Origin of the sequence: Clostridium fessum, assembly GCF_027698965.1 — a bacterium.
GTDB lineage: Bacteria > Bacillota > Clostridia > Lachnospirales > Lachnospiraceae > Otoolea > Otoolea fessa.
The window spans coordinates 230687-288357 of the sequence record NZ_JAQEQF010000004.1 but is presented as its reverse complement, the minus strand read 5'-3'; the positions used below and the strand labels follow the sequence as shown (position 1 = coordinate 288357).

General features: G+C 49.0%; 45 protein-coding genes (2 of these 45 running past the window's edge). 5 read left to right on the top strand and 40 right to left on the bottom strand.

Annotated elements, in window-relative coordinates; all coding sequences use genetic code 11:
- From ruvB to PG862_RS07470, 17 genes are all read right to left on the bottom strand, one after another.
- A protein-coding gene (gene ruvB / locus PG862_RS07550; protein ID WP_107001650.1) for a Holliday junction branch migration DNA helicase RuvB crosses the window boundary here: on the bottom strand, positions 1-279 show its beginning. Its footprint begins 744 nt before the window's first position; 279 of the gene's 1023 nt are visible here — the first part of the coding sequence; the start codon lies at positions 277-279; its stop codon lies beyond the left edge, outside the window.
- Between the two features lie 158 nt (positions 280-437).
- Entirely contained in the window at positions 438-1061 is a 624-nt protein-coding gene (ruvA, locus tag PG862_RS07545; protein WP_118524488.1) for a Holliday junction branch migration protein RuvA, read from the bottom strand.
- Between the two features lie 256 nt (positions 1062-1317).
- Positions 1318-2844 carry an FGGY-family carbohydrate kinase gene (locus PG862_RS07540; protein ID WP_270707002.1) on the bottom strand — a complete coding sequence of 509 codons (1527 nt, stop codon included), beginning with the start codon at positions 2842-2844 and terminating at the stop codon, positions 1318-1320.
- Between the two features lie 3 nt (positions 2845-2847).
- On the bottom strand, positions 2848-3669 hold the full coding sequence (locus tag PG862_RS07535) for a BtpA/SgcQ family protein (RefSeq protein ID WP_118628788.1): 822 nt from the start codon (positions 3667-3669) through the stop codon (positions 2848-2850).
- Positions 3670-3683: 14 nt separating this feature from the next.
- Complete coding sequence (locus PG862_RS07530; protein WP_270486972.1) at positions 3684-4520, bottom strand: sugar phosphate isomerase/epimerase family protein; 837 nt, start codon at positions 4518-4520, stop codon at positions 3684-3686.
- A gap of 29 nt (positions 4521-4549) precedes the next feature.
- Positions 4550-5386 (bottom strand): sugar phosphate isomerase/epimerase family protein, encoded by an 837-nt coding sequence (locus PG862_RS07525; protein ID WP_270707000.1) that lies wholly within the window; start codon positions 5384-5386, stop codon positions 4550-4552.
- A 108-nt stretch (positions 5387-5494) separates the two neighbouring features.
- Entirely contained in the window at positions 5495-6862 is a 1368-nt protein-coding gene (locus tag PG862_RS07520; RefSeq protein WP_270706999.1) for a sodium/glutamate symporter, read from the bottom strand.
- A 31-nt stretch (positions 6863-6893) separates the two neighbouring features.
- A complete protein-coding gene (locus tag PG862_RS07515) occupies positions 6894-7304 on the bottom strand; it encodes a hypothetical protein (protein ID WP_022360184.1) in 411 nt (136 codons plus the stop codon).
- A 391-nt stretch (positions 7305-7695) separates the two neighbouring features.
- Complete coding sequence (locus tag PG862_RS07510; protein ID WP_118523858.1) at positions 7696-8673, bottom strand: SIS domain-containing protein; 978 nt, start codon at positions 8671-8673, stop codon at positions 7696-7698.
- Positions 8674-8712: 39 nt separating this feature from the next.
- Positions 8713-9570 carry a fructoselysine 6-kinase gene (locus PG862_RS07505; RefSeq protein ID WP_022360186.1) on the bottom strand — a complete coding sequence of 286 codons (858 nt, stop codon included), beginning with the start codon at positions 9568-9570 and terminating at the stop codon, positions 8713-8715.
- A 258-nt stretch (positions 9571-9828) separates the two neighbouring features.
- Positions 9829-10563, bottom strand: coding sequence for a GntR family transcriptional regulator (locus PG862_RS07500; RefSeq protein WP_118653276.1), 735 nt, complete (start codon positions 10561-10563; stop codon positions 9829-9831).
- Positions 10564-10969: 406 nt separating this feature from the next.
- Complete coding sequence (locus tag PG862_RS07495) at positions 10970-12277, bottom strand: AMP-binding protein (RefSeq protein WP_270706996.1); 1308 nt, start codon at positions 12275-12277, stop codon at positions 10970-10972.
- A 104-nt stretch (positions 12278-12381) separates the two neighbouring features.
- The gene (locus PG862_RS07490; protein WP_270706995.1) at positions 12382-13527 is read right to left on the bottom strand and encodes an acetyl-CoA C-acyltransferase; all 1146 of its coding nucleotides are present in this window, start codon (positions 13525-13527) and stop codon (positions 12382-12384) included.
- 135 nt (positions 13528-13662) lie between these two features.
- Positions 13663-14232, bottom strand: a complete 570-nt coding sequence (locus tag PG862_RS07485) for a biotin transporter BioY (RefSeq protein ID WP_022360190.1) — start codon at positions 14230-14232, stop codon at positions 13663-13665.
- A 182-nt stretch (positions 14233-14414) separates the two neighbouring features.
- A complete protein-coding gene (locus PG862_RS07480) occupies positions 14415-15101 on the bottom strand; it encodes a hypothetical protein (RefSeq protein WP_270706993.1) in 687 nt (228 codons plus the stop codon).
- A 39-nt stretch (positions 15102-15140) separates the two neighbouring features.
- The gene (locus tag PG862_RS07475; protein WP_270706992.1) at positions 15141-16277 is read right to left on the bottom strand and encodes an FAD:protein FMN transferase; all 1137 of its coding nucleotides are present in this window, start codon (positions 16275-16277) and stop codon (positions 15141-15143) included.
- Positions 16278-16298: 21 nt separating this feature from the next.
- Positions 16299-20798, bottom strand: coding sequence for a hemoblobin-interacting domain-containing protein (locus tag PG862_RS07470; protein WP_270706990.1), 4500 nt, complete (start codon positions 20796-20798; stop codon positions 16299-16301).
- 453 nt (positions 20799-21251) lie between these two features.
- On the opposite strand from PG862_RS07470, the gene PG862_RS07465 reads away from it, so the two are divergent.
- Complete coding sequence (locus PG862_RS07465; protein ID WP_022360194.1) at positions 21252-22667, top strand: spore germination protein; 1416 nt, start codon at positions 21252-21254, stop codon at positions 22665-22667.
- Between the two features lie 97 nt (positions 22668-22764).
- Here PG862_RS07465 and PG862_RS07460 read toward each other — a convergent pair whose 3' ends face one another.
- Positions 22765-24267, bottom strand: a complete 1503-nt coding sequence (locus tag PG862_RS07460; RefSeq protein ID WP_118522968.1) for an aminotransferase-like domain-containing protein — start codon at positions 24265-24267, stop codon at positions 22765-22767.
- 287 nt (positions 24268-24554) lie between these two features.
- Between PG862_RS07460 and PG862_RS07455 the strand changes: the two genes are divergently transcribed.
- Entirely contained in the window at positions 24555-24734 is a 180-nt protein-coding gene (locus tag PG862_RS07455) for a hypothetical protein (RefSeq protein WP_270706987.1), read from the top strand.
- 152 nt (positions 24735-24886) lie between these two features.
- Here PG862_RS07455 and PG862_RS07450 read toward each other — a convergent pair whose 3' ends face one another.
- The 4 genes from PG862_RS07450 to PG862_RS07435 form a co-directional block, all read right to left on the bottom strand.
- Positions 24887-24988: a winged helix-turn-helix domain-containing protein gene (locus tag PG862_RS07450; protein WP_270707024.1), complete on the bottom strand. Its 102-nt coding sequence runs from the start codon at positions 24986-24988 to the stop codon at positions 24887-24889.
- A 249-nt stretch (positions 24989-25237) separates the two neighbouring features.
- Positions 25238-33736: an S-layer homology domain-containing protein gene (locus tag PG862_RS07445; protein WP_270706985.1), complete on the bottom strand. Its 8499-nt coding sequence runs from the start codon at positions 33734-33736 to the stop codon at positions 25238-25240.
- Complete coding sequence (locus PG862_RS07440) at positions 33737-34111, bottom strand: response regulator (RefSeq protein ID WP_270706983.1); 375 nt, start codon at positions 34109-34111, stop codon at positions 33737-33739.
- On the bottom strand, positions 34086-34475 hold the full coding sequence (locus PG862_RS07435; protein ID WP_117794962.1) for a hypothetical protein: 390 nt from the start codon (positions 34473-34475) through the stop codon (positions 34086-34088). Before PG862_RS07435 ends, PG862_RS07440 begins: the two co-directional genes overlap by 26 nt.
- Positions 34476-34678: 203 nt before the next feature.
- Here PG862_RS07435 and PG862_RS07430 point away from each other — a divergent pair, with 203 nt between their 5' ends.
- The 3 genes from PG862_RS07430 to PG862_RS07420 are packed head-to-tail and all read left to right on the top strand — an operon-like array spanning position 34679 to position 39379.
- Positions 34679-35407: a LytR/AlgR family response regulator transcription factor gene (locus PG862_RS07430; RefSeq protein ID WP_181986181.1), complete on the top strand. Its 729-nt coding sequence runs from the start codon at positions 34679-34681 to the stop codon at positions 35405-35407.
- Positions 35404-37476, top strand: a complete 2073-nt coding sequence (locus PG862_RS07425) for a hypothetical protein (protein ID WP_270706981.1) — start codon at positions 35404-35406, stop codon at positions 37474-37476. The genes PG862_RS07430 and PG862_RS07425 overlap by 4 nt, the downstream gene beginning before the upstream one ends.
- Position 37477: 1 nt before the next feature.
- A complete protein-coding gene (locus tag PG862_RS07420; RefSeq protein WP_270706979.1) occupies positions 37478-39379 on the top strand; it encodes a sensor histidine kinase in 1902 nt (633 codons plus the stop codon).
- Between the two features lie 58 nt (positions 39380-39437).
- On the opposite strand, the gene cptIN is transcribed toward PG862_RS07420, so the two are convergent.
- The 18 genes from cptIN to PG862_RS07330 all read right to left on the bottom strand — a co-directional run.
- Positions 39438-39917 carry a type III toxin-antitoxin system CptIN family toxin gene (gene cptIN / locus PG862_RS07415; RefSeq protein WP_107001034.1) on the bottom strand — a complete coding sequence of 160 codons (480 nt, stop codon included), beginning with the start codon at positions 39915-39917 and terminating at the stop codon, positions 39438-39440.
- Between the two features lie 116 nt (positions 39918-40033).
- A complete protein-coding gene (locus PG862_RS07410; RefSeq protein ID WP_181357217.1) occupies positions 40034-40189 on the bottom strand; it encodes a hypothetical protein in 156 nt (51 codons plus the stop codon).
- A gap of 12 nt (positions 40190-40201) precedes the next feature.
- Entirely contained in the window at positions 40202-40441 is a 240-nt protein-coding gene (locus PG862_RS07405) for a hypothetical protein (protein WP_333563196.1), read from the bottom strand.
- Positions 40392-40946 carry a zinc-ribbon domain-containing protein gene (locus PG862_RS07400; RefSeq protein ID WP_270706976.1) on the bottom strand — a complete coding sequence of 185 codons (555 nt, stop codon included), beginning with the start codon at positions 40944-40946 and terminating at the stop codon, positions 40392-40394. The genes PG862_RS07405 and PG862_RS07400 overlap by 50 nt, the downstream gene beginning before the upstream one ends.
- Positions 40947-41099: 153 nt before the next feature.
- Positions 41100-41624, bottom strand: a complete 525-nt coding sequence (locus tag PG862_RS07395) for a flavodoxin family protein (protein WP_055176454.1) — start codon at positions 41622-41624, stop codon at positions 41100-41102.
- A 301-nt stretch (positions 41625-41925) separates the two neighbouring features.
- Positions 41926-43875, bottom strand: a complete 1950-nt coding sequence (gene lysS / locus PG862_RS07390; RefSeq protein WP_408639998.1) for a lysine--tRNA ligase — start codon at positions 43873-43875, stop codon at positions 41926-41928.
- Between the two features lie 12 nt (positions 43876-43887).
- A complete protein-coding gene (gene greA / locus PG862_RS07385; RefSeq protein ID WP_107001044.1) occupies positions 43888-44370 on the bottom strand; it encodes a transcription elongation factor GreA in 483 nt (160 codons plus the stop codon).
- A gap of 219 nt (positions 44371-44589) precedes the next feature.
- Positions 44590-45543 carry a tRNA dihydrouridine synthase DusB gene (dusB, locus tag PG862_RS07380; protein ID WP_107001046.1) on the bottom strand — a complete coding sequence of 318 codons (954 nt, stop codon included), beginning with the start codon at positions 45541-45543 and terminating at the stop codon, positions 44590-44592.
- Between the two features lie 7 nt (positions 45544-45550).
- Positions 45551-45949 (bottom strand): DUF6145 family protein, encoded by a 399-nt coding sequence (locus PG862_RS07375; RefSeq protein WP_022359305.1) that lies wholly within the window; start codon positions 45947-45949, stop codon positions 45551-45553.
- Positions 45950-46092: 143 nt separating this feature from the next.
- Positions 46093-47067 carry a 6-phosphofructokinase gene (gene pfkA, locus PG862_RS07370; protein WP_022359304.1) on the bottom strand — a complete coding sequence of 325 codons (975 nt, stop codon included), beginning with the start codon at positions 47065-47067 and terminating at the stop codon, positions 46093-46095.
- A gap of 267 nt (positions 47068-47334) precedes the next feature.
- A complete protein-coding gene (locus PG862_RS07365) occupies positions 47335-50811 on the bottom strand; it encodes a DNA polymerase III subunit alpha (RefSeq protein ID WP_270706973.1) in 3477 nt (1158 codons plus the stop codon).
- 132 nt (positions 50812-50943) lie between these two features.
- On the bottom strand, positions 50944-51198 hold the full coding sequence (locus PG862_RS07360; RefSeq protein WP_107001048.1) for an HPr family phosphocarrier protein: 255 nt from the start codon (positions 51196-51198) through the stop codon (positions 50944-50946).
- Between the two features lie 113 nt (positions 51199-51311).
- The gene (gene whiA / locus PG862_RS07355) at positions 51312-52268 is read right to left on the bottom strand and encodes a DNA-binding protein WhiA (RefSeq protein ID WP_022359301.1); all 957 of its coding nucleotides are present in this window, start codon (positions 52266-52268) and stop codon (positions 51312-51314) included.
- A 16-nt stretch (positions 52269-52284) separates the two neighbouring features.
- Positions 52285-53160, bottom strand: a complete 876-nt coding sequence (gene rapZ, locus PG862_RS07350) for an RNase adapter RapZ (protein ID WP_022359300.1) — start codon at positions 53158-53160, stop codon at positions 52285-52287.
- Positions 53161-53200: 40 nt separating this feature from the next.
- Complete coding sequence (gene murB, locus PG862_RS07345) at positions 53201-54115, bottom strand: UDP-N-acetylmuramate dehydrogenase (RefSeq protein ID WP_270706970.1); 915 nt, start codon at positions 54113-54115, stop codon at positions 53201-53203.
- A 96-nt stretch (positions 54116-54211) separates the two neighbouring features.
- The gene (hprK, locus tag PG862_RS07340; RefSeq protein WP_022359298.1) at positions 54212-55138 is read right to left on the bottom strand and encodes an HPr(Ser) kinase/phosphatase; all 927 of its coding nucleotides are present in this window, start codon (positions 55136-55138) and stop codon (positions 54212-54214) included.
- 40 nt (positions 55139-55178) lie between these two features.
- Positions 55179-57056 (bottom strand): excinuclease ABC subunit UvrC, encoded by a 1878-nt coding sequence (gene uvrC, locus PG862_RS07335; protein WP_270706968.1) that lies wholly within the window; start codon positions 57054-57056, stop codon positions 55179-55181.
- A gap of 229 nt (positions 57057-57285) precedes the next feature.
- Positions 57286-57671: the 3' portion of a DUF1653 domain-containing protein gene (locus PG862_RS07330; RefSeq protein WP_022359296.1), read on the bottom strand. 208 nt of this gene lie beyond the right edge of the window; the window shows 386 of its 594 coding nt (coding positions 209-594); its start codon lies off the right edge, out of view — the gene reads right to left on this strand; it ends in the stop codon at positions 57286-57288.

Below are 57671 nucleotides of genomic sequence, written 5' to 3'. Positions count from 1 at the left end.
CCCTGGTTTCTCGATTGCCGGACCGGAAGTAACCTTCATACGGGTTCCCATCTCATTGGCGATAATGCCGCTGAGTGTCGTCTTTCCCAATCCCGGCGGTCCATAGAAAAGAACATGGTCAAGCGCCTCGCCGCGGGATTTCGCCGCATGGATAAATACCTTTAACGTCGATTTGATCCGCTCCTGACCGATATATTCGTCTAAGGTCTGCGGGCGGAGACTTCCCTCAATCCGCTTATCCTCCTCCGTCACCTCGGTTGTAATCGTCCTTCTGCTCATACTTGTTTCCTGTCTTTCCTGTTTTTCTCTCTCATTCAATTAAGCCATGACAGTTCCATTTTCTCATATCTGCCACACATTCCAAATTTTCATCTGACGCACAAGCACCACTATTTTTTATGATCCTGCAATTTCGAATGTCCGACACATAGGTTGTTTTACAAAAACGCCAGATATTTCAGCGATGCCTTCAATACCGCCTCGGAATCCATCTCTTCCGTCACATTGGCGCTCTTGACCGCCTTCACCGCCTCGGCATTCGTATATCCCAGCGCCACCAGCGCCTCCACGGCTTCCTTCGCCGCATTGCCTGAAAGCCCGTTTCCCGCAGCCGGCGAAACCGCCGCACTGCCATCTAACAGCGGTGTCAGCAGATCCTCTGCCTGTACTTTATCCTTCAAATCGAGAATGATCCGCTGTGCCGTCTTTGCCCCAACGCCCGGTGCACGGGAGATCGCCTTCGCATCCCCAGTCATAACCGCAAGACGCAGATCCTCCGGACGCAGCGCCGACAAGATGCCAAGTGCCCCCTTCGGACCAATGCCGTTGACCCCCAGAAGCTGGCGGAACATCTCCAGATCCGAACGGCTTAAAAAGCCGTACAGGCTCATATCATCCTCCCGCACCTGCAGGTGCGTATATATCTTTACCTCTTCCCCGAGCGGCGGTAAAACTTCCAGCACCGACATCGGGACAAAAATCCCGATCCCCATCATGCCGGACTCGACCACGATACGGTCCTTTGCCTTCTCCGCCAGGATGCCTTTTACATACGAAATCACGGTAAATTCCTTTCTTTTCTCACTGGTTCAAGATCTGGTTCAAACTAAAAAAAGAACGCTTCAAAATGCCTCCAAATCTTCTTTTCAGTATACCATAGCACAGTTTTCATTGCAAGGAAAGTGCGGAATTTCGAACATATATTCTGCCCGGTTGATTGAATTTCATTTTTACACATTATCGGGAACCTATAAATGAAAAAGCTTTTCAATTGTAATATCAATGATTACAGTCAAAAAGCCTTTTCATATCTTTTATTTACTTGTTATGCTTAGATAAACTATGTAATATTTCCTGATTACACCTATATAATTCATCAAATAGCTTTCTAAACGGCTTGTATAACTCATGCCTCTCTAAATCCGGCTTATAAATACATTTCTTTTGGATTACTTGGCGCAAATCTGAAAAACCTTGGTAGAATCCGACTCCAATCGCTGCCATCAGTGCATCTCCATAAGCTGCCCCTATGTCTTCCTTTGGTGTTTCTAACGATACCCCTGCTATATCCGCCACCATCTGCATCCAAACTGCGTTTTTCGTTCCTCCCCCCGCCGCTGCAATCCGTTTTACAGGCAAACCATTTTCACGGAATATGTCAATATGCTGTGCAACTGAATACCCAATTCCTTCCAGTGCCGAGCGATACAAATGTCTTTTTGTATGGCTCAATGAAAGTCCCACAATCATTCCTCTTGCGTCTGGATCATTCAGCGGTGTCCTTTCTCCCGCAAAGTAGGGTAAAGTTATCAAACCATCCGATCCAGGTGCAATCTCAGAAATTCCTTTCATCATTTCTTCATATGCATTCAATCCTGCTGTTTTTTCCTTTTCCAAGTATTCAGAAAATAACTGTTCCAAATACCATTTTTGAAGTGTGCCTCCATTATTAGTTCCTGCTGCTACACTATAAGTTTCTGGAATTAAAAATGGATTTCCGCGCACTCGCTCATCCTGAATCAGCCGATCTGCACAACAATAGAAAAATAAGGACGATCCAAACTGTACCATCAGATCGCCTGGTGCAAGTACTCCTACACTGATTGCCTCAGCTGCTGAATCTCCAGTTCCAGTAATAACTGGCGTTCCTTCTTTGAGTCCTGCCTCCTTAGCTGCCTGCTTTGTTACCGTTCCACAAATATGGGTAACCGGCATTCCTTCTGCCAACTGCTCCGGCATACAAATCGGTTTACACATTTCTTTATGGATGCTCCCATCCGGATAATACAGCGGACGAAATGAAGCCATCCCCAAAAATGTGTCTATTACATATTTTCCAGTTAGTTTAAATGTTAGATAGGAAGAACCTGTCAAAAACTTGTGTGTGTGTCTATATACCTCAGGTTCATGATTTTTTATCCACAAAATTTTAGCAGATACATCTCCACTGCAAATTGGACGTCCAAATAGTTTTTTTACTTTTTCTGTGCCATAATACTGTGAGAGATATTCCATTTCTTCCACGCAGCGTGCATCAATACCATATAAAATTGCTTTTCGTAAAGGATGCCCGTCCTTATCAACTGGAAGGCAATCTGCTCCCAATGTGCTTCCCCCTACACAAGCAATTTTTTCTGGTTCTACACCACTCTGCTGTAAGAGAATTTTTGACAAAATGCAAAAATCATTCCACCATACCTTATCCGCGTCCTGCTCATAATAACCAGGTTCTGGATTTTCCATTCCGTGATGAGTAACTGCCCGACTTACCACCTTTCCAGACTCATCTGTTAGAACTCCTTTACTTGAATATGTACCAACGTCAATTCCTAAAAAATAATGCAACGTCTATACGCCTTCTTTCATTGTACAGCGATACGCCTTAACTACATCCATAAACTCCATGACTCTCTGTTTTTCAACAAAGTTCTCAAATTTACCATCTTTCTTAAAAGCAGTCCCTACACAGGCGCCATCACATTCACTAAGTTTTTCAACCACATTTTCCTTCGTACACCCTGTATTACAGAAAACAGGAACAAATCCAGAAACTGCCTTGACCCTGCGTACCAAACTTGAATCCGTTTCCTGACCAGCACTACTTCCAGAAACACAAAGACCATCTGGAAAGCAATGAAAAATCATGGATTTTGTTATTTTTTCCAGACTTCTCTCTGCTAGATATACATCCGACTCTGGATTTACCTTATATAGCAATTTCATTTTATCTAGTCCAAGTGCTTTTTTTCTACGCAAGACTTCTGGAATATTCGTATCTGTAATTCCATTTTCACCTATATAGGCACCCGTAAATGTACTTCTTACAAAATCTGCCTCGACTGCTGCTGCCAAATCGATCGTCGCCAATGGATTAGAAACAATATTGACACCAAATGGAACTTTTATCTCTTTTTTTAATTCTCCCACAATCCGTCCCATCGCTGCCACAGTTACGTAGGAAACCTTTTTTTCATACGGAAGGCTGAATTCATTGGCAATCAAAATTCCATCTACTCCTCCCTCCTGGAGCGCCTGAAGCTCTCTGGCTGCATTTTCAATTACCTCTCCCATCGTTGCATCTTTTTCATACAGAGGATCCCCCGGCAGCGCCCGCAAATGCAACAGTGCAATGATCGGCTTTTTTACATGAAATAATTCATCTGTCCACATATTCTTTCTCTCCTCTATTCCATGTACATTCTCAAATTCTGCACATTTCTTTTGTCATAACGAAATGGATCCAGGTAATACGCCGGTGCTGTCAGTTCCTGCGTAAAATATCCCTCATATCCATTTTTTACCATGTCCTCTAAATCCTTTCTTAAGTTTCTCTTCCCTTCACCCCAGATGTAATGCCCATAGGGATCACAATCCTGAAAATGTGCATGTACAATGTTTTCCTTTCCAAAAACATCAAACCACTGCTGAATCGTTTCACCAGAAACCGACATTGCTGTCAAATCAATCATAACTTTAAAGCGCGGATGATCGACTAAATCAAATAACTGTTTCATTTGCTGCAAACTATACCCAATTCTTGATTCCTGCGGCCGTAAAGACTCTGCCACAATTGTCACGCCATTTTCCTCTGCGACCTCACAAAGTCTCTGATGCATCTCAGCTGCCCGTTTCAATCCATCCTCCTCCGCTTCATCCCAGTAACCCCATCCGGAATTTGCTTCCATCTTCTCTGCCCCCAGCGCAGCTCCCAGACGTATCGCATTTGCAAAAAATCCAAATGTTTTTTCTCTCAGTTCTGGTTCTTTTACACCAAATTGGTAACCAAACCGGCAATTCTGTGGTGTAAATACTGGACACTTCAAGCCGTGTTCCTTTAATTTTTTACGAACCGGCTCCGGATCCTGATATTCATTTGGATCCAGCCAAAGTCCTTGATGCCCTCCCAGCAATTCTACATTTTTGATTCCCAGTTCCTGCATACAATCCAGGAAATAATCCAACGTATATTGGCAATAATGAAGATTCAATACCGAAAGTTTATCAAAATCAACTATTTTCATTTTCGCTTCCTCCTCATACAATTACTCCATTAATCCATTATAAACGGTTCTAATTCACGCATATTCTGCCGATCGGCTGCAGCCGGATCCTCCAGGTAGCGTGCATCATTCAGTGCCAAACTTAGCAATCCTTTATATTTGTACTGATCCAGACAAATCAATTGATCCTCTAACGGTCTCAAACCATCTCCCCATGCAAGGCATCCCTGCGGACGTCCATCCACAAAACGGATATGGTATATTTTGTCTCCAAATGCTTCAAACCAGTCTTTCATCGACTCTCCTGCCACTCCAGCACTCGTCAAATTCAGGGCAGCCTGTATCTGCGGCTCATTAACCGACTCCAAAAGTTTTTTTAGTTCTGGAAGCATATTAGTAACCGTTGCGTCTTCTGGCCGTACTGTTTCCACTGCAAGAACAACCCCCTCTTCCGCAGCCGTTTTTGAAAGCCGACGCAAGGTTTGAACCGCACGTTCAAAAATACGTCTCGGATCTTCATTTCTTGCACCGCCGCAGCAATTGAGTACCATCACTTTCGCACCAGCTTCTGCCGCTGCACGGATTCCATTTTCAAAATATCCGATTGAATGCTTTCTTGCCGTCTCATCATGACAGCAAAGTGCATAATTATAAATCGTACACTCCGGTGAAAAAGCTCCGATTGTCAATCCATAATCTGCTGCATTCTTTTTTAATTCAGCCGCATCCTCAAACCCATAATCATCTAGCAGGAAATGCGGTCTTGCACACCAAAACTCTATATTTTTTATTCCGAGAGCCTGCTGCGTTTTAAAGAAATAATCCAAAGTTCTGTATTTATAGTGCATATTCATTCCTGCAATCCGTTCCCGCCTTATCTTTATCATCCAGTTGTTCCTCCTCTCTACACACAAAGGCACTGCAAAAACCTTCGCTCTATCAGATTTCACAGTGCCCGCTTATTTACAGATTATATTTACATCTTTTGTCTTTCCCTAAGACTCACTTTCATCCCATACTTTACCTGGATGTTTATGCCACCATTTGAATACAACCGGGACAATGCAAAGCGCTGCCAGGTAAATCAAAATTGGTGTTACAGCTGCAATCCAGTTTCCCTGAACACAGGCAACCGGAACTGCCGCTAATGCAAAAATTTCAATAATTGACTCAATCGGTGTTACAATTGCTGCATCATCCAGTGTACAGCTCTTGTTCTCCGGATCTACAATTCTTAAAAGTGCCATGCCGATTGCTGTTACACCGGTCGAGTAACCATATACATAGATACCTCTCTCAAACCATTCCTGTTTTAAGAGTCTCGGTGCAATCACTGTAAAGTGGAATACAACCCAGACAATTCCAAATAACATCAGCAGGCCAAACGGAACTGCGTACTCAATAACAACCGGAATCTTAATTGATGCCACACCGAAAAATACAAGGAAATCAGTTGCACAGCTTCCCATACGGGAAATGATGCGGTTATCTACATATTTATCGGCTTTTATTCCTTTTAATACAAAATGAAATACAATTGCTACCAGGAAGCCGACAGAGAAACTCGGAACGCCAAGTCCGGTTGCTCCCTGAATTACATTTGTTAAAAGATATCCAATACCGGTTGGAATCAGAATCAGAAGAAGATGCCATGCCAGCGGATCAATTGCCATCGGTGAAACGGTTTCTTCGCCTAATACCGGGCGTTTTCCTTCTTCAATGAGTCCCGTGCGCATATCGTCAGGAAGCTGGCTGAAATCTTTTACAAACTTGGTATAGTTTCTTTTCGTTCCGATTTTGATCAAAATAATTCCACCAAAAATACCGGTTAAAATACCTACGGTTGCACTTGTCATCGCCAGATCTGTTGCATCTTCCCATCCAAGTGTGCCGAGTGTCGCGCCAAGTGCTGCTGCTGTACCATGACCTCCCTGAAAGCCTGCAGGAATCAACATTCCAAATGCCGGATTTAAATCAGGAGCAAACATTTTCAGGACTACCATTGCAAAAATAATCGGCATTGCATACTGAAATGCCCAGCCAATATTGCGGAAGCAGTAGTAGCTGCCAATCCGATCGAAATTTGTTTTCCAGCCACCAGCTGAAAAATTAAAGCCTCTCAGCCCAATTGATACAAATACTGCGATAATCAGCAGACCTGCATAAGAACCAAACTGTGAAGAAAAACTGATAATTCCAAAACCATTCTGTCCTAACGCAAGCCCGATAAATCCAGCCAGCAGACTGACCGGAACAAACAGGCTCTGCAGAATCTTGATTTTTTCCCTCAGCATTTTCGCCACAAACAGGAAAATACCTGCCCACATGAAATCCACCAACATGGAATACGCATTAAACTCCATCTTTTGTCCTCCTCATTTCTTTTTTATGATGCTACTGCAATGCTTTTTTTGCTTTTTCCCTAACCATACTCAATTCCACTTCTGTCATATCACAGTATTCGCTGTTTTCTGTTGTCGTCCCCGCATCCTGCACATATATCAGCTTTGTATCCTTCTGTGTGATCGTATTAAACCATGTTCCCTGCAAAACATTGTAAACTTTATTTGGCTCCATCGGAATTACATCAATCTTAAATGCATCATTCTCGCGGGACGCTGTCAAAAGAACTGCTTTTCCCTGAACCAGAATAAACTGCTCATCGGTTGCGTGATGCACTTCCAGATACTGAATCTTCTCAATATCATTATTAGGCTTCCAGTTTTTAATACATACGACCCATTTTTTATTGTCATATACACACTGAATACCTTCCCCTTCATACTCAAACACATCTGCTTTCATGACATTTCCTCCTACCTTCTTTTCAAATTCTTCTCGTTCCTGCAGGTTTCAAGCGAATCATTTCATATCATGTCATTATAATACATCATATATCATTATGTTGTCAATGCTAATTTGTCATTTTACATATTTTTTTTTAGGGGGTCAGCCTCTCTTCCTATCATATTTTTATTACGTTTTCTTTTTCACCACACACATCCATATCAATTTTCACAATTTTTTTCACTTGTCTGTTATCTTTTTCAGCAATTCTTTGATGCCAAACGTTCTGATTTTTTACTTACACTATACTCACTCTAAATTAACTTGCCCGTATAGACAAAACAGCGAGGTCTGCTCCATACGGTCAGGCCTCGCTGTCTGTCTAAGAAAATATTTAATTGGAGGATCTTTAGTATTCCACTTTCCACATATAACGTCTTTCATCCATAGAATGGCCACGCACTTCCGCCATCTGGGAAACATAGTATCTCTCAATCGGAATCATAACAACCGGATTAAAGAATTCTACGACGCTCTTATCGATTTTACCGCCATTTAATTTTTCAAAATCAATTACAATATAATTTTCCGCATAAGTACGCAGGAATTTTAAGCAGCGTTCATCCAATGCGCGGGTTCTTCCCTCACTCATCAGAAGGATCATCGGAAGCTTCTTATCCGTTGTTTCAAATGGACCATGGAAGTACTCACCCGTGTGCAGGCACACAGCATGCTTCCACTGCATCTCCATGAAATGACAGCAGCACATGGAATATGCAACTCCATAGTTTGAGCCAGATGCCAGCACGTAAAATACAGGTTCATCTTTATATTTTTCTGCCCAGGCTTTTGCATCCGCCAAAACATTTTTCTTGCCTTCTTCTATAATTTCATCAATGTAACGGTATGCTTCCATCGCCTTGTCATAATTCTCCCAGTTTTCAAACTGTTTTAACAGCTCAAAACCAATCCGAAGGGAGTTCGCCTGGTTAGAATCACTATATACCTGATCATCTCCATTTGAATATGTCACAATATACTGTCCAACTTTTGCCATACCTGTCTGCATATTTCCTGTCATAGCGATTGTCACTGCACCTGCAGCATTGGCTGTTTTTACTGCCTCCACGGTCTCAGGCGTTGCCTTTAATGAACAAATAACTGCGACGCATCGCTCATCCAGTTCTTTTGGGGTTGCATGAACAAACTCATTGCTTGTATATGTAGTAGCGCTAAAAGTTTTTGCCTCACTCTGAAGAAGGTACAGCCCTGGGAAAATAGCTGCCTTAGATCCGCCGCAAGCTACAAAATACACATGCTTTAATCCACCCAGTTTGTCCATCTTTTCTTTGATCTCTGCTACAATTTCTTTTACTGATTTTTCCATCTTTCTGATCTCCTTTTCTTTTTTTGTATCAATTATTTGTCAAAATGACTTTCCATGTCCAAAAGCCCCCTGAACCATACAGGTTTTCGAAGAAAACTCTGCCCCTGCTTCCAGTGCTTTCCTTATCTCTTTTTCATAAATGCTTTCTTTCATCTGTATGCCATACTTTTTCCGGCTCTCCAGAAACGAAAGCAGAAATGCCGTTGCAAATGAATCCCCTGCTCCCAGCGTATCTACTGCTTCAACCAGATGCGGCGGCTGCTCATAAAACTGCGTTCCATCAAATAGAACTGCTCCATAGCTTCCTCTTGTTGCAATTACCATTGGGCATCCAGCACGAAACATTTTCTTACAAATTTCTTCCGCATCCTCTCTCGAAACGGAACCACATGAAAGAAACGCATACGTAATATACGGAGCAACCTTTTTTACTCGTTCTTCATCGATCCACTGACCCGAAAAATCATACGATACAGAGATTCCCTGTTCTGCCAATTTAGGAAGCTGTTCATCAAAATAGCTATTATTGGTCGTGTGCACATGATCAAATGTTTTAATATACTCCAGATCTTCCACGTCCAGATTTAACGGATTTTCTTTTAATACGCCGCCTTTGTTGCTTCCGAGAAAGACACGGTCTCCGTCTACCAGCGTAACCCTCGCATAACCATTTTCTCCTTCATACTGACGGCACCGGCTGTGTTCTACCTGCAGCTCATCGAGTGTTGCTATCACATGTTCTGCAACCTCATCCCGTCCGAACACTCCCATATAAGCTGACTCTGCCCCCAGCATCCCTGCATAAACCGCAAAGTTTGCAGCCTGACCTCCCGGAAACATAAGCCTGAGATGTTCATATTTGTCGCACACATTGTCCCCAATTCCAATGACCCGCATTTTTTCATCTCCTTTGGATTGATTATATATCATTATATAATGTTATGATATCATATTATACTTATGTATGTATTTTGTCAAGTGATTTCTGCATTTTTTTACATCACTTTTTTCTAGGTACTGTTCACGCATACGTGCCGGTAATGGAATTTCTATCATCTCCGTTTCCGTGTTCCTGATAAAAAGAAAAGGCTGACTCCTGTTAGCGCAAATTTTTCTTGCTTCCTAACCTGAATCAGCCTTTTCTTTTCAATTAATTTACTCGATTCCTATTGTAGATTCACAGACATAAAATGAGCATTTTTCTCCATTAAACACCTGATGCCCTACATAAATGGGTTCCTTCTCAGCCGTATATGCCACACTTTTGATAAAAAGCATCGAAGTTCCTTTCGCCATCTGCAAAAGCTCTGCTTCCGCTGCTGTCGCCTTGCAAAGTTCAATCCATTTTTCTGAAATTGCCACTGCTGTATGAGAGTGTTCCTTCAAAAATGTAAACAATGAATTGTCATCAAATCGTTCTTCCAGAAGAAATGCATATTTAAGTGGAAAATAGTTACGCTCAATCGCCATCGGCATACCATCCGCATAGCGGACTCTGGATATATAGATAACCTGGCTGCCTTTTTCCACATTCAAAAGCCGGGCTATCTTTTCACTCGCCGGTTCCAGCCTGTTTTCAAGCATACGTCCTCCGGCCTTCATTCCCATATGAGCACACATTTCCGAAAAACTCTGCAATTTTTTCATATCCTTAGTTACTTTGCGCTGGCAGACAAATGTTCCTTTTCCTTGCTTTTTTTCTACAAGTCCTTTTTCCACCAATTCGCTGACTGCTTTTCGAACTGTAATGATACTGACTCCAAACGATTTTGCCATTTCACCTTCCGTTTGCAGCTTTTCTCCTGGTTTATATTCACCATTACTTATTTTTTGCTCAATTTTTTCTTTTAATTGGACATACAGCGGCACTGCGGCACTACTATTTAACATTTTCTTTCTCCCTGTTCCTAATAACATGAATGATATAACTCTTTATATAACAATATAAACTATATCTAAATAAAAAGCAATCCTACATTGATGCCAATGGAAAATCTACTTCCAGGACTATTCGAAAACTTGGCACCTTAAAAGAATTGCTGGTTGAACACGGTCCTACAAGAGATGACGTTATGGCTTGGGCAAAAGAACAGGCCCGGATTGAAACAGACTATGAATTTATCACAAAACGAAAAAGCACCGCCGGAAAAGCTATATAGAATAAGCCTTTCTGCGGTGTTTTTCCAAACATTACTGTCAAAGACGGGAATATACCACCCTTTTCCAATTTTGTCAACGTCACTTTTGTCATTTTGCACAATAAGCAATTTTCTTTTTTGACAAGAAAAAGCATTTTTCACAGTTCTTTTTTACGAATCTTTCCGCTTTCAGTCTTTGGAAACTCCTTTAGAAAGACAAATTCGCGTGGAATCTCATAATCTGCCAGTCTTTCTGCCAAAAATTCCCGAATTGCCATATTGGTACAACCACATTTTCCGCTGTCACTTCCGGCAATTTCTTCCCTTTCAGCTTCTTTCTCCCACACAATCCACACTTTCAGATAATCGCGCCCATGCTCATGGACTGCCTTCACTGCCGTCTCTGCCACTCCCGGAAATGTCCGCACCACTTCTTCGACCCGGAGGGATGACACTTTTCTCCCATTTATGTTGCAGATATCATCATCCCGCCCATCAAAATAGAAGAGTCCCTCTGCATCTGTGTGACCGCAATCCCCAATCACCGCGTCATTTCCAATTCCAAGGATTCCATACCGCGTTTTTACATGAAAATGGTCGTTTTCAATCCAGACATCCACCTCTGGAAATGCACGACCAACCAGCGTCGTATCTTCTTTCATCTCACTTCCATGGATATAGGTAATATAGTTCAGCTCGCTGGCGCCATAATACAATGTAATCTCCGCTTCGGGAAATGCCTTTTTAAACTGCACTGCCTCCGCACCGCCCATACTCTGGGAGCCGCTGACAAAAGAAATAATCCGGTAATTGACCGCCTGTTCCCGCTCATAGATACGCCGCAGCGCCCGCAGCTTGACCGGAATCAGATAGACGCAGGTCGCCTGTTCTGCCTCGATCATCCGCTTCCAGAGGCGCGGATCAAAGGAATCCGCCGCAACGACGCTTCCGCCGGACGCAAGCTGCGCCATATAAAGGTTCAGGTTGCCCGTAAACGCCAGGCTCCCCTGCATAAACGTAATGCTTCCCTCTCCCATTTTGAAAATTTTATTCTGAAGCTTAAAAAAATCGTGCCAGCTTTCAAAGGAGCGGAACAATACTTTCTGACGACCGGAGGTTCCCGACGTCATCACACCCATATATGCCCCTTCCGGAGGTGTCACGTCACGCAATTCATCGGAAATTTTTACATCGGACGGTGCAATCACCGGAACCGTATTTCCGTCTCCATATGCCAGAAACTGAATAAGCTGATGCGCGATCGTCGGTTCCTGGATCCAGTGGATGTGACGTTTTCCCTGTTTTTCTTCTATCTCTTTCGGATGTTTCCTTACACGTTCTGCCGCCTCGATGAGCTCCCCGAACGTATAGCGCTCTTTCTCCGTGATCAGGGCTTCCCACTCTGGCGGGTGTGCCCGGAGCGCATCCAGATATGTATTTATACGTTGTGTCTGTATTTCTTTCATGATTAATTCCTGTCTTTTACTTATTTTTATATAGAACTTTTTACCAATTTGAGCTTTTAAATTTACCACATTTACTTTTTATATTATTCAAGCACTGTCTTCATCTACTTCATTACTTTCTCCACCAGAATACTGCTTCCGATCCCTCCGGCGGCTGCCACGCAGCACATTCCCAAATGCCCATTTTTATGTTCCAGTGCTTTCATCAGATGCAGCAGAATCATTGCGCCGGAGACTCCATATGGATGCCCATAGGCAAGTGCCCCGCCCCAGATATTATAACGGTCTTCAATCCCCGGAAATGCACGTTCAAATAGAACATCAATAACGGCAAACGCTTCATTGACCTCAAAAGCATCGATCTCCTGATAAGAATGCCCCGTTTTTGCAAGTATCGCCTTAGCAGCGCTGACGGCTGATTTTGGGCTCATCATCGGATCATCCCCGATCGCTGTACCAAACCAGAAACGGCATTCTGCTTTCCGTCCCTGTTCCCGCAAAAACCGTTCCGAACAAAGTACCACAAATGCCGCGCCATCGTGCATCAGACACGCATTTGCCGCCGTGATTTTCGTGCCATTTGGAAGCAGATACGGCAGGCGGTCGATCAGACGCTGGCTCATTGTCGGACGGATTCCCTCATCCCGGCTGCTGCCGTCGATGGAAACCGTTATATCCTCCAATATTCCCTCTTTGCGCGCCTGCGCCGCCCTCTTATGGCTCCGGAGCACCCAGGTGTCCATCTCTTCCTTAGAGATATTTTCCCGGATCGCAGTCTCCTCCGCGCCCTCTAACATAACCTGCTCGCCGCGCTTTCCCGGCACAAACTGTGCAACCGTATACACCTTTCCACCGTCATACTCTGGATGGTTCGGGGACATCATGCGGTACGGCTGTACCGAAGAACTCTCCATTCCCCCGGCAATGACCAGATCCGCCATCCCGCTCTCAATCTTGGCTGCTGCCGCGCTGATCGCCTCCAGCGCCGACCCGCACTGCAGATCCAAAGTAACCGCCGGAATCCGCTCTGGAAACCCTGCCGAAAGTGCCGCCAGACGCGTGATATTGCCGCCTCCCCCGACCGCATTTCCTCCTATTATATAGTCGATCGCATCGGTTGGAAGCTCAAATCGCGAAACCACCTCCCGCAGCACCTCCGCCCCCAGCTTTTCCGCCGGGATATGACGGTACATTCCATCTTTCACCCCGATGTAACTGCGCAAACCGCCCAGAATATATACGTGATTCATACTTTTCTCCTGTTTTTCTTCTATTCCTAATTAAAATTAAAGGGATGCGGCAACGGACTCCTCATGCCTCCTGGCTGCATTTCTGCACTAAAAGGCTGATTCTGTTCACTACCACATCCCATCTTTATTTTCTATCTAATTTCCAAATAAGCCCGTCCGCTTCAGCGCCTTTCCAAGTGCTACCGCTGCCACACACTTAACGATGTCCAGCGGAATAAACGGAATTATCGACTGCACGATAACTGCACCCCACGGCTGTCCGGTCACGTGTTTCATCCAGCCTGCACCGAATGCGTAAATCACCGGAATACCAACTACAATCAGGAACGCTGTCTGGAATGCAACATTTTTCCATTTCCGGCAAAACAGGGAAATCAGGAACGCTACAACCAGAAATCCGATATAGTAACCGCCGCTCGGTCCAAGCAGTTTTCCCGGTCCTGCGCTTCCGCCGCTGAATACCGGCACGCCGCATAAGCCTAACAGCAGCCAGCTCGCCATAACTAAAATGGTATCCTGTGGTGCAATCAGCAGACCGATCAGGTTGACAATCATCGTCTGCGCTGTGATCTTTGCATCCGAAAACGGAAGCGGAATCGCAATATACGAAGACACACTGATAAGAGCCAGCATCATCGCCAAAAGTGTAAGCCGCTTCGCGCTCCATGCGCCGTGTACGTTCACTGCACTTGTCTCTGAACTCATTATATATACCTCCTCAGTGATAAAATTCTAAGCCGTGTAATGCATTTTCCTATGAATCACACACAGAGAATCTTTGCTAGAAAAGAGTATATCGGAATTTCAGAAGATTGTCAACCTTGTTTTTATAAATGGTTTACATATGCACCCATAGCTCCTCTGCACCCACTTTATCATCGGCATCCCTATTTTTCTGTAATCGAAAGAATTTCCTTTCCCTCTTGCTTCGTTCTCAGATACACCGCGTTTCTTCCCTCCTGCCCCGAATCCGACAGATATACCTCCTCATCAGGACGAAGTGGGGCAAGAAAACGTACTTCCAGAGCGGTCTGTCCCTTCATCCAGCCCTTCTTCCACAGACGAAGCAGGCAGGCATTCATAACAAGAAACCCCGGCAGAACTGCCGCTTCTCCCTGATGGATCGGATTGGTATCTGCCGCCTCCCGGAGATATTCTTCCATCTGGCTGCGGCTAAATACCAGCGTATTATCATCCTCACTGCCCAGTTCCGTAATTGCTTTCATGAGCGGCATTTTCTCTTTTTCCGGGACAAGGACGCTCTGGCGCGGTTTTACCAGCAGCACTTCCATCTCCTCATTTTCCCGTTCCTTTTCCTCCTCCGCTGCCGCTATGCGGACCCGGATTGCCGAGCGGCCTTTTTTGATGATTTCTGGAGTTAATTTGGTATGGCAAAACTCATTCTCCCCCTGTTTGGGCTGCCAGTCCAGATGAAGTGTAGTTGTACCTATCATCCATCCCTCGTATCCTTCCAATGTGGAGAGAGCGCGCTCAAAGCAAAGAAGCTTCTTTTTCAATCTATCATTCACGGTATTTTCGACCTCTTCGTTATAAATTGTAAATCTGACTCGCATGCACTTTTCTCTGCTCATTATACTAGTTCTGTTCCAGAATCACAATATCCGAATCTCCCGCGTCTCCCCCTGATCCACCGGAATAAATCGGTCTTTTAAGCCCGGCGTCAGCCAGATCGTGCCGCTCTCGTCAACCAGGACTGCCTCATAGTCCTGATGCGCCGCCCAATGTGCTGCTGCCTTTTCCCGTCCCATGACAAACAGGGCGGTCGAAAGCCCATCGCAGCGCAGTCCGCACGGTCCGATGATTGTCACAGAAATCAGCCCGCTCTGCGCCGGCGTCCCAGTGGACGGATCCATGATATGCCAGTAAATTGTTCCGTCATCATCCGTGAAATAGCGCTCATAGCCGCCGGAGGTAATGACCGCCTCATCCTGCACCCTGACTCCGCCCAGATAGCCGTCGCTCTCCGGATCCTTGATACCGACATACCATTTCTCGCCATCCGGTTTTGTTCCGATCGTCTGGATATTGCCTCCAAGACTGAACAGTGCGCTCGTCACGCCGTCCTCCTTCATAGTCTTTACCACCTCATCTCCGGTAAATCCCTTTCCGACACCGCCTAGATCCACCATCATTCCTGGCTCGATCGATGCCGTATCTGCTTCTAAACCGACCAGACGATAATCGACCGATTTAAGCAGGCTTTCCCGCTCGCTCTCACTGGGGACCCGGTAATTTCCCGTTGTAAATCCCCAGCTTTGCACAACCGGATAAATCGAAATATCGAGCGCACCATCTGTTTCCGCTCCCAGCGCCAGCGCCTCCTGCATCAGATAACGCGTATCATCGGAAAGTTTCGCTGTTTTCTCCTGATTTAGATAGAAAATATCGCTGTTTTCCTGCGTTGTCGAAAACTCCCCTTCCAGCTCTTCCACCCGCCGTTTCACTTTTTCCTGCAAATTTGCACTTCCACCGTAGGCATCAAACTGCATCACAGTATCCATCGCAAACACCGTCCAGTTCTGCCCTTCTCCCGGATTCTGGTTCGAATTTGAGGGATTTTTCTCTAAATTTTCGTTTTTTTCTACTGCTGCCACATTTTCTGCCGTCTCTTCCGTAGACGCAGATAAACGAGGACGGTCATTCTGGACCGCCCCCGTTTGATCCGGCTGCGATGAAGCACCGCAGCCACACAGCAGCAGGGTTAATAAAATCCACCACTTCTGTTTCAATTTTTACTCCTTTAAATACAACTACTCTTCTTCAGAAACAGACTCTTCTTTCTCAGAAGCATCGCCTTTATCTCCGTCGGATTCTTCCTTATCAGAAGTATCATCTTTTACGTCACCGGTCTCATCCTTCTTGGAATCATTGTCCTTAGATTCGTCCGTTTCATTCTTTTTGGAATCGTCACCAGTTTCGCCGGATTCATCTTTCGAATCATCCTTGTCAGCATCGCCTTTATCTGAAGTTTCGTCTTTCTTCTCATCCGAAGTATCCTTGGACTCGTCCGAATCCGCTTTCTTGTCCTCGTCTACTTCCGGTGCCTTGTTCGCATCGTCTGTCTCGTTCTTCTTATCGCCATCTGGTACATCTGCCTTGTTTTCGTCATTCGTCTTCGGCTCTTCCGGTGTCGCGTCCTCTGCCGGTGTTTGCTCCGGTGTGGTTACTCCCTCGGTTGGGGTGGTGACGATCTCGCTTGGGAGGACTTCGTCGGCAAGAAGCGTTTTGGATTCCTTGATTAATTTCCAGTTTTTATCAAGTTTGCACTCAATCGTTCCGTTATTCTTAGTGTCGATAAGAATTTCATTATTCTCTTCTTTACTCAATCCGGACACTGAAACCTTTAAACAATCATAATTATCATTGCTATAAGATGTATCCGTTGCATGCGGTGCAAACTCCCCACTTCCAAGGAACGAGGAAACGGATGCCTTGCTATACTCTGTTCCATTTACCGCAACCGAATCAATCTCCTTTAAGAAGGTTTTTAACTTTTCTCCCTCAACTCCATTGAAGCGAATCAGTAAATAATCTCCTGTCCAACCACTCTCTTTTACAACACTGGAAACCTCAATTTCTGTATCTGCTTTCTGGCTCTCAACTGTAACCGTGATCGACTGATTCTTGTAACCTTCTGCCTCAATCACAATCTCAATCGCACTTCCATCTGGTCCTGCGGTTAAATCACTGGTTGTGATAATCAGTTTATTATCCTGAACATTAAATCCAAGTTCTTCATCATCTGATGTTATCACCTTGATTGCTTTCAGGTATTTCGCAAGCTCATCCGCATTATCTTTTCCAGTCAGGGTTAAATTACCTCCCTCGGAAATCTTTTCCGGTCCAGTCAGCGTCGGTGCATCAAGAAGTTCCTCGTCATCCTGTTTGAGATTTCCATTTTTATCAACTACAATCGTTACTTCTGGATAATCTCCATCTGCATTAATCGTAATTGTGGTATCCCCATCCGTATTAAATGCACTGTCAGAAACAAGCAGGCTATCTTTGTAATTGTTATGTGCATCATCATAAATATCTGGCGCATATTCCTTATCTCCTAATGTCCAGCTTGACTGTGGAGAATACTTAGTTGTTCCTACCACTACTGAATTGATGCTCTTTACATATTCTTCTAATGCTTTTTTGTAGGCAAAATCAGAAGGTTTCATACCAGTTCCATCAGAATAGGTAAACTGTATTACATATCCCTTTTCACCATATCCATTTGCCTTTCTGATTTCCGAAGCACCAATCTCAATCTCCTGCTCATCTGGGATTTCTTCCTCTTCCTTCTCAACCACAAATTCACATCTCAGCGCCTCTGTGTAGTAATTCGAACGAAGAGTCAGCTTATAGCTTCCCGGCTGAACCTGATGGAGAATCAGCTTCTTGCCATCCCCGGATACTTCATAGTAAACATCGTTGCTGCTGGACACGCCCTTCGTGTAGATATTTCTCTCAACCGCATCTTCCTCGTCAGAAAGCAGGGTAACAGATTTCAGGTTCTTCAGGAAATCTCCCTTGCTGCCATTAACGGTAAATTCAGCATCTGCAAAATAGTAAGTCTTATTAGAATCTTCTTTTTTCTCAGCTGCAAACGCCTCTTTATCTTCCGCATAATCAACGGTCAGCGATAAATCGTTTTCCAGCACCTTATCGTATGTAAATGCGATACTCTGGCTCTTATATCCCGTTGCATCGACAGTCAGCTTATACTCCTCACCAGCCTTGAATACATCCGCATCAATGGTAATGGTGCTCGCTTCTTTATCGATGAAATATTTGGTCTTGCTGAGTGCCTGCCAGTTTCCGTTGACAACGATACTCTGAACCGCCTCGATATACTCTGTATCCTCTGTCCGCAGGACTACCGGCTCGCCCTCTTTGTTCTGTACAACTGTAATCGCCGGTGCATCCTGACGGGAGAAGTTTCCATTGTACTGGATATCGCCGAGCAGACCATCTTCGAGAACCTCTTTTGCCGTTGCCGGATGGTTCGGATCCAATGCTCCATTTTCACGGTAATCTGCAAATGGAAGCATTCTGTTCTCTTCGTATTTCTGATTCTCGCTCTTATTTACGTAGTCTGTCCATCTGAAGAAATCATCATCTCCAGTATCATAGACTGCATCCGGAATCGCATTGTCCCACCACTCCATCACTGCCTTGGACGCATCATTTTCCATCTTGGTCTGTTCAAGGAGATATGCATTTACAAGCAGATCTGAATCAAAAATCAGGTTTGCAGAGATTGCAGAGCTTCCTGAGCTGCTGCCGCTGGAGCTTCCACTTCCGCTGGAACCAGTCGATGCGGTGCTGATACCGTCGAATCCGTATGCCGCCATTTTCTGGCCATTGGTCTGTTCCTTCTCTTTTACCGGCTCTGCGCCCGTTGTCACCTTGAAGCTCTTGGAGAATGACCGGAAACCATTTGCATATACAGTGATCTTGTAGTTGCCCTTGTATGGCAGATGGTCTGTATTATCATTGTACAGAACAAATAAATCCTGGCTGTAGAGATACCAGTCATCGATCATCTTAAGGTCGCTTACTGTTCCGTTCGGATCTTCCAGTGTCACACGCTCGATCGGTGTCTCAATTCCGTATACCAGATCGCTGACTGCAAAATGGAGGTTCTTTCCGGACTGTGGTGTTTCCTTAAGCTCCAGCGTCGGTACTGTCTCATTGACGACATGAATCGGAACGAGCGCGGAACCGCCCGCCGACGATACAACCCGCACATAATAACGTCCATTATTGAAGAAATTGCTCTGTCCTGTCTGGATGGTCAGCTGTCCAACGCATCCCTGTCCGTGCGCTACATTCTTTTCACTGTCAAATGCGAGACCCGGATTGATTGTGTTCTTCTGCTCATTATATTCAACCAGTTCCAGCTTGCGGATGCCGTCAAACCACTTTTTTTCTTCGTCTGTATTATAGTTAAACAGAATGGTAACGGTTGCTTTTCCATTTTTTTGAAGAACTGCATCCGGTGAATAGCTCGGATGAGTCTGTTTTTCCTCATTCAAGTTATATGTAGTCTTTTTCGGAGAAATGCGGGCATTTCCGTCTTCATCGTAATTGGTCAGATAATAGTCCCAGTGAGCAACCGGCTCATGCGTCAGAATCTTCTCAGGCAGATAGCCGTTGTTTTTCTCATATACAGCATCCTCCTGACTCTCATTGCTCAGAACCACCGTCTCTTCCTTTGCCGCATCTTCCTTGCTGCTGACGGTTACTTTGCCCGGTGTGCCAATAAGCGCCAGTTTTGCCATACGTCCGTCATCTGTGATCGGAGTTAAAAGATTGGTTACATCTTTTCCATCGACCTTAACAACCGTATTGTCTGCATTGTATCCTTCATCAAATGCGATCGGAAGCCACCAGCCCAGGGAATTTACCTCGGTAAGCTTTGTCTTCGTCTCATCTACCAGCGAAACCATCTGCGGCTTGTCTGGATTTTCAGTGTTTCCGTTATCTCCGGCATTTCCGCCATTCTGATTTCCGTCATTCCCGGAATTACCGTTATTTCCAGAATTACTGTTATTTCCGGAATTACTGTTATTTCCAGAATTACTGTTGCTTCCAGAGCCCCCCGAATGGCTGCCGCCGGAACTGCCGGAATTCCCTGAACCGCCTCCTGATACGCTGCTTCCGGTGCCGGCTGCTGCCGGGTTGCTCACGTAACCTCTATCCGCACGGGTCTGGACCTCTCCGTTTTCATTGACCCACTGTCCATCTGCATTGACGCTGTAGCCGTCCGGTGTCCGGCCTTCGGTGTGCATCTGACCAAAGTTTTCTGCACTCGAGTTATCAAAATAATAGCATTTTCCATCAATCCACTGCCATCCGGTCACGGTCATACCTTCCGTTCCATCGGATGCAGTGCTGAAGAAATACCATTTTCCTGCATTGTCCTTCCACCAGCCGCGGCGCATCTGTCCTTCCACGCCATCGGCTGTTGTGTTCATATAGTACCGGCGTCCATCGACGGTGATCCATCCAGTCATCATCCGTCCGGTCTGCGGATCCAGATAATACCAGCCGCTCTCGGTCTTGACCCATCCAGTCTTAAGCGTTCCGTCCGTTCCCTGATATTTCCAGTCCTGTCCTTCCTGAATCCAGGCGCCGGTCTGTACTCCGGACTCCGATGCCGGTCCGGTTGAAGCATAAGCAGTACCTGCCTGCGCCGCCGCTAACACGGTCACCGCTGCCAGAATTGCCTGCCGGGATCTTCCCTTACCTTTCATACATATTCCTCCATATAATCTTTTGTAATATCTTACTCTCCGCACCGGATTAGGCATCCATAACTCAGGCGGCCGAGGAGGTTAGTATATACTAATCCAATAAAATCTGTCAATTATTTAAATCTGTTTAAAAATGAGAATTTTTATCTATTTTTTAATCGAATTTTATTCTCAATAAAGCATTGGTTTTTTAGTTGCTAAAACTAACATGCAAATTTCTTTTTCCATTCAGCACATGTTAAGTCTCATTTTGCAGCGATTTTTCCGCCTTTTTCCCTGATATTGCCTCGCTTGCCATGAATTTTTAAAAAACATATTTTGAGAATTTTTATCCATTTGCTTCATTTCGTATATTTTTATCCTTTTCGCACATACTCCATCTGTAAACATTTTGTCCCATTCCAGTCCCTTCGCGGTCACTGATATTGGCTTCTCTGATAGGAGATTTACACGATGCAGATTTCTTCATCCATTGAAAATAACCGGACTTTTTTTCAAAAAAAGCTCCGACCGGACATCAGTTTTGATGTCGTAGATCGGAACCTGATGATCGGCGGGCGCGATGCCTGCCTCTACTGTATTGATGGTTTTACCAAGGACGATACGCTTTTAAAAGTGCTGCAGGCGATGAGCAGCATTGAAACCGCCCAGATGCCTGACAATGCAAACGATTTTGCCGCCCTCTACCTCGCCTACGGCGAAATCGGGCTGGAAACGGATTCGGACGCGCTGATTATCCAGCTTCTCTCCGGTGTTCCTTTTCTTCTGATCGACGGGTATGCACAGGCACTCACAATAGACTGCCGCACCTATCCCGCCCGCGGAGTCAGCGAACCTGAAAAGGATAAGGTATTGCGCGGCTCGCGCGATGGTTTTGTCGAAACGCTTGTGTTCAATACGGCTCTGATCCGGCGGCGCATCCGCGATCCGAAGCTGCGGATGGAAATCATGAATATTGGGGAAAGTTCGCACACCGATATCGCCATCTGCTACATGGAAAACCGGGTGGACACCGAACTTTTAAACCGCATCCGCACCCGGATTCAAAAAGTGCATGTCGATGCCCTCTCGATGAACCAGGAAAGCCTTGCCGAATGTATTTATCCGCACAAATGGTTCAATCCGTTCCCAAAATTTCGTTTTTCAGAGCGTCCGGATACCTCCGCTGCCTCGATTCTGGAAGGAAATATCATCATTCTGGTGGACAATTCGCCATCCGCAATGATTCTGCCATCCTCTGTTTTCGATATCATCGAGGAAGCCGACGACTACTATTTTCCACCGCTGACCGGCACCTATCTGCGCCTGTCGCGGACGGTCATCTTTTTCCTGACCTTATTTCTGACACCGCTGTGGCTGCTTTTTATGCAGAATCCCGGCTGGATCCCGGAATGGCTCGCTTTTATCCGTGTCACCGACGAGATCCATGTGGCGCTGATCTATCAGCTCCTGATCCTGGAATTTGCCATCGATGGTCTGCGGCTCGCGGCAGTCAACACCCCCAGCATGCTGACGACACCGCTCAGTGTCATCGCCGGTATCGTGCTTGGAGAATACTCGGTCAAATCCGGCTGGTTCAACAGCGAGACGATGCTCTATATGGCGTTCGTCACGATCGCCAACTACTCGATGACGAGCTTCGAACTCGGCTACGCACTCAAATTCATGCGCGTCCTGCTCCTGATTCTGACCTTTTTCCTCAATCTCTGGGGCTTCATCGCAGGAACACTCATTGCCGTCGGCTGCCTTGTCTTTAACCGGACAATCGCCGGAAAAAGTTATATTTACCCGCTAATTCCATTTCACTGGAGTGAATTAAAAAAGCGGCTGCTCCGGAACCGGCTGCCGCATGAGGAGAAAAACGGGTAAGAATGTCGCATAAAATGTCCGCATACCCACAACTGCCCGGATGGTTCCGGATACTGGCTGTGGTTTATGCGGACATTTTAACTTCTATATCTATCTTCTATTTTTCTTTCTTATACACTACCTCTTTCAGCACCTCCAGCGCCTCCTCATACCGCTCTGCCCCCATCGAGGCACAGGACAACAGGAGCTTCGGATATCCCTCTTGAAAATGATGCTCCTGTTTTTCCAAAAGACTCCCGACCGACTCCACCGGGCGGACGGCGACGCCTGCCTGTGCCGCACGCCCGGCAATTTCCGCCGATGTAAGCGGGCTGTCAAGCTCCATGAGAACCAGAAAACCGGCATCGCCCAGATGCGTTCGCGCTTTTTCTCCAAAAATGCGCCGCACCGCATCACACAGACACTTTGCCTTTGCCGCGTACAATTTCTTGGACTTTCGGATCTGGCTTTCCAGATGTCCGTCCCGGATAAACTGGCAGAGGGCAATCTGCTCTGCCTTGGACGCCGTCTGGTTATAAAAACGCCCCCGCTCCTGATACCGTTTCAGCAGATCCGGCGGCAGGACCATGTAGCTCATGCGGATCGAGGGAAGAAGCAGCCTTGAAAATGTCCCCAGATACACGACGCCCCGCCCGCCGGAAAGCCCCTGCAGGGACGGTGTCGGGCGGTTATAATAGCGGAACTCACTGTTGTAATCGTCCTCAATAATCAGCATATCCTCGCGCGCCGCATCCTTTAAAAGCTTCATCCGGTCGCCCACCGGCATGACCTCGCCCCAGACTGTCATCTGCGATGGGGTCAGATAGCAAACACTTCTCCCTGTATGTCTCATCGCCTCTGACATCTGTTCGGATAACCCTGTTTTCATCTCTCTTGCACATACATCTGGCTTTTCTATTCCGCACAAATCCTTTTTTGAGGACTCAATCCTCCTATCATTACTTTCCCAATATTCTCTTATATCTCCGGTCCGAAACCCATAATCCTCAAAAATCTGGCGTCCCTGCCGGAACGACGGATTAAAAAACCATGCGCTGTCCCGCTCCCGCAGCATCGGGCACAAAATATGCAAGAGACTCTGCACACCCGCCCCTACTACGATACTGTCCGGCGTACAGATCACATTGCGGTGGCGCCCCAGATACGCGCAGAGCGCCTCCCGGAATTCCCGCTCTCCCTGCGGTTCGCCATAAGAAAGCAGCCGCTCATCCTGGCGCAGGGCGCTCTTGACATAGCGCCGCCATAAATCAAACTGGAAGCTCTCCCGATCCACATTCGAAGACGCAAAATCATACCGGATTTCCGGGCGTTCCTCCTGATGCGGCACACCGTGCTCTATTTCCTCCCGGTTTGCAGCCGCCAGCACCGCATCCGTTACATAAAAGCCGCTCTGCGGACGCGAAATGATATAGCCATCCGCCGCCAGCAGCATATACGCCGTCTCCACCGTCGTCCGTGAAAGCTGCAGCTGCAGGGAACATTTGCGGATCGACGGCAGCTTCGCTCCCGGCTTCATCTGCCCGGACACGATCAATTCTTTGTAATATTCATATACTCTCAGATACCGGCTCTGTCCCGGTTCGCTTAAATTCAGTTCCATCGTATTTCCTCTATCTATTTATGTAAACGGCGATTCACCGCATCGATCATCCGCATCATCCCATATCCCAGACAACCGCCCCTCTTTCCGTCTTCACAATATTTTTCATCTCCACCACTTGTCCCTCTTATATCCAACTGCCTTCCTCAATTATACCGTTTTCTCCTGCTTATAGGCAATCCCCAAAATTGAGTACTGTTACTGTTCACGCATACGTGCCCAGTAACGGAAATTCCGAGGAAGAAATCAAAGAGCCGCTTCTTCCTAAGAAAGAAGAAATCCCCCGCATGATTCCGGCTGAAGTTGGTCTGGCATACTGCAACAAGCTTTTCTTTTTGGAAAAGCTGTTCCGTGACCTTACTCCGGAAGAGCGAAAAGACAGACGTCTGGAAACAGAAGTGCCGGTATGGGAAAGCTTTTATGCATGGTTAGAACAACTCAATCCTGTAAAAAGAGACACGGCATAAATTATTCTGATAGATTTTACATCAGATTTCTTTATGCCGTGCCTTTTATGTTATCATAATGATTGATACATACATATAGCAGGCTTCACCCTCCGTTATACACCGGATTCGCATTGATTTTCGGTACGAAGGCAACAGCCGTTCCGCAATTTTCACCATCCTCCCCATACTTCTTCATAGATCTGTCCGGCAGAAAATACCCAGGATGGATGTTTTGCCAAGTATACCAATGTTGCAAATTCCCGACGAGTCATAGAAATCAACTCACCGTTCCGGTATGCTGTTCTCTCCTTCAGCCGAAGCTCCAAGCCCGGAAAAACAAGAGTGTTACAAGGGTGGGATGTCACAATATGGTCAAATCCTGGCTCGACCGCAATAATCTCCATAATTCTACTGAGTATATATTCTTCATGGTCGGTATGCGACAGTACCAGAAACTTGCCTATATTGTTCACATCCCTCTTTATTGATATTATTTTTGCATTACATTACGGGTTCATTTTTCATCTGTCGGATGCGGTATTCACCGCCATCGTCCCGTCTGCATAGAAGTAGTACCACTTACCATCAATCTGCTTCCAGTCTCCGGCAAACATTATTCCGGTGACCTTGTCCAGCCAGTACCACTTCTGATCCTCGGAGAGCCAGCCCTTCACTGACTCCCCGTTTCTGTAATAGTTCCACTGGCCGCTGTCATTCTGCTGCCAGCCGTTTGCGGCCTGCGGGTCAATGACGATTTCCACAAACCGCCGCAGAACCGTGGCGACCTCGGCGCGGGTGGCGGTTCCCTTGGGATCAAAGCGGTTGTTTACCTTCCCGGCCAGGATGCCCGCCTGCTGCATGGACTTGACCGCATCCTTCGCCCAGCTGCTGATCTGTGTGTTGTCCGCAAAGGTCACAGCCTTCAAGGTCTGGGGCAGGTCATAGCCCAGCTTTGCAGCATAATTTTTCATAATCACCGCCATCTGTTCCCGGTTGATGTTGGTGTCCGGTGCAAAGGTGGTGTCAGTAACGCCTTCCACAATACCGGTCTGCGCCGCCCAGTTCACATAGGGGGCATAGTAAGCGTCGGCTTTCACATCGGTGAATTTCCCGGTCTGGTAACTGTCCGGGTTGATGCCCGCCAACCGCCCCAGAGCTGTCACAAACATTCCTCTGGTCATGCCGGTGTCCGGGCTAAAGGTGGTGTCGCTGGTGCCGGAGAGCAGTCCCCGGCTGGCTGCAAAGAGGATGTTATCTGCTGCCCAGTGGCCGGTAATATCGGTAAAGGCCGGGGCAGGGTTCTTGTAGCCCACGCCGTAAACGCTGAAATGACCGGTTTCAAAAACCACCGCTTTCAGGCTGGCATTGTAGCTGGATTTGGTGATCCATTCCACCTTGCCAGCGTCATCTACATAGACTGCATAGAGATTACCTGTCTGCTCACCCTTTGCCGGTGTGTAGGGCAAACGCACCGATATAGTGTGACCATTTAAGTTGGCAATCGGTGTTTCTTTGCCGCCGGAGAGGTAGACCAGTGACAGGTCATAGACCGGTCTTGTGCCGATGGTGGCTTTGGCCTCGGTGGAACGCAGTGCATCCACCTTATCTGCCCGGAGAATGATGTCTCCGCCAGCGGAGGCGGTATCCAACTGCTTCAGAGTATCCAGGCCGATAGTAACCGAAACCAGATGGTCTGTTGCTACGGTAAACTGCCGGACGTTTTCTTTAACCAGCAGATCCAGTGTCTGCGCCTTGATGGTCACGTTAAAAGAGGTCTGGCGTGCCGCCGAGGTGATGGGAACGGTAACGGCAATCCTGTTTTCGGCTGTACCATTCTTTTTCGCATCCTGTTTGGCCTTGTCGATGGCGGACTGGACAGAGCTGTTGTCCACTGCCGCATTGCCGTTTTTATCCGGCTGTATGGGTTTGGTTTCACCGGTGACAGGGGCTTCCGGCTGGTTGGTGTTATCATTGCTTCCGGAACCGTTAGAACCGCCGGAGGATGAGCCTCCACCGCTGCCCGAACCACCAGAGGAGGAACCGCCGTCGCTGGAAGATTGCTTGGAAACAGTCAACGTTCCAGAAACATAGGTGATCTCATAGTTGTCATTTGACAGCGTACCAGTGATGTTGATTGCGGTTTCTCCGGTTTTACTCATATCCGGTGTCTGTGCGTAGTCCAGCGTTACCGTGCCGCTCAGGGTATCTGCACCAACCAGACCTTCCATCTTGTAATCCTTATCTGCTTCCGGGCTGCTCAGATCGGGCGCGGTGCTGCCGGTGTAGGCGCTCTGATCAAGCGCCGTAACGGTGATCACTTTCTTCGCTACGGTCACAGTCACGTTCTGTTCTGGCACATCTGCGTACTCTGCGTTTCCCTGAACCTTATACCAAACAGTGTATTCCCCGGCGTTTTTCGCTGTGGGGATCTGCTCACTCCACTCAGAATCGCCAAGCCGGTAGAGCATTGTGCCGCCAGTGGTCTTGCCCGCTGTAACCAGAGCCTGTTCTGCACCATTGTAGGTCAGTGTATTGACCGTAGGTGCCGTAACAGTGGGGACAAGCTTGTTGGTCGCATTGACATTGACGGTCAGCGTGATGTCCTCATAGTTTGTGCTCTTGATTACCACGGTCACTGTGCCCACAGAGCCGGTGGTTTCCACGTCATTTTTCTGAATCGGTAGGGTCAGCTTGCCGTTTTCCACCTTCGCACCGTCGGTGTAGTAGCTGCCATCCAGTGTGATTCCGCCGATCTCATAGGTGAGCGCACCGTACTCTTTGGGCGTTTCCAGCGTGGGCAGGGCGGGGAGCGTCACAGTGTAGGTCTTTTCGTGGCCGTTTACAATGACGAGCCCAGTTTCCTTGGCGAAGTCAGGCGCAGCGGCCTTGATGATGTTGCCAGTCGTGGTGAAGCTGCTCTGCTCCAGGGCGTAATTCTTCGCGGCCTGCCCCATCAGGGTCACTGTGGCAGTGATGTTCTTGCCGTTGCCCACACCGGCATCGTCAAAGTTGGCGGTGACGGTGTAGTCTGTGCCTCGGTTCAAGGTCACGTTGTCGAAGGTCACGCTGGAGATGTCCGCGTTTGTCGTGCCATCATAGGGCTTGGACGCAGCCGTTACCCCGGCGATCGTCAGCGGTTTCTTTCCAATGCTGACCTCCACGCTGGCGGGTGCGGTATCTTTGTGGTTTGCATCGCCAATCACCCGATACCACACGGTATATGCTCCGGCATCGGTGCCGGTAGGGATGTCCGGGCTGTATGTGCCGTTCTCGGTCAGGCTGTACTGCATGGTGCCACCGCTGGTCACACTGCCCGCAGTAATCAGCGCCTGCTCCTGTCCGGTATAGGTCAGATTTTCCTGCGCCGTGGGAGCGTTGAAGGTGGGGGTAGCCTTGTTCACCTTGATGGTCACAGTTCCGGTCGCGGTCGCGTATTCCTCATAGCCCTCCGCCGGGGTGAATATCCACTCAGCCTGATAGTCGCCGGCTTTGTCGGGCTTGGTACTAGGATTCGTCCACTCGAAGGTGCCTTCGACCGTCTTGCCGTCGTCTTTCATCGTGCCAGTAATGGTGCTGACGCGCAGGATCTGGCCAAAGGTGATTGGCGTTGCGGTGATCTCGCCGTCCAGCACGGGAACGATCTTGTTCTTCGCGATGACTTTAACGGTCAGGAGCATGTCCTGATAGTTGTCCGTGGTGATCTTGACGCCTACGGTTCCGACGGAACCTTCGGTCTGAGATTCGACAGCCGGGACAGTCAACTGGAACTCATCGTTTGATGTGATCATTGCCGTCGAATTTGCGTAGCCGCCCTCTCCAATCAGATTGAAGTTGCAGGCCTCATATTTGATGGAGCCGTACTTACAATTATCGCCCAGCATCGGCAACGCGGGAAGATTGACCAAGTAAGTCTTTGCCAGCCCGTTGATAACGGTCAGCTCTATGGGCTGCATCGTGGGCGCGGCCGCCTTGGTGATGCTAAACTTCCAGCTATCCGCCGTCAGGCCGTTGGCCGCAGCATAGTTCGTGCTCTCGGTTACATCGATCTTGACGGTGTATTCGCCCGCGTTCTTAGGCGTGGCTTCCTGACCGTCTTTATCGTAGTATTTTACGATGACCTCGCCCGTACCGGCCTTTGCGGGAGAAACTGTCGCGCTCTTGACATTGCCGTCATAGGTCAGGCTTGTCGGGGCGGTGAAGGTGAAGTCCTCCGCCTTGGGGGTAGCTTTGCCAATGGTATAGGTCACGCTGGCGGTGGCGCTGCCCATGGTGATGCTGGCGGTGTAGGTGCCGGCATTCGTGGGGAGCGCGTCGTTTTCCAATTTCTCTGGACCATACTTGCCCGTCTTCGTGTAGCTGATGGTAATCTTATCCACCGCCGGACCCTGCCAATCTCTGCTTGCAGTCACCGTGGCGGGTTTGCCGCTGCCGTTGTAGGTCAGCTCGGCGGGGGCCGCAATGGTCACGCTGCCGCCGCTGGCGTCGTCCTGGCTGCACTTGGCAGTGATGGTCGCGTCGCTTGCCGTGTACGTCCAGCTATGCTGATGCCGGGTCACGGTGAACGGCTCGCTGTAGCAATTGTAGCCATTGCTGCACTGGACGTAAATGTGGTACTGATAGCTCTTGTCTACGGGCAGCCCGGAAATCGTGAGCGTCTTGCTCTGCCCGCCGGTATGCGTCGCAGTATTAACATCGTTTAATTTCGTGGTCCAGTCTTTGCTTGATTCGTCAAACCGCTCCCACCAGTAGTAGTAGGTGACGCCCTCCGTTTCGGGCGCGATTACCGCAGTCAGCGTGATATTGCCGTCCGTCGTAAACGCCGAGTTTTCGGTGTAGTTCGTATCGTTATTCGGATAAATCTTTTCGACCGCGAAGGGCGCTTTTTCAACGGTGACTTCTGACGGGATTGAATTGGCGTTGGGGAGCCATTGGTTATCCTTTGTTTTTTTGTAAGCGTACCCCTTCGCCAGCAGCGCGTAGGGCTTGACATAGCCGGCATCGCTCGTAATCTCGCCGTAGCTGCCGCCGCTGAGGCTGGCGCTGCTGCCGTCCTTTACAGCCACACGGCTGAAGGTGCCGTTGCTCAGCGAAAGCTTTCCGCCGTTCTGCGCCGTGACAATGGCGAGCCTCGTATCCTTGTCGTTGACGGTCAATTCCGCGTCTTTGCCGTCCACCGACACATTGAAGCCTCCGTTGCTGCCCGTGACCGTCAGAGAAATGCCCTTGGCGGTGAGGTTTGCTCTTGTGACACTTTTCCCGCCGGTCGCCAGCGTCACCGGCCCGTTGGTCAGCTCATAGGTGGTCGACTGCCCGCCGGCATAGCCATTCACATCCTGATACAGCGTGATGGTCTTTTCGCCGTCCGCCGCGTTCGCCGCCTCAATGGCCGAGGCAAAGGCCGTGTACCAGCTCGTCTTGTCGCCGACGGTCAGCGACGCCGCCATCTGCTTGCCGCAGATGCTGCAAGTGCCCTTGCCGTCCTTGCCGCCGTCGTGCGTATGCGACACGACCTTGACATTTTCCAGCGTATTCACGCTATCATTGGTCACAGCCTGATTATCACTTGCTCCGTAATACGCCGCGCCCTCCGCCAGCAGGTCGGCGAGTTTGCGGTCGCCGTTGGTTTTGATCATCGTAAATGTGCCGCCGGAAAGCTTGACTTTGGTGGTGTAAAAATCCGCGAAGACAAACGTGCCGCCGGAGATCGTCCCCGTGACATTGTAGTCAAACTCAACGCCGCCATATTTCTTTTCATTATTAAAGCTGCCGCCGCTGATGTTCGCGATGCTGCTGCCGTTGAATTTGACAGGACCATTGAAGGTACCGCCCTTGGCATTCAGCGTACCGTTCACCGTGACGGAGGCGGTGGTGAATGTGACGCCCGCCTCCACCGTCGCCGTGCCGTTGATGGTCGCACCTTTATAGCTGCCGCTGGCAAAGGTCACATTCGCGTTTTCAGCGACCGTCACATTGCTGGCGGTGTGCGTTCCGCCCTCCAGCGTCAGCATGCCGGTCAGCGTTATGGAGGTGCCGTAAGGCATATCCCGCAGCAGGGTCAGCGTCGGCTCGGTGCAGCCCTCATTGCTCCAGCCGTTCAAGGTCTGGATGGCCTCTACATAGCCGTTTTCCAGCGCACTGTCTTCCGTGAAGTAGGCAGTCTTGGTCGTGCCGTCAGCGGCCTTGGCGGTGATCTTCGTATACAGGTCCTTGTGGCACACAGAGCACACAGGGTTGCTGTCATCGGCGCACTGATGGACGCACTCCGTGAACTGCACCTTGTACGCTGTATAGCCGGTCAGTTCGGAGATTTTCTCCGTCTTGGGAACGATGCTCCAAGCGCCGTCCTTTTCGCCGTACAGCTCGCACTTCGCGTAGTCGGTTCCCAGCAGGTCGTTAACGGTGAGGCTCTTGCTCTTCGTGTTATCCGTGATCTTGCCGATGGTGCAGGCGTTTGTATTGCCCTTCCACAGCTTCAGGACATAGCCCGTACTTGTGGAGCCATACGCAGCATTGCTTAAAACCAACTCGCCGATTTTGCCGCCAAAGCGCTCCAATGCGCCGCCGGCCTGCAGCTCCACGCGCGAAATCTCGCCGGTGTAGGAGTCGTCAACCGCCAGCGTTCCGTTGGACCCAACCGAAAACTTGACATTGAGCGCCTGCGTCCCGCCGCCCTTGCTAGAATCCTTGACCGTCAGAGTATTGGACTTGTTCCCGCCTCCGACATGAATGTATTTATTCTCGGTGCTGACAGTTTTGCCATTCAGATCCAGCGTCGCTGAGTAGTTCTCAGAAGAGCAATTTCCTGTGAGCGTCACATTCCGCAGCAGCGTCACGGTGCTGCCTCTGGCTGCATTAAACGCATCCGTCAGCGTCTTATAATAGGCGCTATCGCCCACGCGCGCGTCGAATTGCGTTTTGCACTTCTTGCAGGTGTAGCCGGTATCGTCCATCTCGTGCGTGCAGGGCACAAGATAGACCTTGCCGTCATTGCCCAGGCTGGTCACGCTGTCGGCGGCGTCCGCCTTGAAGTTCTCAGCGCTGAGCGTCACGCCGCTTGCCGGTTCGGCGATGGCCCCAGGATTTATGCCTTCACGCACGCCCACACGGATGACCGAATCCTCACTCAATGCGCCTGATACAAGAATGGGCAGCTTCCAATCATAATTGGCGTAATAGCCGGCCTTCACCGAGCCGGAAACGGTAAGTTTAGGGTTTGTGCTTTCTGTTCCGTCGTAGTAAACGTCATATTGATTGTTGTCGGTAACGGTAGCATCGGTGAGGGTAATAGCGCCCTTTCCATAGATGCCGCCGCCCGCAAAGGTGCTGTTGTTTCCGGTGATCGTCACATTCTTGACGGTTACCCCTCTCTCCGAATAAATGCCGCCCCCGTGGCCATACCTTGTATCCCCCGTGGCGGACGCCTTGTTGCCGGTGATCGTGGCGTTGGAGATCGAAACATTGCCGGCGTTAAAGTGGATATAGATGCCGCCGCCGTTGCCGGCGGTTGCCGTGTTGCCGGTGATGGTGCCGCCGTCCATGGTGAAGCTGCACTTCTCACCCACATATACGCCGCCGCCACCGCCGTCAGACGCACCCGCAGTGTTATCGGAAATGGTGCCGCCGTGCATGGTGAAGCTCGGCGGGTCGATATGATTCGTCGTGCCGACAAGGAACACACCGCCGTAGTCTTCATTACCGGTAATCGCTCCACCATACATGGTAAAGGACGAGCCGGTCTGATAGTCGGCGCCCTTTTTACCGACCTGCACGCCGCCGGTGATCGTGCCGCTGTACAGTTCCAATTTGCCGCCATTGACGAGCACTTCGCCTTGAACCCTGCCGCTGTCGGAGCAGTCAGTCAGCGTCAGCGTCGCGCCGCTGCCGACGGTGATTTTACCGTTGATCGTCTGCCCGTTCAGGCAGAGGTTGACCTCGCCGTCCGTTGGCACAGTCCAGTTCTCCGACACGGACTTCGTCAGATAATAGTTGCCAACAGAATCAGGCAGGGAATCGGTAGTTGTCCACTCTGTGCCAGCAGTGTCATGTTCGTGCCCGTTGACATCTCCATTCCCGCCGCAGACGCAGTGGGTATGATCGGCCTGCGGCAGCGCAAACGCAGCCAGCGCCGCACAAACGGCGTTATAGCGCGTCATGTCCAGCTTGGCGGCCTGCTCATCGGTGAGGGCCTTTATTTCTGCATCAATAGTCTTCAGCTGCTCCTCAATTTCGGTCGCATTGTCCTCCGTGACTGTTTCAGGCAGGGCGTCAATGAGTGCCTGCACAGCCAGCACCGCCTCCTCTTTTCCAAGGCAGGCGGAGAGGTCTGCACCCTTAGCAGAGCAGACGGTGCATTCAGGGTTCACAGCATCAGCGCCGCATAATTTCTCACAGATGCAGGCGGCTTCCGCTGTGCCTTTGCAGGCGGAGAGGTCTGCATCTTCCGCAGAGCAGACCGGACAGTCGGAATTGACCTCCTCTTTCTCACAGCGGGTTTCGCAGATGCACTCCACCGGAGCATTCCCGGACACGCCGGGAACAAGCCCGCTGTCCTGAGAATTGCACTGCTCGCAGGTATACCTGCAGGGCGTCCCCTCTGTGGCCGGAATGTAGCCGCAGGTATCGTCATGTTCATGAGGGCAGCTTAATTCTTTTGTGATACAGCCGCTTTCCTCACTGCATTTATGGGTACACGCAATCGGCTGGGCCTCCTCTGCTTCAGATGGGGTCGCCGTATTTTCTGATACGCTGCCTTCCAAAACAGGGTAACAGCTTTCGTCATGTTTATGGATACACTTCTCCACAAGGGTGTAGCAATCCTCAGTATGTTCATGTTCACAGGCTGCCCCTTCGGTTCCTTCCGTATATCCGCAGTCCTCTGTATGTTTCGGGTGATGCTCACACAAGCCCGTATGGACGGCGGACGCACCCGCTTCCACCGCAGATGCCGGAACTCCCGGCATCGTAAAAATCATTGCCGCCGCCAGTAAAAATGCGGCCGGCCGTTTCCATTTCCATATCATTTATTCATCCTCCTCACGCGGTTCGTTCCTTCTCGTTGTTTTCTGAAGCAGCTGGGATACCGCCTCCCGCAGCTGATATTCCGTCACAGGCTTCACCAAAAAGGTGTCCACCTGCAGCCTGCGGCTTTGGGGTTCAAACTCTGCCTGGTCGCTAATCCACAGGAGAGGGACATCCCTGCTGTACCCTCGTATGCTCATGCAGAAATTCATCCCCCTGGCTCCGTCCTCCATGACCACCACAGCATCATAAGGCCCATCCCGCTGCATGGCATAGGTACAAAACACGCCGTTATCAAAGCGGTCTACTTTGCCCAGCTTCATCAGCAAAGCGGTTTCTTTTTCTTTCTGGCTATAACTGCATAGCGCAATTCGCATTTTCGCACCTCCATTTCATGATGGGTTTTATCGCCTCATATAGCTCCTGATCGGAGCAGTCTGCCGGAAGAAACACAGGGATACGCAGGTGATACGCGATCAGGGCGAAGTTTTTATCATCGCTCCACCAGACAAGCGGTGTTTCCGGTGCCAGCTGCTTTGCCTGAATGGCAGCCTCCAATCCCCTTGCCCCGGTCATGGCGATGACAACCGCATGGTAGCGGCTCCGCCGCAGTGCCTGAGATAGCTGCTTCTCATTCCATAGCTCGTCGATGACAAGCTGTCCGTCCCCAGCAAAAAGGGAGCGCAGCCTGCTCTCAAACCATTCTGCATTCCTTAATTCCGTACAAAGTGCGATTTTCATGCTGAGCCTCCTTTCCTGAAAAGAAAAATAAAAAAACCAGACCTTCTCATCGGAAAGTCTGGTAATATAATTAGAGTAGCATCTTGCCAAGAGAAATGCAACCGACTTTGTTTAAGACGCAGGTTTCCTGTTTAAGACGCAAGTTTTTTCCTGCGGTTTTATGTTATACTAATATTGGATTATTGTGCAAAGGAGATGGCACGATGCAGATTGCGATTGTGGATGACAGAGCAGAGGACAGAGCAGAACTGTCTGCCTGCCTGGAAAATTATATGAAAAAGCATCAGCTGGACTATACGCTGACAGAATTTGAGGACGGAGAGAATTTTCTGAAAGCTGCCGCCCAGGTCAATTTTCAGCTTGTCTTTATGGACATCTATATGGAGAACATGGATGGAATAGAGGCCGCCAGAAGGCTGCGCCAGAAAAACAGGCTTTGTAAGATTGTTTTTCTGACCATTACAGAAGATTATGCCCGGATGGGGTACAGCCTGTCCGCCAGCTATTATCTGCTGAAGCCGCTTTCGCTCCATCAGGCAGATTTTGAAGAAGCGATGGAGCTGTGCCAGCTAAAACCGCCCTATGAAGTGATGACACTTTCGGTTATGGCTGACCGTCAAAAGCTGGAACTTCCCACAGAGAAGATTCTATACATAGATTATCAAAACCGTATGACACGGATTCATACGGCAGAACGCGTGATACCGGTAAGCGGAGGCTTTCAGGAGGTTACTGCCGCATTGCAGAAGGACAAGCGTTTTTTGCCCTGCTACCGGGGCATTTTAATCAACATGGATTACATCAGCCAGGTTGACAGTCAGACCTTCCGTTTGATAAACGGGGAGGAACTTCCGATTGCCCTCCGCAATGGAAAACAGCTGCGGGAAACCTACCGTCAATATGTTTTCTCTGGAATGGGGGGTATCGTATGAGAATGAAGCAAATGCACAGGCGTATTCTGGAGGGCTGTCTGGCCTGTCTCCTCTGCTTCACCTGCAGTATCCCAGCATTTGCCGCCGAAACTGCAACCCCATCCAATGCCGATGAAAGAAGGGAGATTTTGCCGGATTTAGAAAGCGAGACTCCAGGGACACTGGAGAGCAAAACCCCGGAAGCATCGGAAGAAGTATCCCTCGTCCTTGTCACAGAAATACAAAAGGAAGACGAACTGCTCTTCCTGCCAGATTTCACCCTGCCCCTTAGAACCACATCGTCTGATGATGACCTGGAGGAAATTTATCAGCTGGCCCTTCGGTATCAAACCGTCTGCGCCACGGTAACAGCAGGTGAAGAAATCCGGCAGGAAACATTTTCTGTCGCATGGGATTTTTCGGACATTGACCAGACCACTCCAGGCAAATATACCGCAGCAGGCCGGATTGAACTGCCGGAGGGGTATGCCTTTGGTGAAGCTGTCTTGCAGGAGCTTCAGATTTCCGTCCGGGTGAAAGAAATGCCGCCTGCTGTCATCACCTCCATAGAGCAATGGTATCCTTATACGGACGCGTTTGCGGTTCAAGAGGGCAGCGAAACCGAAACGCTGGAAAATTTGTTTGCCTTTTCCCCTTACTATCTGGAATGCTATGCGGAAAATGGAACCAGCTACACCGCTGTGGTGGAATGGGATTTTTCTGGTATTGATTTGAATACTGTGGGACTGTACCATGCAGCAGGAAGGCTGACTGCACCGGAAAATACCATATTTGCGGATCGTGTCGATTTCCCTGAAATTTCAATTCCTGTTTCTGTTCAGGCTCCGGGCAGCCCAGACATCAACTGCTTCCTGGTTCGCAGAGGAAGCCTTTATTTTCCCTGGGTTACACCTCCGGGGAATCTGGACAAGGTCAGTATATGGCTGTCCGAAAACAACGGTTCATGGAACCGTCTGGAAAGTGGCGTTTATGTGGGTCAGGAAATGCTCTCGATTGCCACCCGTCTGCTGGCACCGGGCAGCAGCTACCGCCTTCAGGTTGATTATGACGGCGGACAGACCGGCATCCTGTCCTTTACCTACGCAGATGAAATTGTCCTTGAAGGGTATCATGAAGGCGACCGGGATGGAGGGGATGCAGGCGGGAATCCACCCGATACCATCATTCAATCGCCTCCTGAAGATACCGACGATCAGGATGACGGTTTCGCAGACAGGCCCTCCACAAAGCCTCCAAAACCGCCTGCAACAAATGGCGGTGGAACGAATTCCGATGATTCTGAAAAAGCACCACCGGTCAGCGGAGAAAATAAGCCTACGGATCACAAGCTTTCCGAGCCATCCTGGGTTGGAAAGGATGATTCCATAGATAAAGAAGAATTCCCATCGAAACAGACAAACGGTGATGCAGAGGAAGCATTAGAACCAGACGCTGGTTCCGATGAACCGACTATACCGGAATCGAAAAACAGGAAAGATTCAGTGCAAAGCGCTATGACCGTTCCCCAGGAAGGCGCAGATTCCCAAAACTCCGCGTTTTCAGAGTTCTCCGATGAAACCACCGACCGGATTTCCGGCACGCGCTTTTTGATGATGCTGCAAACAGGGGAGCAAAGAGCCGTCTTTTCCAAACAGGGAATCACCATCAGCATACCAAAAGACGCCTTGCCGGAGGGCATCCAAAACGAAGATCAGATTGAAGTCATCATCCAAACGGATACGGACGGCGGTTTTTCTTTTTCGTTTTCCATCAATGGAACTGCACTCAGCTCCCTGCCGGATGTTTCTGTCATGCTGCCCTGTCCAAATGACCCGGCAGCCGGCACATTGTTCCTCTGTGATGAAAGCGGCGTGGAAATTCCCATGACCGGTTATGACGATGCGGCAAAAGCCGTTTCCTTTCAGATCAGCCATACAGGGGCATACACCATTATTGGAAAGGAAGATGCCGTTTCCCTGGCACGGGCCGCCGACACAGAGCATAGCCGGTCGCCCATACTCCTTTTGATTCCGGCCTGTCTGCTTCTTCTGTCTGCCGGTGTGTTTTTCCTAAGGAGGAGGCGAAAATAAGATGGTATCTTCTGCGGTAAAAAAATATGCGGCCTTATGTATGGTCTGCCTGTGCTCATCCCTGTTTTTTCTTGGCCTGTATCAGTTCAATAATAAATATAGCCAGAACACAATCCAGGCGGCAAATGGGATTCTGGCGCTTTCTGAGGAAGAACTTCAAAAGTCACCGGTGCGCTTTCTGGTATCCGGCTGGGCATTTTATCCTGACGCGCTTTTGACCCCGGAAGAAATACGGGATGAAAGCCATTATATGCGCTACCTTTCCATCGGAGAGCAGACCAATTTCTCCAGCCCTGCAAACCCTTCTCCCTATGGCTGCGGGACTTATCAGATGACATTCTTTCTGCCGGAACGGAAGGAAACATATGCGCTGGAAATCCCGGAAGTGTTTTCTGCTTACAACCTTTATCTGGATCATGACCTGATCCTGCAAATGGGGGAACCGTCACAGGGGACACCATTGGTTCAAAACCGCATGGTCACTTTTCATGGCGGAAAACCGGTCACACTCACCATAGCGGTCAGCAACTATGACCACTTTTACGGAGGGATTGTCTATCCGCCTGCTTTCGGAACGATGCTGGCGGTCAATACAACCAGAGGAATCCGGTTTGCATTCTGCCTGTTCAGCTGTACAGTTACCTTTGTCTGTGCGCTGCTGTCCTTTTATTTCAGCCGCCGGATGAAACAGAAAAATACATTCCTGTTCGGACTGATCTGCCTTGCCATGTGCGGCCTGTCATCCTATCCTGTGCTTCATATGCTGGCTGCGGTTCCCGTATTCCTCTGGTACACGATTGAACTGTTCTGTATCTATCTGGTTACCTGGCTGATCGTAGTTCTGCAAAACCGGATATGCAGACCGGGCTTCCTGCCTGCGGCCATCAGTAATGGGGTGGGCGCTGCTTTTCTGGTATATGCGTTTGTGTATGGCATGATGGCTTCCCATCTCTCCCTTGGAGCCATTCGCTTTTTCTCTGCATCGGTCTTTTGTTATAAGGCGGCATCTGCGCTCTATCTGCTTATCATCGCTGTGCTTGCCATTCACAGAGGAGAAAAACGGAGCAGGCCGATCTTCTATGCTGCGGCAGCCGCAACCTGCGCCTTTATATGGGATCGCCTTCTGCCGGTTTATGAGCCGGTTATCGGCGGTTGGTTTTTGGAATGGGGCAGCTTTTTCATAGCAGCAGCCATCGGTTATTCCCTCTGGCGCGATGTGATAGAAGGATATGGAAACAGCCTGATTTTCCAGGAAGAACGCAAGCAGGTCATCCGTCAGCTTTCTATGCAGACCGAATACAGCCGTCAGGTTTCTGAAGCAGCGGCAGAAAACAGAAGGCTGATCCACGACATCAAACACCATCTGCGCACCATAGACCGCATGGCCTCTGAACGTGGGCAGACGGAGATCTGCTCCTTCCTGTTACAGGTAGAGGAACAGGTTGCGGCATCATCGGGTCACTCCCCTGCCCAGTTCTGCAAAAATCCCGTCGTAAATGCACTGATTGAATACTACTACGGCATGGCGCAGACACAAGGGACAGAATTTCAGGTGCGGCTCGATCTTCCCGAGCAGATGCCGCTTACCGATGTGGAACTGTGTACGGTGCTGGGCAATCTTTTGGACAATGCCGTTGAGGCGTGCAGCCGCCAAAAGCAAGGGGTGCGCCGCGTTTTCATTGCAGGCGAAACCAGAGGCAATATGTACTTTTTGAAGATTGAAAACACTTACGACGGTCTGGCCTTGCAAGAGGGAAAAACATTCCTCTCCCGAAAGGGTACATCTGCTGATCATGGAATCGGGCTTTCCTCTGTCCGAAAAATCATTGAAAGCCATGGCGGTGATCTCGATCTTGTTCCTGGTGAGGAATCCTTTCTTGTTGGAATTACAGTGGGTTTATAAACATTGCTCATACAAAAGGACACCATTACTTACATTTGCATAAGCAATGGTGTCCTCTCTATTTTCCAAGTTCTTCTTCCATAATATTCCTAATCGCTTTAATACCCGTAAAAGTCAATTTTATTCCACGATTATACATAGCCAATACTTCATTCAGATTTTCAACAAGTACCTTATCCAACTTTTTATGTATCGTTACAGGCTGTTCCTGAATCGTATGAACATGGTCAAAATATTTTTCAATAACAGGAAATGTATTCTGTATCAAAAAAGCATTTTCTTTCCCTGCAAATAATCCAATCACTATCGTATTGCATTTACCATATCGTTTCTTTTTCTTTTCAACGATTTCCTTGTATTTCTCAGCTTGTGAGCTAATTGGTATCATCCAATACAATTTTGGATTTTTTCTATCCTGAATTGCATAGTAATGAGGACGATAGTTCCCCTGTTCCTTATTACTCATCAAATATTTATCCTGAACCAAGTCAAAAAATTCATCCTTGATATGATACGAATATCCCTGTTGTATCTCCATAAATAACCTTTCCTATGTGATAAAATTCCCCATCAGCATTCACTGATGGGGAACATTTACAAACTATACTATTTTTATCCCACCTGTATAGCAAGTGGCTTCATTTACGAACTGAATTATTTATACCCCGCACCATCAGCAAGCGGCAAACATTTACTTCTATCTTTAGTATATACAGTTTCTCTGAATTTAGCAACCTGTTTTTTAAGTTTAGAAATATTTTTTACTATATCATAGCTCATCATTTGTCGTAACTCTGTCGTAAAATACATGCATTTACTTTCTTAATACAGCTTAGCCCCAGCAGGAATTGCGTCATCTAACATAAGCAGATTCAATCCTTCGTGTCCGTCATACTCATACACTGCTGAAATCAACATTCCTTCTGATGGGATTCCCATCATCATTCTGGTAGGAAGATTTGTGATCGCTACGCATGTCTTTCCAACAAGCTGTTCCGGCTCATAAGAGTGTTCACTCTCTGCCGCAATCCTTACACTTCCACCAAGCCTTACGATTGGCAAAGACCGTAACCTGAGTCGGAAGTAAAGGATAATTTCTGTCCGACCACTCGGCAGCTATATCCGGCAGAAGCGTTGCAAGGTCATTAAATCCTGCCAACACTTTATTATGGGAACAATACGGGCAGCCTGTCCTATTTATCGTTCTGCTCTTAACGGCAGCTTCCCACTCGTGTCCTTTCTCACATCTCCAAATCACTTTCTTATGAGAACCAATAGAAACCTCTGTCGGTTTTATCTTATTCTTTTTCGACCACTGTTTTACCAGTAATGGCTCTAATGTCGCCAAATCGTTAATACCTGCAATCACTCTCGCACCGGAACATATTGGGCATTTTTCTCCATTAGAACGAGCCTTAACGCTTGTCTGCCATTCGTGACCGCAAGCACCTCTCCACCATACTTTTTTATTTGAACCGAAAGTAATGTCATCAGGTGTAAGCGGTAAGTTCTTCTCCGACCACTCCGAAACAAGCTCCGGGTGTACTTCTGCTAAACTGTTGTTCATAGCCAAACCTCAACCTCCTTGTGCTTAGAGTATATGAAGTTTTGGCTTTATCTTGTAGTTTGCGAATATCCGTATAAATAGAAAAAACCCTTTGAGAAAAGGATTTCTCCTCTCTCAAAGGGCAAGTTGGCAAACTGGAATTTGGTGTGTGCTTTATAAATTTTTTCCGATCCACTCAAGTTCGTTCATGGAATCCTTATTTTTTTCAAGTTCATCTCTGGCTGTTGCATAATATGATTTTTTGAAAAGCATATCCCATGAAAGATATTTTGCCATACAGTCAAACTGCTTATCAATCAGCTCATACTGGATACTGCCTACGGGAGAACCACCTACAACAATTGTGCCAACTTTTTTGTTTTTTAACTGCAATCCACGGCAGTAGCACTTATCAATGATAAGTTTCAATTGTGCTGACATTCCCCACCAATAAACTGGTGTAGCAAAAAGAATCATATCTGCGGCAGCAATTTTATCAATTGTAGAATTTGTATCATCCTTGTCGACGCATCCCTTAGAGCATTGACAGACACCACATCCCTTGCATGGTGCAATGTTGAGTTTGTCGGGTTCAATGATTTCAATTTTATTCTTTTCTGACGCTCCTTTTATAAATGCATTGATTGCTGCCAGCGTATTTCCTTTTCTGGCACTTCCATTAATGATTACAATTTTCATGCGTGTATCCTCCAACTTCCGATTTGTATTTCTGTTTGTTTTAAAAATGGGCAACTCCGATTGGAATTGCCCACTCATTGCACTAATTATGCGATTTTTTCTTGCTTGCACCGATTTCTGCATCAATTGATGTAAGTTTGATGTAAATCGCTGTTTTTTTAGTTTTTTATCAAATGAAGTACATCCCGTCTATTCGGTAAAACGGTACATCTTTACATCACGTCGACTGGCGTCTCCGTGCGTTTTTCGCCTTATGTCGGTGTTCGCAAGCGCACACCGCCGCAAGGCTCAGTTTCTCATCTTAATAGAGCTTTGCACCTGCCGGAATATGGTTATCAACCATCAGAAGATGAAGTTTTTCTTCGCCCTCTTCCTCATGGATTGCACTAAGTAACATTCCACAAGAATCAATTCCCATCATGGCTCTTGGTGGCAGATTTGTGATTGCAATCAGTGTCTTTCCAACTAACTCTTCTGGCTCATAATAAGCGTGAATACCGCTTAAAATGGTTCTGTCTGTGCCTGTTCCGTCATCAAGAGTAAACTGTAACAGTTTCTTTGACTTCGGTACTGCAACACACTCTTTAACCTTTACTGCACGGAAATCTGACTTGCTGAATGTATCAAAGTCAACCATTTCTTCAAACAATGGCTCGACTTTTACCTTAGAAAAATCAATCTTTTCAACCGGTTTTTCAGCCTCTGCTGGAGCTGCTTCGGAAGTCTTGGAAGCTTTCTTATCAGCGTCCAGTGACTTCATTGTCGGGAACAGCAGTACGTCACGGATTGCCTGGGAATCGGTCAGCAGCATAACCAGACGGTCGATACCGTATCCGATACCACCTGTCGGCGGCATACCGATCTCCAGTGCGTTCAGGAAGTCTTCATCCGTATGATTTGCTTCCTCATCGCCAGCAGCAAAAGCCTCTTCCTGTGCTTTGAAACGTTCTCTCTGATCGATCGGATCATTTAACTCAGAGTATGCGTTACACATCTCGCGGCCGTAGATATACATCTCGAAGCGCTCAACCAGCTCCGGATTGGACGGTTTTCTTTTGGTCAGCGGAGATACCTCAACCGGGTGATCCATAACGAAGGTCGGCTGAATCATCTTCTCCTCGCAGAACTCCTCGAAGAACAGGTTGATGATATCACCCTTCTTATGGCGCTCCTCAAATACAACATTGTGCTCTCTTGCGATTGCCTTTGCTTCCTCGTCAGTTTTAACGGTGTTGAAATCAACGCCGGAGTATTTCTTAACTGCATCGATCATGGTGATGCGCTCGAACGGCTTGGACATATCAATCACAGTGCCGTTATAGCTGATGACAGAACTTCCGCAGACTTTCTCAGCCAGGTAGCGGAACATACTCTCGGTCAGTTCCATCATGCCCTCGTAGTCGGTGTATGCCTGATACAGCTCCATCAGGGTAAATTCCGGGTTGTGACGGGTATCAACACCCTCGTTACGGAATACACGGCCAATCTCGTAAACACGCTCTAAGCCGCCTACGATCAGTCTCTTTAAGTAGAGTTCCAGAGAAATACGCAGTTTTACATCTTCATCCAGAGCATTATAATGGGTCTCAAACGGACGTGCAGCCGCACCGCCGGCATTAGCTACCAACATCGGGGTCTCCACTTCCATAAATCCGCGTCCATCCAGGAAATTGCGGATCTCCTTGAGGATCTGAGAACGTTTTACAAAAGTGTCTTTTACTTCCGGATTCATGATGAGATCCACATATCTCTGACGATAACGGATATCCGTGTTGGTCAGTCCGTGAAATTTCTCCGGCAGAATCTGCAGACTCTTGGACAGCAGTACGATGGACTCTGCGTGAACGGAGATCTCTCCCATCTTGGTGCGGAATACGGTACCTTTGATTCCGACAATATCACCGATATCCATCTTCTTGAAATCTTTATAAGCCTCTTCGCCTACGCTGTCTCTGGCAACATAAGACTGGATATTGCCCTTTAAATCCTGCACATTGCAGAAAGATGCCTTACCCATCACACGTTTGGACATCATACGTCCTGCGATCGTAACCTCTTTGCCATCCATCTGCTCAAAGTTATCCTTGATCTCGCTGCTGTGTGCAGTTACATCAAATTTTGTAATCTGGAACGGATCCTTTCCGTTGTCCTGAAGGTCTTTCAGTTTCTCGCGACGCACCTTTAATAACTGATTTAAGTCCTTCTCCTCGTTCTTATTCTGCTGATTCTGCTCTGCCACTTTCTCTTTCACTCCTTCGTCTCTTTATGATACTCGCTGGATGTCCAGGATCTTGTACTGGATAACGCCCGCCTGTGTCTCTACGTCTACGGTCTCGCCAGCTTTCTTGCCAAGCAGGGCACGACCAACCGGAGACTCGTTGGAGATCTTACCATCTAAGCTGTTTGCCTCGGTGGAACCTACGATCTTAAATTCCATCTCTTCATCCTCTTCGACGTCCAGTACCTTTACCTGGCATCCGATGCTGATCTTATCCAGATCGATCTCATCCTCAACAACAACCTCTGCGTTTTTCAACAGTTTCTCAAGGTCTACGATTCTTGCCTCGATGTCTCTCTGTTCATCTTTTGCTGCATCATACTCAGCGTTCTCAGACAGGTCGCCCTGCTCTCTCGCCTCTTTGATCTTCTGTGCGATCTCCTGGCGTTTATTTACTTTCAGATCATGAAGTTCATCTTCATACTTTTTCAATCCTGTGTAAGTTAAAATGTTCTTCTTTTCTGCCATGACAGCTATCCTTCCTTCTATCGATTCATCATTGAATCCCCTAATAATTGCATCGCACTATTATACATGATTCTTGGTGTAATGTCAAGAATCACAAAGTGCCATAATGGCTTTAAAAACAAGGGAAAATCCTGCATTTTCGTGCTTTTTCTGTGCCTTTCGATTTCGTCCATCCATGTAACACAACCATCGTTTTGATTCCACACATTCATCCTTCTCTTAAATTCTCTCATCCACCAGCCGTTCCAGCTCCTCCAGCGTCTCCACCTGGTTTATATCATTGCGAAGCGCCGACGAATGTGGAAATCCTGCCGTATACCATGCCACGTGCTTACGCATCTCCCGCATTGCGATCTCCTCGCCGCGAAATTCCGTCTGAAGCGTCCCATGGCGGACAATCATCCTCTTTACTTCCTCCGCAGTCGGCGGCGGCAGAAGTTCTCCGGTTTTCAGATAGTGGAGAATCCGTTTAAACAGCCATGGATTTCCTTTCGCGCCGCGCGCCACCATGATGCCGTCGCAGCCGGTTTCTTCCTTCATTCTCTTGGCATCTTCCGGTGTAAATACATCACCGTTTCCCCAGACCGGGATTGAAACCGCCTCTTTGACCTGACGGATAATGTCCCAGTCCGCCTTTCCGGAATAATACTGCTCTCTCGTCCGTCCATGCACGGCTACCGCCGCCACGCCGCAGCTCTCTGCCATCTTCGCAAACTCAACCGCATTGATATTCGAATCATTAAATCCCTTGCGGAATTTGACCGTAACCGGTTTATGAAGTTTCTTTACCATCGCCGTCAAAATCTGCTCTGCCAGCTTCGGATCCTTCATCAGTGCCGAACCTTCGCCGTTATTGACAATCTTTGGCACCGGACAACCCATGTTGACGTCGATGATGGCATACGGTCCTTCCTCCAGCTGCAGCGCCATCTCGCTCATGATCTCCGGATCTGAGCCAAACAGCTGCACCGCAACCGGCTCTTCTTCCGGCCGCGTCTCTAATAACGGCTTTGTATTGCGGTTCTTATAAAGAAGCGCCTTCGCGCTGACCATCTCCGTGTACATCAAACCACATCCCTGCTCCTTACAGAGCAGACGGAACGGCAGATCCGTCACACCTGCCATCGGCGCAAGGGCGATTGCATTTTTTAATTCTACGTTTCCAATCTTCATTTTATTTCTAATCTTCCTGATACCGTTCCATCTGCTCGTCGTCTAACAGTTCGTCCGCCGGGATTCCCAGCACCTTCACCTTATAATACAGCTCCAGCGATTCCAGCAGCTCACGCTTCTCCGCCTGATACTGCTTGATTTTAAGCGCGCTTCCGATCTCGTCAAAGAGGTAATCATTCTCCTCCGCCTCAACCTTAAACTGCAGTCTGCCATCCGGCATAAACTCCAGCAAAATAATACCGCCGATGTCCTCTGTGTACATAACACACATGATCTGCAATTCCTGCTTAATTGACTCCGGCAGCCCCGAAAACTGCTCATTCAGATAATATTTTTCCACATACGAATTCGCACCGCAGAGTACGGTGGAGTCCCCATCTGTATTGGGATTCTGCATTTCTGCCATTTTCTTGCACCTCCATCTGTTTCATTTTCCATTGCCCACAAACAGGGCTGACGCACGAACGGAGAGCAGGCTCTCCCTTTATCCCTGAGAAGCCTGTTCTCCGTTCATATGCCAGCCCATCTCACAAGCAGCCATCAAATTCCTTAACGAATCAGCAGCTTACTAATCTCATACTGATCTTCCGGAATATCCTTCTTCATATTCAGCGCCTCCTGAATATCAAAATCCAGAAACTCGCCGTGCTTATACGCTACCACGCGGTTGGTCTTTCCTTTTTCCAGCAGCTCCACCGCCTTGGCGCCCATGATGGACGCATAGACGCGGTCTTTACAGGTCGGCGCGCCGCCTCGCTGCATATAACCAAGGATCGTCGCACGTGTCTCGATGCCGGTTGCCGCCTCGATTCGCTTCGCCATCGACGCGGAATGTCCGATGCCCTCGGCATTAATGATAATATGATGTCTCTTGCCACGTTTCCGGTTATCGATGATGCGGTTGATCAGCATCTGCTCATTGCCATCGTACCGCTCCGGAAGCAGAATATCCTCGGCGCCGTTAGCGATACCGCACCACAGGGCGATATATCCCGCGTGGCGTCCCATAACCTCGATGATACTGCAGCGCTCATGGGAGGTGGAAGTATCTCTTACCTTATCGATCGCCTCCATCGCCGTGTTGATCGCGGTATCAAACCCGATCGTATAATCGGTGCAGGCAATATCCAGATCGATCGTGCCCGGAAGACCTACCGTATTGATTCCCAGCGCGGATAACTTTCCGGCGCCGCGGTAGGAACCATCACCGCCGATGACGACCAGACCGTCAATGTTGTGCTTGCGGCAGATTTCTGCGCCGCGCTTCTGACCTTCCTCGGTCATAAATTCCGGACAGCGGGCTGTGTATAAGATCGTACCGCCACGGCCAATCGTATCTGCCACGCTGGTTCCGTCCATGTCCACAATCTCTTCCTGCAAAAGTCCAGCGTAACCACGCATGATACCTTTTACCTTCATGCCCTTGTTGATCGCCGTCCGGACCACCGCACGGATCGCTGCATTCATACCCGGCGCATCGCCGCCGCTTGTCAGTACACCAATCGTTTTAACCTCTTTTGCCATCGCTTATTCCTCCGTCCTAAGGCTTTCCGCTTCACATCCCCAACCGTGAACCAGCCGTTTTATTTTCGAATCTTTTGACCCTTCTGATACCAAATTGTTCTGCACTGCGTGCTACCACAATTTTCAAACAATTTTATTGTAATTCATTTTATAGGTCATTTCAAGATTTTTTATGATATTTTTTTAACATGTCGCCAAAGCGTGTTACTGTTCACACATACGTGCCCAGTTACCAAAACTTTCAATGTCCAATGCAAATTTTAACACTTATGAAGAAATCTTCCCCAGCGGCTTCTCCACCACCTTGACGTTCTTCTCGCCCAGCATCTCGCTGAGCGTCGTCACCAGCGCCTCGCCTGCCCGCACATTCCAGTTGCGCGGCAGAACCTTTTTCGCGCGCTCACGTCCCAGGTAAATGATCACGGTGTCATTTCCATCACTTGTTTTCAGGAGGTCGAGAAGTTCTTTCTCTCCCGCCAGATACGCGTCCTTGTCCGCATACTGAATCCACAGCTCGCGCGGCACCTGCGAAAATGGGATAATCTGCTCGCAGATCAGTTTTCCGACCGGCTCATCGCCGACCGATGCGCGCCCGCGGATAAAGACTTTTTCATCCTTGATCAGCATATCGCGCCGTTTTTCATAATCCTTCGGGAATACCAGCACTTCCACACTTCCCGCCAGATCTTCCACCGTCAGGAACGCCATCATCTTGTTATTCCGGGTCGTCTTAACCGTTTTCTCGGTGATCATTCCGCCGATCGTCACATACGCGCCGTCGTGAATCACCGCCGAACCGGTCTCCTCATCCACAACAAAATCGGAGCTCTTCGCCGTCACATTTTTCTCCCAGGTGCCGATATATTCCTCCAGCGGATGCCCGCTGACGTAGACGCCCAGCATTTCTTTCTCGTATGCCAGATATTCTTCCCTCGAATACTCTCCGACATTCGGAAATGTGATCTGAAAACTCTTCTTGTCCTCTTCCGCTGCAAAATCAAAGAGCGACATCTGCCCTTCCATCGTATTTTTCTTCTCTTTATTCTTCTGATCGACCATCGAGCCGCAGACCATACATTTCTGCTTGCGGGTTCCCGGCAGCCCGTCCATCGCACCGGATTTGATAAAGCTTTCCAATGTGCGCTTATTGACCTCCCTGCCCGACATCCGGTCAATGAAATCTTCCAGCGAGCGGAATTTTCCATGTTCGGTCCGTTCCCGCACAATCTCATCCACCACCGACTGACCGATACTCTTGATCGCCGATAAACCATAGCGGATCGCGCCGTCCGAAACAGAGAAGCCGCCCTCGCCCTCATTGATATCCGGCGGCATGATCTTCATACCCATCTGACGGCAGCTCATGATATATTCCGATACCTTCGTAACATTATCCTTGACTGAGGTCATCAGCGCCGCCATGAATTCGACCGGATGGTAATATTTCAGATATGCCGTCTGGTAGGAGACAACCGCATACGCCGCCGCGTGCGACTTGTTGAAGGCGTATTTCGCAAAATCGATCATCTCATCGTAAATATGGTTCGCCGTCTTCTCGTCGATCCCATTCGCAATACAGCCCTTTACGCCCTCTTGTGCATTGCCGTAGACGAAATTCTGGCGTTCTTTCTCCATGACTGCCGCTTTTTTCTTTGCCATCGCACGGCGCACCAGGTCGCTTCGTCCCCAGGTATAGCCAGCCAGATCGCGCACGATCTGCATAACCTGCTCCTGATAGACGATACAGCCATAGGTCGGCGCCAGAATCGGTTCTAACTGCGGGCACTCATAGACAATCGAAGCCTTGTCATTTTTGCCTTTCAGATAACGTGGAATGAAATCCATCGGACCCGGACGATACAGGGAAATACCGGCGATCAGATCCTCCAGATTTTCCGGCTTTAGCTCTTTCATGAATCCTTTCATGCCGGAACTCTCCAGCTGGAACACACCGTCATTTTTGCCGGTTCCAATCGAATCCAGCACCTTTTTATCGTTGTAATCGATCTTATCTATATCAAGCGGTTTTCCGGTCGTTTTCTCCACCAGGCGAACCGCATTCTGAATAACCGTCAGGGTTCTAAGACCCAGGAAATCCATTTTCAGAAGTCCCAGCTCTTCCAGCGTCGTCATCGTAAACTGGGTCGTGATCGAACCGTCAGATGCCCTGGACAACGGCACATACTCATCGACCGCCGCACGGCTGATGACAACGCCCGCCGCATGCATGGAGGTATGTCTCGGCAGCCCCTCCAGACGTTTACTCATGTCGATCAGATATTTGACCGAATCATCCGACTCATACGCCTCACGCAGATCCGGACTGGCTTTGAGCGCCTTGTCTAGCGTCATGCCGAGATCACCCGGAATCATTTTTGCGATCGCATCGCACTGTGCATACGGCATATCGAGCGCGCGCCCCACGTCGCGGACGACACCCTTTGCCGCCAGCGTACCGAAGGTAACAATCTGCACGACGCGGTCTTTTCCGTATTTCCGCACGACATAGTCGATCACCTCCTGACGCCGTTCGAAACAGAAATCGACGTCGATATCGGGCATGGAAACTCGTTCCGGGTTCAGGAAACGCTCGAAAATCAGCTGATAGCGGATCGGGTCGATGTCCGTGATCTCCAGACTGTACGCGACGATACTGCCCGCCGCCGAACCACGTCCCGGACCGACCATGATACCGTTTGATTTTGCAAAATGGATAAAATCCCATACAATCAGGAAATAATCGACATATCCCATCGAATGGATAACGTCCAGCTCATACCTCAGGCGCTCCCGCAGCGTCCCATCGTCGTTCGGGTAGCGCTTGTGAAAGCCCTCCCCGCAGAGCTTCTGCAGATATTCCCAGGACGTATATCCGTCCGGGACATCATACTGCGGCAGCTTCGTCACGCCAAACTCGATCTCGACATTGCATCTCTCGGCGATCTTGTGCGTGTTGTCAAGTGCTTCCTGGGCATACGGAAACAGCGCACGCATCTCCTCCTCGGATTTGACATAGAACTGCCCGCCCTCATAGCGCATCCGGTTCTCGTCCGTGACTTTTTTGCCCGTCTGGATACAGAGCAAAATATCGTGCGATTCCACATCTTCTTTATAAATATAGTGGCAGTCGTTCGTCGCCACCAGCGGAATCTGCAGTTCCTGGCTCATCCGCATCAAGCCCTGGTTGACCGTCCGCTGCGCCGGGATGCCATGATCCTGCAATTCCAGAAAGAAATTGTCCGGTCCAAAGATATCGCGGTATTTCTGCGCCGACTTGCACGCTTCCTCATACATGCCTCTCGACAAATACCTCGGGATCTCGCCCGCCAGACACGCGCTGAGTGCAATAATGCCTTCATGGTAGGTTCTCAGCACCTCGTCATCCACACGCGGTTTATAATAAAATCCCTCGACAAAGCCCTTGGAGACGATCTTCATCAGATTCTGATAGCCGGTATTATTTTCCGCCAGCAGAATCATATGATAATAGCGATCCTCGCCGCTTCCCGCCTCCCGGTCAAAACGCGATCCGGGCGCCACATAGATCTCACAGCCGATGATCGGCTTGATCCCATTTTCTCTGGCTGCCCGGTAAAAATCGATCACGCCGTACATGACGCCGTGGTCGGTAATCGCCAGACTGTCCATCCCCAGTTCCTTCGCCCGGGCGGTCAGTTCTTTTATTTTACTCGATGCGTCAAGCAGACTGTACTCTGTATGCACATGCAGATGTGTAAATGCCACCTTTTTCCTCCCATTCAGATCTTTTAAGGGACTGCCATTTCCCGCGAAACGACACCCCCTCGTCTATCAAAGCTCTTGTTTAACTGTTGCGTCCCCTGTCTCTTTCCGAAAAACGGTCAGAAATCTGGATTTCTACTGATTGCTCAGATATTTCTCAATTCCCTCGATCGCACTCTCCTCGTCGCTGCCATCAGCCGTTACTTTTACGTGCGCGCCCTCTGCCAATCCCAGCGTCATCATGCCCATGATGCTCTTTGCATTGACGCGTTTTTCTTCACTTTCCACATAGATGCTGCTCTCATACTGGCTTGCCACCTGCACCAGCATCGCCGCCGGACGTGCCTCCAGACCTGAACTCAAACCAATTCTGATTTCCTTACTTGTCATAATATCCTCCTCATCGAGCCCCGCTCGAAAAAAACGGCAAAATCCGCTGCCACTACTGTATCGCACGGAATTTTCCATCCGGGAAATTCCTGCCTGTGAACAATAACCTAACTTTACTCGCCCCGCTCTTCGCGGAGACTTTCAGCTACTGCACTTATCTTTCTGAGCCTGTGATTGACTCCCGATTTTCCAACTGGATGGCTCAGATTCTCCCCCAATTCCTTCAAGGTTGCATCCGGCATCTCCAGACGAACCTGTGCTACCTCTGAAAGAAGCTCCGGCAAGTAATCCAGCCCGACCGTATCACGGATGTATGTGATATCCGCAAGCTGCTTGACTGCCGCCGAAACAGTCTTATTGATATTGGCAGTCTCGCAGTTGACCTGACGGTTGACGCTGTTTCGCATTTCTTTCAGGATCCGGATATTTTCCAGCTCCATCAATGCCACATGCGCTTCCATCAGCCCCAGAAGTTCCACAATCTGACTGCCTTCTTTTATATATACCACATAATACTTCTTTCTGACAACTATTTTCGCATCGATGTCGAATGTCAGAATCACATTCTGAAGCTGCACCGCCTTTTCAAGCGACGCGCATACGATCTCAAAATGGTAAAATTTCTCCGGATCGCTTAAGGATCCGGCTGCCAGAAAAGCGCCCCGGATAAATGCCTTCTTGCAGCACGCATTCTGAATCACCAGATTCCGCACCACCGAAAGGTTTTCCCCGACATTTCCCTGCGCATCCACCATCTTGACCGCCTCCAGCACCCGGAGTGCATTTTCGTGATCGCGCACCAGAAGCGTATAAGAACGGCTCTTTTTTAAAAATGCATTGCGCCGGATCGAAATGTCCGCCTTAATATTAAATGTATTTTTCAATAATGTAAAGTATTTTCGTGCAACCGCTACGTTTTCCGTGTGGATCCGTATACTGAAATGATCCTCTTCATCGATATGAATCTTACCGCAAAGGCTCAAAATCGCCGCCAGCTCTGCAATCTGGCAGTGCCTCGCCTTGCTCAGCTGATGCGACAGCTCTTCCTTTACCCGGGCTGAAAATGACAAAGTCCTCTACCTCCGTTTACCCTTTTGTCCGGTTATCCATCTCTATGTCCCGATGTTCCAGTTTAAGCCCTATTTCCGAGTGCTCCTTGAGGCGCTCATAGAGCCGGTTCGCCACCGTAACTGAACGATGCTTTCCACCGGTACATCCGACGGCTATGACAAGCTGATTCTTTCCTTCTTTTACATAGTACGGAAACAGGAAGTCAATCATGTCATAGAGTTTATCCAAAAATACATCTGCCGTCCCGCCGCGGCGCACAAAGTCCTGCACCGCCTTCTCATTGCCGGTATGACTTCTTAAATTCTCATCATAATAAGGATTCGGCAGAAAACGGACGTCAAACACGAGATCCGCGTCCGACGGAATCCCATATTTAAAGCCAAAGCTTAAGATCGTCACAAAGAGGCTGGAAAAGCGCTCGCGCCCCATGAAAATCCGTTCCAGTTCCGCCTTGAGCTCCCGCGTCAGAAGCGTGCTGGTGTCCAGAATATAGTCCGCCCGCTTTTTCAGGAAATCGAGTTTCAGGCGCTCTTTCGCAATACCGCGGTCCAGCCGCTCTTTTCCTGCCAGCGGATGGGAACGGCGCGTTTCCTTATATCGCTTGATCAGCACCTCGTCGCTGGCATCCAGAAACAGGATCTCATACGGAAACTGGATGTTATTCCAATCATTCAGTGTTCCCTCCAGCTGTGCCAGCTCGTCGCCGCTGCGGACATCGATTCCCAACGCTGCACAGCTTACCTCCCCGCTGCTGCTCTGCACCAGCTCCGCAAATTTTCCTACCAGCGGGATCGGGAGATTGTCAACACAGTAAAATCCCATGTCCTCCAGCATTTTCAGTGCCGCCGTCTTTCCGGCTCCCGACATACCGGTTACGATCACAAGCCGCATATTGTTCCTCCCTTTTCCATACTCTATATATCTTAATATCTTAAAAGCCCAGCATCTTTACTTCCGTCTCCAGTTTCACCCCAAACTGCTCATACACGCGCTTCTGCACCGTCCCACACAGCCCCGCGATGTCCGAAGCCGTCGCATGGTCGCGGTTGATAACGAAACCACAGTGTTTCTCCGACACCTGTGCGCCGCCCTCCTGATAGCCGCGAAGTCCGGCATCTTCGATCAATTTTCCGGCGAAATAGCCCTCAGGGCGCTTAAAGGTGCTTCCGGCACTCGGATATTCCAGCGGCTGTTTTTCCCGCCGTTTGGCTGCCAGTTCATCCATCCGCACCCGGATCGCTTCCGGATCACCTTTCTCCAGACGGATCCGCGCCGATAAAACGATATATCCGCGCTCCGGGATGCAGCTGTGGCGGTAACCCAGATCCAGTTCTTCCGTTTTAAGCTCTTTTACCTCGCCGTCCGGCGTCATCACGCGCACAGATTCCAGCACATCCTTTAATTCTCCGCCGTAAGCGCCCGCATTCATGACCGCCGCGCCGCCCACGGTTCCAGGAATCCCGGCTGCAAACTCAAATCCGGTCATTCCATCCTTCTGCGCCTCTCTGGCGGCACGCGAAAGCAGCACACCGGCGCCCAGCTCATAGACGCCCGCTTCGCCCTCCGGACAGACCACCTCTGTAAACTGGCTTCCCAGAAGGATCATCACGCCCGGATAGCCCGCATCACTGACAAGCAGATTGCTTCCATTTCCTAATATGTAATACGCTTTCTCTGCCTCCCGGCACGCCGCCAGCACTGCCGCCAGCTCTTTTTCGCCCTCCGGGGTCACAAAATAGCGGGCTGGTCCACCAGCCCGAAAGGTCGTATGTGCGCTCATCGGCTCCTGCTCCCGCACGGAAGCAGCGCCGATGGCATCACAAAGTTTCTGATAAAAATTAGACATATCTATTTTCCTTTATTCATTTCATAACGGCTCCATCCCTTGCAAGTCGGGATTTCCGCACTAAATCACACGAATCAGACTGCGTGAATCGTTCCATTAATCTCTTCTTGCCAGGTTCGCCTGTACCCGCTTGTACAGTTCTTTCGCCGCATTATATCCCATCTTCTTGGTACGATAGTTGACTGCCGCCGACTCTACGATGATTGCCAGGTTACGTCCCGGACGGATCGGGATTGAATGGCATACAATCTTGTTGCCAAGGAACTCGGTATACTGATCTTCCATACCAAGGCGGTCATACTCCTTGTCCTTATCCCACTCTTCCAGCTTGATTACCATGTCAATCGACTGTGTATCCTTTACGCTCTCTACACCGAACAGCGTCTTGACATCGATAATGCCGATACCGCGAAGCTCGATGAAATGACGGGTAATATCCGGTGCCGAACCGATCAGGGTTTCATCGCTGACGCGGCGGATCTCGACCACATCATCGCTGACGAGACGATGACCGCGCTTAATCAGTTCCAGCGCTGCCTCACTCTTGCCGATACCGCTCTCGCCCATAATCAGGACACCCTCGCCAAATACATCGACCAGTACGCCGTGAATGCTGATCATCGGCGCCATCTTGACGTTCAGCCAGCGGATGATCTCCGCCATCAGATCCGAAGTCGTCTTCTCCGATACCATGCACGGAACCCCATAATGGTTACACAGCTCCAGTACTTCCTCCTCCGGTGCCATGCCGCGGCTATATACCAGACATGGTATACCCGAAGACAGCAGTTTGTCAAACATTTCCCGGCGGCGCTGCGGAGTCAGGGTCGAGATGTACGCATTTTCCACATAACCGATGATCTGCACACGGTCCTTGTCAAAATGGTCGAAAAATCCAGTCAGCTGCAATGCCGGACGGTTCACATCCGCATGCACCAGCATAACATTGTCCGTCTCCAGCTCCGGCGTCATATTGCGAAGCCCCATCTTATCGATCAGTTCTGTTATCGTCACTCCACCCATACTTTTGTCTCCTTTTATTTTTACTATTGTCTACATCCTATCACATCTTCCCCTGCTTGTCATCACGGAAAAATATATAGACTGCCTCAGCGGCTGCCCGGTTCATCTGTGGCGCAGCTTCCAGCTCCTCCACACTCGCCTCCCGGACTGCTTCGATTGTCTTGAACGTCCGCATCAGAGACTTACGGCGCGCTGGTCCGATGCCCTTGATATCATCCAGCACGGAGCGCACCTGCTCCTTGCCCCGGAGACTCCGGTGGTACTCGATCGCAAACCGGTGTGCCTCGTCCTGAATCCGGGTGATCAGCTGAAATCCTTCCGAATGGCGATCGATTGGAATTTCCACATTCTGATAATACAATCCCCTCGTCCGGTGGTTATCATCCTTTACCATGCCACAGACCGGGATTTCCAGCTGAAGCTCTCTTAATACCTCCAGCGCGATATTAACCTGTCCGCGTCCGCCATCCATCATCAGCAGATCTGGAAAACGCGTAAAACTTCCCATCGCCAGATCGCCGCCCTCGGCTTGCAGTTTCTTCGTCTCCTCCAGGCCATGGGAAAACCGCCGCAGCAGCACCTCGCGCATCGAAGCGTAGTCGTTCGGTCCCTGAACCGTCCGGATACGGAATTTGCGATAATCATTGCGTTTCGGACGTCCATTTTCGTAGACAATCATCGAACCGACCGACTCAAAACCGCTGATATTGGAAATATCGTATGCTTCTACCCGCTTGATTCCCGAAAGCCCGATCCACGATCCAATCTGATTCATCGCCCCGATCGTCCGGAGCTCCTCGCGCTTGATCTTCTCCTTATCCTGGGAGAGCACCATCTTCGCATTCTTCTCCGCCAGCTCGACCAGCCGCTCTTTCTCGCCCATCTTTGGCACGACAAAGCGCACCTTCTGTCCCCGGCGCGCCGTCAGGAAGCTGGCGATAACCTCCGCGTCCTCTAACTCCTCCTGCACCCAGATCTCATGCGGCACAAACGGCGTTCCCGCGTAAAACTGTTTGACGAAGCTGTTTAAGATTTCTGCCTTGCTCTCCGAGCCGGTCAGATTCATATGGAAATGTTCCCGCCCAATAAGCTTGCCATCGCGCACGAAGAACACCTGCACAACCGCATCGCGCTCATCCTTCGCCATCGCGATAATATCCCGATCTTCCATGCTTTGGCTCGTAATCTTCTGCTTCTGCGCCACCTTTCTGACACTGTCAAGCAGATCCCGGTACTCAATCGCCTTCTCAAACTCCATCGTCTCGGACGCCGTCCTCATCTTTTCTTCCAGATATTTCATGACCGGCTCATACTGTCCATTTAAAAACGCGACCGCCTGCTTCACCGATTTCTGATAATCTGCCTGTGAAATATACCCCTGACATGGCGCGTCGCACTGGTGAATATGGTAATAGAGGCATGGACGGTCCTTTCCCATATCCTGCGGCAGCTTCCGGCTGCACGCCCGGATCCGGTATATCTTCCGAATCAGCTCGATTGTGTCTTTGACTGCTCCCGCGCTCGTAAAAGGACCAAAATACTTATTTTTATCCTTTTTCATCTGGCGTGAAAACAAGATCCGCGGGTACTCCTCCGAAGCCGTCACCTTGATGTACGGGTACGTCTTGTCATCCTTGAGCATCGTATTGTAGCGTGGGCGGTGCTCTTTGATCAGGTTGCACTCCAGCACCAGCGCTTCCAGCTCCGAATCCGTCACGATATACTCAAAGCGGGCTATCTTCGAGACCATCTGCTTGATCTTCGCCGTCTTATCCCGGCTGCTCTGGAAATATTGGCGGACTCGGTTTTTTAGGCTGATCGCCTTGCCGACATAGATGATCGCGTCCTTCGCATCGTGCATAATATAAACGCCCGGCTGCCCCGGCAGTTTTTTCAGTTCTTCTTCTATTTGAAACATCTCAAACCATCCTGTTTTGTAATCTGCTGCCGTTCATGCCTGGCACGAACCGTGTCACCAGCGCCAGACTCGTTACTGTTCACGCATACGTGACCAGTAACGGAATTTGCCGTGGCTTCGCATTCAAATACGGCAAATTCCTGCTGCCACCACGTTTTCTTATGGCACTTTCGGTTCCAAAAGTGCCTACCCGTGAACAGTTACCCAGACTCTTCTGCCAGACAGCCGCTCACTTTCCATACCGCAGGCGCGGTGCATCGTACCTCTGCTGCATCCGGATGCACTGACGGATCGCGTCCAGCTCTTCCTCCACGCTTCCACCGACCGGATTCATATCCAGACAGAAGCAGAGACTGTCGAGATCCCGCTTGTCCACCTTGCCGCTCATTCTCTGGAGCACTTCCAGCCTGCCCTCGGTCGTTTCCTGATCCAGAAATTCTGCCACAAGCGGATGTAGCTCCGGTTCCTCCTGCGGTATGTCCCAGGAATGAGTGGCTGCGTCAGACATTTTCGAACGGCGTACACCTTCATTTACGACATGAGTCGTTCTGGTTGTCCTTATTTCCTGCTGTTTCGAATTTTCCCACGGCCCCGCCGCAATCCGCTCAAACCGGT

Bases quoted from the DNA above. Each gene is read 5' to 3' on its own strand.
- PG862_RS07535 (WP_118628788.1), bottom strand. From the start codon at position 3,669: ATGTGGACAGATGAATTATTTCATGTAAAAAAGCCGATCATTGCACTG.
- PG862_RS07530 (WP_270486972.1), bottom strand. From the start codon at position 4,520: ATGAAAATAGTTGATTTTGATAAACTTTCGGTATTGAATCTTCATTAT.
- PG862_RS07525 (WP_270707000.1), bottom strand. From the start codon at position 5,386: ATGATAAAGATAAGGCGGGAACGGATTGCAGGAATGAATATGCACTAT.
- PG862_RS07520 (WP_270706999.1), bottom strand. From the start codon at position 6,862: ATGGAGTTTAATGCGTATTCCATGTTGGTGGATTTCATGTGGGCAGGT.
- PG862_RS07515 (WP_022360184.1), bottom strand. From the start codon at position 7,304: ATGAAAGCAGATGTGTTTGAGTATGAAGGGGAAGGTATTCAGTGTGTA.
- PG862_RS07510 (WP_118523858.1), bottom strand. From the start codon at position 8,673: ATGGAAAAATCAGTAAAAGAAATTGTAGCAGAGATCAAAGAAAAGATG.
- PG862_RS07505 (WP_022360186.1), bottom strand. From the start codon at position 9,570: ATGCGGGTCATTGGAATTGGGGACAATGTGTGCGACAAATATGAACAT.
- PG862_RS07500 (WP_118653276.1), bottom strand. From the start codon at position 10,563: ATGTTAAATAGTAGTGCCGCAGTGCCGCTGTATGTCCAATTAAAAGAA.
- PG862_RS07495 (WP_270706996.1), bottom strand. From the start codon at position 12,277: ATGAAAGAAATACAGACACAACGTATAAATACATATCTGGATGCGCTC.
- PG862_RS07490 (WP_270706995.1), bottom strand. From the start codon at position 13,527: ATGAATCACGTATATATTCTGGGCGGTTTGCGCAGTTACATCGGGGTG.
- PG862_RS07485 (WP_022360190.1), bottom strand. From the start codon at position 14,232: ATGAGTTCAGAGACAAGTGCAGTGAACGTACACGGCGCATGGAGCGCG.
- PG862_RS07480 (WP_270706993.1), bottom strand. From the start codon at position 15,101: ATGCGAGTCAGATTTACAATTTATAACGAAGAGGTCGAAAATACCGTG.
- PG862_RS07470 (WP_270706990.1), bottom strand. From the start codon at position 20,798: ATGAAAGGTAAGGGAAGATCCCGGCAGGCAATTCTGGCAGCGGTGACC.
- PG862_RS07465 (WP_022360194.1), top strand. From the start codon at position 21,252: ATGCAGATTTCTTCATCCATTGAAAATAACCGGACTTTTTTTCAAAAA.
- PG862_RS07460 (WP_118522968.1), bottom strand. From the start codon at position 24,267: ATGGAACTGAATTTAAGCGAACCGGGACAGAGCCGGTATCTGAGAGTA.
- PG862_RS07455 (WP_270706987.1), top strand. From the start codon at position 24,555: ATGATTCCGGCTGAAGTTGGTCTGGCATACTGCAACAAGCTTTTCTTT.
- PG862_RS07450 (WP_270707024.1), bottom strand. From the start codon at position 24,988: ATGACTCGTCGGGAATTTGCAACATTGGTATACTTGGCAAAACATCCA.
- PG862_RS07445 (WP_270706985.1), bottom strand. From the start codon at position 33,736: ATGATATGGAAATGGAAACGGCCGGCCGCATTTTTACTGGCGGCGGCA.
- PG862_RS07440 (WP_270706983.1), bottom strand. From the start codon at position 34,111: ATGCGAATTGCGCTATGCAGTTATAGCCAGAAAGAAAAAGAAACCGCT.
- PG862_RS07435 (WP_117794962.1), bottom strand. From the start codon at position 34,475: ATGAAAATCGCACTTTGTACGGAATTAAGGAATGCAGAATGGTTTGAG.
- PG862_RS07430 (WP_181986181.1), top strand. From the start codon at position 34,679: ATGCAGATTGCGATTGTGGATGACAGAGCAGAGGACAGAGCAGAACTG.
- PG862_RS07425 (WP_270706981.1), top strand. From the start codon at position 35,404: ATGAGAATGAAGCAAATGCACAGGCGTATTCTGGAGGGCTGTCTGGCC.
- PG862_RS07420 (WP_270706979.1), top strand. From the start codon at position 37,478: ATGGTATCTTCTGCGGTAAAAAAATATGCGGCCTTATGTATGGTCTGC.
- cptIN (WP_107001034.1), bottom strand. From the start codon at position 39,917: ATGGAGATACAACAGGGATATTCGTATCATATCAAGGATGAATTTTTT.
- PG862_RS07410 (WP_181357217.1), bottom strand. From the start codon at position 40,189: ATGTATTTTACGACAGAGTTACGACAAATGATGAGCTATGATATAGTA.
- PG862_RS07400 (WP_270706976.1), bottom strand. From the start codon at position 40,946: ATGAACAACAGTTTAGCAGAAGTACACCCGGAGCTTGTTTCGGAGTGG.
- PG862_RS07395 (WP_055176454.1), bottom strand. From the start codon at position 41,624: ATGAAAATTGTAATCATTAATGGAAGTGCCAGAAAAGGAAATACGCTG.
- greA (WP_107001044.1), bottom strand. From the start codon at position 44,370: ATGGCAGAAAAGAAGAACATTTTAACTTACACAGGATTGAAAAAGTAT.
- dusB (WP_107001046.1), bottom strand. From the start codon at position 45,543: ATGAAGATTGGAAACGTAGAATTAAAAAATGCAATCGCCCTTGCGCCG.
- PG862_RS07375 (WP_022359305.1), bottom strand. From the start codon at position 45,949: ATGGCAGAAATGCAGAATCCCAATACAGATGGGGACTCCACCGTACTC.
- pfkA (WP_022359304.1), bottom strand. From the start codon at position 47,067: ATGGCAAAAGAGGTTAAAACGATTGGTGTACTGACAAGCGGCGGCGAT.
- PG862_RS07360 (WP_107001048.1), bottom strand. From the start codon at position 51,198: ATGACAAGTAAGGAAATCAGAATTGGTTTGAGTTCAGGTCTGGAGGCA.
- rapZ (WP_022359300.1), bottom strand. From the start codon at position 53,160: ATGCGGCTTGTGATCGTAACCGGTATGTCGGGAGCCGGAAAGACGGCG.
- murB (WP_270706970.1), bottom strand. From the start codon at position 54,115: ATGTCTAATTTTTATCAGAAACTTTGTGATGCCATCGGCGCTGCTTCC.
- hprK (WP_022359298.1), bottom strand. From the start codon at position 55,138: ATGGGTGGAGTGACGATAACAGAACTGATCGATAAGATGGGGCTTCGC.
- uvrC (WP_270706968.1), bottom strand. From the start codon at position 57,056: ATGTTTCAAATAGAAGAAGAACTGAAAAAACTGCCGGGGCAGCCGGGC.